Here is a 56962-nt window from a genome sequence, read left to right as displayed (position 1 = left end):
GGTACCAAATCAAGCAGCAGAAGGCGATCGTTACACCAACGAAGTGGATCTGCATGCCGTGACCCATGGTGAATACGTCCCATTAGAAGATGTACCAGATGAAGTTTTTTCAACGAAAATGATGGGAGAAGGCTATGCCATCGAGTCCCAAGATGGCCAAATCTTTGCACCAGTCAGTGGCGAAGTCACCACTGTTTTCCCTTCAAAACATGCCGTCGGGATCAAGACCCAAAACGGCGTTGAAGTTCTTGTGCATATGGGGATCGATACAGTTTCCCTTGGCGGTCAAGGCTTTGAAGTCTTTGTCAAAGCTGGGGAGCAAGTCACTCCGCAAACCAAACTGGCACAAATGGATCTGCCTTTTATCAAACAGCAAGGCAAAGAAACCATGGTGATCGTTTTGATCACCAACATGGATCGCGTGCAACAATTTTCTGGAAGTACTGATTTAGAAGGCAGACACCAAGCCGGTGCATTGCTGGAAAAAGTCGTCTTGAATGCCTAATAAAAGAAAAAAGATGAGCTTCGTTAACGAAGTTCATCTTTTTTTATTTGTCCAGTAACTATTTATGTTTATTCATAACGCAAAGCTTGGATTGGATCTAGTTTACCTGCTCGGTTAGCAGGCAATGTGCCGGCTAAAAAGGCAATCAATAAGATGACACCCATAACAGTCAGCGTGTTCGACCAAGAAAAACCAATCAATTGAAATCCGGTCAAAGCTTCAAGAAACGTGCTTGAAGCATAGTCATTGATGATATTTCCTAAACTAAAAGCGGCGACGATCCCACTGAAAGCGCCGAAGAAACCAATTAAGAGTGCTTCGAAGCTAAAGGTCAGAAAAACTTTGCTGCGGCTCATTCCTAAGGCTTTCATTAAGCCAATCTCACGGGTTCGGTCTTGAACAGACATATACAATGTATTGATAATACCAAAGCTGGCAGCTAACAGTGAAATTGCCCCAAATAAAGTCAAGACGCCAGTAATCGCATCAATTACCATACGAAACATATTGATTTCATCTTCCACAGTCATTCCTTGGAAGCCATTTTCTTGTAAAGATTCTTTGATGGTATCGATTGCTTCACTGGATAAATTTTCTTCTAGATATGCCTGTACAACAAAAGATTGGTTTTTTAAGTTTTCTGGTAAGCCTACTTCATAAATTTCCAACACTTTTTGACTCAAAGCCTGATTAAAAATAGTCATTCCAGCTTGAATAAAGCTGAAATGGCGAACCCCAACAATTGTTGCTGTGACGGTTTCTTGTTCACCAGTTGCATGAGAAGACACTCCAATAGTAACTTCTTTTTCCAAAGCCTCTTTGGCATCTTTAAAGCCTAAAATTTCCACATAATCTTGATCAAGAATGACTTCAAATCCATCAACTTCATTATTGACTTGTCGACCAGCTTCTAATTCTAAATCGATATCACCAGAAGCCATTGCGTTGAGTTGATATTTCGTAGTGGAACTCCCCTGAATGTAATCCGCTACTAAAAAGCTGATTGGTTTAACGGTATCAATATGCTCGATACTTTCAATTACTTCCATATCTGCAGGTGTAATTACGTTAGCTTCTGCAGAGGATTTCTCTGGATCGTATTCTTGAATAGTGGACGCTGGTATTATATTATTACTGCCATCCATTTTGTAGACTGCTAGTAGGCTATTGTCACCGGCAGCTGTAATTTGTTGATCGAGGTAATTATTAATACCGGTGTTGATACCCATCGTTAGATAAATGGTAAAGGCACCAATAAAAATAGCAATGATCGTCAGGAGTGTTCGGCCTTTGTTTCGCAACAGATTTTTCGCAGAAGTTTTTAACAAATCGTTGAATTTCATTTATCGTCCTCCTCAATCACTAAACCATCTTTAATATGGATCTGCCGATCACAGCGGGCAGCTAGATCAGGATCGTGGGTGACGATGACTAGGGTGATATTTTCTTTTTCGTTAAGATCAAATAATAGCTCTTCGACTTTTTCTCCCGTCGCTGAATCAAGATTTCCAGTAGGCTCATCGGCAAAAATGATTTTGGGTTTGTTGACGAGTGCTCGGGCAATACAGACCCGTTGTTTTTGACCGCCAGAAAGGTCAGATGCTTTATTTTTTGCTTTATCACCCAATTCTACGGCTTGTAGTGCTTCATCTACCAGTTTTTTTCGTTGATTTCGACGCATACCGCTGATTTTCAATGGCAGCATCACGTTGTCATGAACCGTATCTTTGGCGTTCATAAAAAATTGCTGAAACACGAAGCCAAAGGTTTCGTTTCGCAGTTTGTTTAATTCAGCAGCCTTTTTTCCTTTGACATTTCTTCCAAGTAAAAATAGATCTCCGCTAGTAGGCTGGTCCAACAAGGCTAATAAGTGCATCAATGTAGACTTACCTGAACCACTTTTACCGATAATTGCCACTGACTCACCCGCATAGATTTTTAAATCAATGCCCTTCAAGGCATCGAATCTAGTTTCTCCTTTTCCATAAACCCTCGTTAACTTTCTTGTTTCCAAAACGATCATTACATTCCTCCTCTAAAAACGTTAATAAGTTAAGATTATCACAAATAGTTGCCAATAAATCAGTCTTTAGGAGTAGTTTCTGAAATTAAATGAAAAAAAGCGACCCCCACTGGGAATCGCTAAGAAGCTATAAAATAAATTTTAAGTTCAATTAACTACGCAGCCCGCGGCCTTTTTGGATCAAGTACCAGCATACGCTGTATAAGACGACAATGAACAAGACCAAAATACCGATGGAGAGGAAAATCGGGACATCGATGGTGCCCAAAAAGCCGTAACGGAAACCAGAGATCATATACACGATCGGGTTGACTTTGGAGATCGTTTGCCAAATTGGCGGCAGCATGCTGATGGAGTAAAAGACGCCTCCAAGATAGGTCAATGGTTGTAAAACAAAGGTTGGCACGATGGAAACATCGTCAAAGGATTGGGCGAAGATCCCATTTAGCAACCCTGCTAATGAAAATAAGATGGCGGTCATGACAATGGTTAAGACAACGATGACCCAAGAATAAACATGTAATGGGACGAAGAAAAGGGAAATGATGGTCACCAATGTGCCCACCAAGATACTACGTCCAAGTCCGCCAAAGACAAAGCCCCAAATGATGACGTGGGTAGGGACCGGCGCCACTAAGAGTTCCTCAATGTTTTTTTGAAACTTCTGTGAAAAGAAGGAAGAAGACACATTAGAGTAAGAACTGGTGATCGTCGACATCATGATCAGCCCAGGAACGATAAATTCCATATAAGAAAAGCCGCCCATTTCGCCGATGCGGCTGCCGATCATTTTCCCAAAGATAATAAAGTATAAGGAAGTAGTGATGACGGGTGGGACGAGGGTCTGCACCCATATCCGTAAATAGCGGTTGGTCTCTTTGACCGCTAAACTTTTTAAGGCTGTAAAATAAAGACTAAACATGGTTTTCCTCCGCTTCGTGTGATTCTTCGGTGATTTTCAAAAATAGTTCTTCCAAGCGATTGGATTTGTTGCGCATGGAGAGGACATTGATCCCTTGCTGACTGAATTGGGCAAAAAGATCGTTGACGCCTTGATCTCGAGCGACTTCAACAGCGATGGTCTGTTCATCTTCCATTTGGATCGGATACCCAGTGATCGTTGGTGCTTGTTTGATCGGTGCGATATCAAAAAGAAAGGTTTCAAATTGCAGTTTTGCCAATAAGGACTTCATGCTGGTGTTTTCGATCAGTTCACCAGATTGGATGATCCCAATGTTGCGGCAAAGCATTTCCGCCTCTTCTAAATAATGGGTCGTCAAAATGATCGTTGTGCCCTTTTGGTTTAGCTCCCGCAAAAAGCTCCACATTTCCCGCCGTAATTCGATATCGACACCTGCCGTCGGTTCATCCAAAATCAATAGCCGTGGTTCATGCATCAGGGCACGAGCAATCATCAAACGGCGTTTCATCCCGCCTGACAGCATCCGCGCACGAACATTGCGTTTTTCCCACAAATTCGACTGCTTCAAGTATTTTTCGCTGCGCTTGATGGCTTCGTTGCGGGGGACACCATAATACCCAGCTTGATTGACGACGATCTGCTGGACCGTTTCAAAGGGATTGAAATTGAATTCTTGGGGAACCAGACCAATCTGTTGTTTGACTTGGACCAATTCTTTGTCTAAATCGTAGCCGAAGACTTTGACGCTTCCCGAAGATTTATTGACAAGAGAGGTGATAATGCCGATGGTGGTGGACTTTCCAGCGCCGTTTGGGCCTAACAAGGCATAAAAGTCGCCTTCTTCCACCGTCAAATTTATGCCCCGCAACGCTTCAACGCCGGTAGCATAGACTTTGCGTAAATCGGTTAGTTCTAGTGCATAGGTCATGTTTGTTTGAACTCCTTCTATGTATGATGGTTTATTCTATCATTTTTTTCAAGAAGAACCGCATGATTTGATTTTTTTCATTTGATTAGATAACAATTGTTGCTAATCGATGAAAAGTGGGAAAGAGGCAAAAGAAAAAACGACCATTTGATCGTTTTTTCGATAAAGTCGATTGTTAGCATGAATACCGTTCTGGTCGTTCTGTCTGTCCTAATATGTAATCGACAGAAACATTATAGAGGGAAGCTGCATGTAGCAGCGTCAATACATCGGGTAAGCGATCGCCTGCTTCGTATAAGGTGTAATCGGGGTAAGACACATCGAGATGCTGGCATACTTCTTTTGGGCTCAATCCGCGTTCTTCTCTTAAAAATTTGAAGCGGCAACGCAAGGTGTCTAATAAAAAAGCTTCTTCTAATGTCACTTTGCGGTCCTCCTTAAAAAATAGCGCTTTTTTTTCGCACTGTTCTCTTTTTATTGTACCAACAAAAGCAAAATATGCGAAGTGATTCACATGAAGGTCGATCGGTTTTTGTCAAAAAGTGAAACAAATGACTTGCTCTGAGACGCGTTTCATACAGTATGCTTGATTTATAAAAAGGAAGGCGGGATGGAAACATGAATACATACATGAAGAAAAATGGTGCGGAATGTTGTTATGTGACGTTGGCATTTGATGGACAACAACTGGTATTGACGAAGCCAAAAGGGTTCTTTCAAGAACGGTTAGTAGAAATTCCTTTGGATGAGATTAGTCACTTGACGTGTGATGAACACTTCGGGTCTCAGCGCATCGGATTTATTCATCACAACGATTACTACGAATTTTATACATGTGGGCTAAGTGTGATAGACTATATGAAAGAACAATTATTCGTTTAAGGAGCAGTGAGTCATGGCAAACATTCGGGATATTGCACGCTTGACCGGCTATTCGGTCTCAACGGTTTCACGAGTCATTAATAACAATCCTTATGTCAGTGAAGAAAAGCGTCGTAAGATCCTGGCTGTCATGGAAGAGGTCAACTATATTCCGAATTACACGGCGCGGGCATTAAGTGTCGGCATAACCAAAAATATCGGTGTGATCCTGCCGTTTGTCAATCATCCCTATTTTGATCGATTATTGAGCGGCATCACGACAGCAGCGTTTGCTCGTGGCTATAAGGTGACGCTTTTAGCCACGAACTATGATCCGCAAGTAGAGGAAGCATATTTGCAAGAATTTGCGGCGAAAAGCTTTGATGCTTTGATCATTACCTCGCGGGCCAATCCGATCGAAACATTATTGCCTTATCGTTCATACGGACGCATCGTCTTTTGTGAAAATATCTCGTATTTGACTGACGGCTGCACCTATATCGATCGAGAGGAATCGATCAAGGAGGTCTTCACGTATTTTAAGGAACAAGGCATCCAGAAAATCGGCGTGACATTGGGACGTAGCCGCAAGCTCAGCAGCAATTCAAAAATCACGGTCCGTTTGGCTCATGACTATTTTTCGACCTTTTCCGAAGACTTGATTTTTTGGGATTGTTTGACGGAAGAAGATGGCAAAGAAGCGGCTGCTTATTTTGCAGATAAAGGAGTCGAAGCGATTTTCACCAATGGGGATCATGTTGCTGCTGGGATCCAGTCGCAGGCGCCGGGAGAATGGCTCGTGATTGGACGGGACAATTTATACATCAGCGAGCTGCTGCAGCTTTCAACGATCGATCATCACTTGCAAGCTTGCGGGGAGACTGCCGTCCAATTGGCGGTAATGGAAAAAAGCGGCAACTATCGCATGCCTTATGAGTTCATCAAACGATAGCTACAGACGAAACGATGCGCAAACAGTGCCCCTGAGCGGGCAGTGCTTGCGCATCGTTTTTTTAATGGGATTTGGTGTAATGGTCAATGATCTGTTTCAACAGCTGCGCGCTGCCGACGCCTGCTTTTTGATCGTAATAGGCGGTAAAACGCTCGTCTTGAACGTACATTTCCCCTAAAGATCGGTGATATTCTGCTGAGTAAAAGGGCGCTGCTTGTTTAAGCCATGCTTGATGCGCAGCAAAAGCCTTTTGGGCTTTGTCAGAAGGGATTCGTTTCCCTTCCTTTTCATTCAATAGCTCTTTTATCAGCTGCAACAAGCGGTTTTCGTTGTCGGTCAGTGCTTGATAATCGACTTGGGTCATCTGCTGCCACTTTTGGTTGCTTTGTTCGATGATTTCCTCACCGTAGGCTTCTCGTAATTCGGCACCGTAGTTCGCTTCGTTTTCACGAATTTTTTGTTCCTTAAAATAACGGAATTTCTCTTGATCGGTCATCGTCTTTTCTCCTTCATAATAATCAATTGTTTGCGCTAAGGTGGTCAAAAGACTGTCCAGGGCTGCTCGCTCTTGTAAAAGCTGTTGGTAATGCTGCAACAAGACCGTTTGGATCGATTCCTGTGGCTCATCCAAGATTCCGCGGATCGTTTCTAATGACAGCCCAAAAGACTTAAAATATAAAATCTGCTGTAGGCGATCAACTTCCTGTCTCCCGTAGATACGGTAACCAGCTGAGTTGGTGCGTTGCGGTTGTAACAACTTGATCTGATCATAATACCGCAGGGTACGGCTGCTGACTCCTGACAGTTTAGCTAAGGCACTGATCGTATATTCCATCGGCTTTTCCCTCCTTACACCTGTATCCTAAAGGTTGACGTAACGACAAAGTCAAGAAAATTTTTTTGCGTTTTTTAAAATGTGCTATAATTATAACAAAGAAAGGAAGATAAGATGCAAATAGTTTTTTCTGATATTGATGGGACGTTCCAAGAAATGGGGCACCCGATTCATGAGATCAATAAAGAAGCCATCCGTTGTTTGCAAGCCCAAGGGGATCACTTTGTGTTTGTCACAGGGCGCGGATTTGAGCTTGTTCAAGATATGATGGCGGAAGAAGGCCTTTCCTGCGATGTGATTTTTGGAAACGGCGCTGGTCTGATGTTAAAAGGAGAAGCGCCTGTTTTGACGCATACCTTGCCCTATAAGACATTGGCGCAAGTGATTGGTATCTTAGAAACAGAAGAGGTTTTTTATTTCTTACATACTGACCATGGCATCATTTCCCCACAAGCGCATTTGTATGAAGCGCAATTTCAAGAAAGCCGCAAGCAGTTATTCGCGGAGTTAGGGGAGCGAGGACAAATCATCGCTGACTACAAATATGAGTTCTTTTACAACGAATGTCTTCATAAAGACGACGTGCTGCAGTTTATGAAGGAACATCCAGAGATAAAGGTCATCAAAATCGAACTGATGGAAGCGTCAGACGAAAAAAGAGAACGACTGCGGGCGATGATCCAATCAGAAACGGCTGCGATTTTTCAATCCTTTGTCCAAACACTGGAGATCGTTGATCCATTGGCGACCAAAGGTGCCGCGATCCGTTCCTTTTTAGAAGCTTTTCCCGCTGCCAAAAGCTACGGGATCGGTGATGGTGAAAATGACCTTGCGATGTTTGAAGCGGTGGATGTTTCTTTGGCTGTAGCAAATGCCAGCCCAGCGATCAAAGCAGTTTGTGATCGAACCATTGAGCGCGCGGAAGACGGCGGTGTTGGCCGCTTTATTTTAACAGAATTAGTTTCGAGAGAGGATGTTGTGCATGAAGTTGATTGAAACCCCAGTAAACCAAAATCTAAATATGGAAACTTTTTACCCGAACATCTCCAAGTATCTATTCGACAAAATAGCGATCAAATACTATAAATTGTACTCGCTTGATCGGACGCAGATTCTCTATGTGGATAGTTTTGATACGATTTCTTTAGTATTGATCAACAATAAAAAGAAAATCAGTCGGGAAGAAGTCGACACAGCGATTCATCGTTTGCTGAAGGTCGATCGCAAAGACGTGACCGTCAATGTTAATATTCGTAAAGAAATGGAAGCAAGAGGCATCACCTTTTCTAAACCGAGGAAAGATGTCATTCTTGTTCAATTGCCTGTGAAAGAATAGTAGTTGAAAGAAGTTGGGACATGCACGTTGCAAGAGCAATCAAACGTTGAACAAAGGGGCGACCTTACACGCGCGCAGGAATGATGCGCCAATAAGTAGGAGGCTGACCCATGCTTTTGAGCAATTTGTTCTCAGATGGATTGCCTTGTACTAGCAAAAACCCAACTTTTTTTTGAAAAAACAAGATTTTCTGTCTTTTGTGTTTTTTTTGCTATAATGAGAAGAAGTAAGCTAGAGGGAGTAAGAACATGCAGAAATTATTTAAAGATGACAGCTTGACGCTGCACACCGATCTCTACCAAATCAACATGATGCAAACCTATTGGGAGTTAGGCAGAGCCGATCGTAATGCGGTGTTTGAATGCTATTTCCGTGACATGCCTTTTGAAAACGGCTATGCGATCTTTGCCGGTCTGGAACGATTGATCGACTATTTGAACGATTTATCCTTTTCAGAAACGGATATTGCCTACTTGCGAGAAATCGGTGGCTATCCAGAAGCCTTTTTAGAGTATCTAAAGGAGTTCAAGTTTGCTTGTACCGTTCGTTCTGCGTTAGAAGGCGATTTAGTCTTCAACAATGAACCGATCATTCAAGTAGAAGGGCCGTTGGCACAAGCACAGTTGATCGAAACGGCGTTACTGAATATGGTCAATTTCCAAACACTGATCGCCACGAAAGCGGCCCGCATCAAATCCGTGATCGGCACGGATCCCTTGTTGGAATTTGGTTCACGGCGGGCACAAGAATTGGATGCAGCCATTTGGGGGACCCGAGCGGCTTATATTGGCGGAGCAGATGCGACGAGTAATGTGCGGGCAGGGAAGATTTTTGGCATCCCAGCCAGCGGAACCCACGCCCATTCCCTCGTGCAATCCTACGGCAATGACTATGATGCATTTATGGCGTATGCCCAAACCCACAAAGATTGCGTATTCTTAGTCGATACCTATGATACATTGCGCTTAGGTGTGCCAAATGCGATTCGTGTGGCCAAAGAGATGGGGGATAAGATCAATTTCTTAGGTGTGCGAATCGACAGCGGCGATATGGCGTATATCTCGAAAAAAGTCCGTGAACAGCTGGATGAAGCGGGATTCACGGAAGCCAAAGTCTATGCTTCCAATGATCTAGACGAAAATACGATTCTAAGCTTGAAAATGCAAAAGGCGAAAATCGATGTGTGGGGTGTCGGCACCAAGCTGATCACCGCTTACGATCAACCGGCATTAGGCGCGGTTTATAAACTGGTGGCCATCGAAAATGAGCAGGGAGAAATGATCGACACCATCAAATTATCCAGCAATGCTGAAAAGGTTTCGACTCCTGGGAAAAAACAAGTTTGGCGTATCACCCGTAAATCTGACGGCAAGTCAGAAGGCGATTATGTCACGCTATGGGAAGAAAATCCACAAGCAGAAGACGAACTGTTCATGTTCCATCCTGTTCATACCTTTATCAACAAAACAGTGACGAACTTTGATGCGCGACCATTATTGCAAGACATCTTTGTAGATGGCCAGCAAGTGTATCAAGTGCCTGACTTAGAACACATCAAAGCCTATGCGACGAATTGCTTGGATTCCCTTTGGGACGAGTACAAACGTGACTTGAATCCACAGAAATACCCAGTCGATCTTTCGCAAGAATGCTGGGATCATAAAATGCGCACGATTGAAAAAGTACGCAAACAAACCAATGGCGCGATTTTGTAATCCGCAACTGCGCTGGTCCTAGGATCAGTCAGCTGCTTCAAAAAATAAGAGGAGGCGTTTCTATGACCATGCAACAAGAAATTATCAAAGAATTAGGAGTCTTACCGACCATCGACCCGAAAGAAGAAGTTCGTAAGAGTATTGATTTTTTAAAGGCGTATCTGCAAAAGAATCCGTTCTTGCATACGTTTGTCTTGGGGATCAGTGGTGGACAAGATTCGACGTTAGCTGGACGGCTTGCGCAATTGACGATGGAGGAAATGCGCAGCGAAACTGGGAATCCCAACTATCAGTTCATAGGGGTACGCTTACCTTATGGGGAACAAGCAGACGAAGAAGATGCCAAAAAAGCACTAGCGTTTATCCAACCAGACATTGAGCTGCGGGTAAACATCAAAGCCGCCGTCGATGCGCAAGTACAAGCGGTGGAAGAAGCAGGGTTAGCGGTTTCCGACTTTAACAAAGGCAATATCAAAGCCCGTCAACGGATGATCACGCAATATGCTATTGCGGGTGAAAAAGCAGGGGCTGTTCTGGGAACAGATCATGCTGCGGAAAACATCACCGGCTTCTTTACGAAGTACGGGGACGGCGGAGCCGATATTTTACCACTGTTTCGTTTGAATAAACGCCAAGGCCGTCAACTCTTGCAATACTTAGGCGCGCCAGAAGCGTTGTATACAAAAGTCCCAACTGCGGACTTGGAAGATGGCAAACCTTTAGTGGCAGATGAAGCAGCTTTAGGAGTGACCTACAACGACATCGATGACTATTTAGAAGGCAAGGAAATTTCGGCTGAAGCCCAACAAACCATTGAAAACTGGTGGAATAAAACGCAACACAAACGCCACTTGCCAGTCACGATTTTTGATGATTTTTGGAAATAAACGAAACCAATGATTGAGTTCCATTCGGATAGAAAGAAGAGTCTAGGGGGCAAGAAACCTTAGACTCTTTTTTTATGAGGCTTGCTTTCTTTAAAAATAACAAAAGCTTCTTACCTCGGCTTTACTTTCTTGCCTCGAAAGCATAAAATACGAGGGTACCTAGAACGTGTAGAAAAGGAGGAATGTTCCTTCGTGAAAATAAATAGCCATCCTTATCTGAAAATCGCATTAAAAGGCATCGCCATCGTCCTGTTGATCATTTTCAGTAATTTATATTTGCAATGGTGTCAAAACAATCTTTCCGTTGAATTAGCTCTGAAATTTGCCTTTTCGTGGCATACAGCAAAGTTTTTCTTGGCTTGTGGGGTGCTACTGCTGGTGTATGGGGTGTTTGCCAGCTTGGCAGGTTCGGTACTGATCGGGGGCATCTTTTATAGTGTTGTCATCGGAATCTTAGGGTATGCCAACCACACAAAGATGGTCTATCGCCAAGAACCAATCTATCCCGATGATTTAAAGATGGTCACTCAATTCGACCTTCTACGAACCATGATCGGCAATAGCGCCTTTTTCTTAGCCATCCTCTTCGCTCTGGCTGCGATCGGAGCGATCGGCTGGAGTATCTATCGCAGCCGCAAATTAAACCTGCGTTTGCAAGTGATGCGAGGAGCGGTGCTGGTCGTATGCTCGCTGGGCTTAGTCTATGTTTCTCACTTCAATGACAGCAACAACCTTTTACGCAAAGCCTACAATCAGACGGCGCTCTGGATTCCGTATTCACAAAAAATGAACTATTACAATACGGGATTCATCGGTGGGTTTTTGTACAACCTGCGGGTAGATGCCATGACGAAGCCTGAGGGGTATTCAAAAGAAGCGATCCAAGCGATTGCGGACACCTACAATGCACAGGCTGCGGAGAAAAATCAAGACCGTGAAAGTGAAGCACCAAATATCGTCTATGTGATGAGCGAGAGCTTTTCCGACCCGAGCCATTTAAATGGCTTGTCGATCACCGGCGATCCGTTGAAAGACTATTACCACGTCGCCGATCAAACCATCAGCGGAAAAATGCTTTCGCAAAATTATGGAGGCGGTACGGCAAACATCGAGTTTGAAGCGTTGACTGGTTTTGCCATGGGCCTATTGAATCCACAGATGACAACGCCTTACACGATGCTGGTGCCGAAATTGACGCAACTGCCATCCTTGGTTTCTTTCTTGGAACAGTCCGGGTATACGGCAACGGCGATCCATCCTTACGATACATCGATGTACAAACGCAAGGATGTCTATGGCGTGATGGGGTTTGAACAGTTTATCGATCAAGAGACGATGACCTATACCGACAAAATCGAAAATAATCCTTACATTTCTGATGAGGCGGCCTACAAAGAAGTGCTGGCATTGTTGGAAAACGATCAGCAACCGCAATTTGTCCATTTAGTGACGATGCAGACCCATATGCCGTATGCTGGTAAATACGATACCTTGAATTACCAAGCAAGCGGTCCGGGCAATATGGCTTCTTTGGAAAACTACCTGCAGGATATCTCCTACAGCAGTACAGCATTGAAAAACTTTGTAGCTGAATTAGAACAGCTGGATCGGCGAACGCTGGTCGTCTTTTGGGGGGATCATTTACCAGGCATTTATGCCGATGAGATCAAGGAGCAAAATGAAACGGCTGCCCTGCATGAAACGGAGTTTTTGATGGTCGATTCGCAAGGAAATTTTGCCCCAGAAGATGTACCTGTAACAAGTCCCTTTTACTTTGCGCCGAACCTATTAGAAGCCAGTGACCAACCAACGAGCGGGTTTTACCAGTTGTTATTGGCCTTGCAAGATGAGCTGCCAGCTTTTGAAATGGGTCAATATTATCAAGGCGGGCAATGGCAGACGACCCTTGCATTGGATCAAGAAGCCCAAGAAATCTATGATGCCTACAATTTGATCCAATACGATGTGTTACAAGGAGAGCAATACAGTTTAACGACTGGTTTGTTTGACTAAATGAAATGTAAAATAGCGCCTTATCCCAGTGTTAGTCACAGGATAAGGCGCTATTGTTTGTAGGAAGTTATAAATCCTGCCATTTACGGTTTTGATCAAAATCATTGGCGGCGGCATAGGCGTCTTGAACGATCGTTTCAGGGTAGCCCATGACTTTTAAGAGGGCGATTGCATTGCGGCTCAAGGCAGGACCGGATTTGACCTTGTAATCAAAGGAGATGCCGTCATCTTCCGTGACTTGTTCAGAAAAATGGATGTTGCAGCAGTCATTTTTCAATATTTCAGTCAGCTCAATATCATGAGTGGCGACAAATGCCAATGATGGGTAGGCTCGCAGCCAATGGATGATGCTGGCAGAAGCAGCGATCCGTTCCACCGTATTGGTTCCTTTTAAAATCTCATCAACAAAACAATAGCAGCGCTGGTTTGTGGCAACGGTGTCTAGCAGGCGTTTGATGGATTTGATCTCTGCTACGAAATAGCTGTCGCCTTCAAATAAATCATCTTCGACAGCCATCGAGGTAATGACGTGACCGGGAACCATCGTAAAGGTTTCGGCAACTGCTGTCTGGATCGTTTGTGCCAAGATGCAATTGATGGCGATGCTTTTGACATACGTCGATTTGCCCGAGGCATTGGAGCCAGTCACGAGGGTATTGTGGGTCCAAGCAACATCATTCATGACTGCTTCACTTAGAAGCGGGTGATACGTACCCGTTGCTTGTACACCTCCGCTTGTTTGGAAGGTCGGTAAGCAAGTTATGGGCATATACGTGCGAAAATTTAAAATGGCGGCTGCGACTTCCAATTTTCCCAGCAAATTCCACAGATCGATGGCTGCTTGTTGGTGCTTTGCCAGGGTAGTAGTGACCGTTTGATAGGAAATAAACGGCAGCATAAAAATGATATTGATGTATTCAAACAACATGTCTCCTTCGCTGCCGTTTTTGGCACGAAACGAAAAAGCGAAACGAGTGATCTTCTTTAATGGTGCCAAGGATTGTTTGATCTCATCTTGGAGGGGCGTGTTGATTTTAGCGATCTGACTGCCACAGGCAATTGTTTGAACCAAATAGCGCATGCTGTTCAGTTCTGTTTCCAGCTTGGCTTTTTTGATGGAGTAATAGATCGTATTGAAAACGACACTAACCAACGTCAACAGGATGCCTTGGACAAACCCCAGCAGGAGCAGCAAGATGCCGACTAACGGCAGCACACCTAAAAAGACAAAGAACGGCAGAGAGCCGATCGATTGCGCAGCTTCATTGGCCAAGTAGGCTTTCGAAAAATTATCATCTTGTTTTCCTAAACGAGCAAACGTATATTGGGATTGTTCGCGTGCGGCACTGTCAGCAGCAAAAAAGTCGATCAATTTGGTCAGCTGTTTGTCCGTCTTGAAGCGAAAATTGCGTAATTGCTGGTACAATGCTTCTGAACCAACACTGGAAAACGTCAGATTAATGGACTCAAACAACGAAAAGCCATCCAAGTCATACCAAGTGATGTCATCGACCTCGCTATCAAAATCGTGAAACTTCTTCTCAGTCAGCCAAGCCTTTTTCAAACTCGCTTCTTTATCAAAGCGGGGCTGACGGGGAAGCTTTCCCCAAGCAAGCCGAACGTAACGGCGTACTTTGTATCGATTCCAGATATCTAGTGCGGTCAAGATGAGAATGCTGGCGAGTATGATCAAAATGATCATCGTTTGTGGTTCCATATGCAAAAGTCCTCCTAATGGCTAATGAATGCTGGCTAAAGCTAAGTGTTGCTGTGGGCAGGATCGCTTTCTTTCAAACAAGCATAGATCCGTTCAATATCTTGGGTCGTGCCTCGCAGCTCGAAATCCGCTAAGAACGGGATCGAAAATTGCTCCGCATATTGCTTTGCGGTCAAGCAATATTGATAATTGAAGTTTTTGTTGCCACTGCCGATCACGCCTAAGCAAAGAGCTGCGTTGTTTTCATAGTCAATGTATTCCCGCATGGTTTCTGTGAGGATCTCCTGATCGCCGTTATCGACGCCATTTCCACCTTCTAAATAGGTAGGGACAAAAACCACATAAGGTTCGTCTTCTTGTTCAAAGACACTATTGTCATGAATTTCTTTGGCTTCCCAAGTACTCGGAGTGTCTTGCTGATCCGCATAGGCCAACAAGCGGTTGACGAATGCACGGGTATTTCCAGAGATTGAAATATAAAGTAGTTTCATTTTTTTCATCACCTTCCGCTTTCTAGTATAACAGAAACCATTTATGAAAAGAGGAGAACTTCGGCAGTCTTTTCTAGTAAAATGCAGCCAAAGGCTTTAAACTGAGAGAGGAGTCCAATACAAAGGAGTGGCAATAATGTTTTCAAAAATGCATCATGTGGCGATCATCGCCAGTGATTACCAGCAGACCAAAGAATTTTATGTAGAGAAATTAGGCTTTGAAGTGATTCGTGAACATGCGCGCCCAGAAAAGAAAGATGTAAAAATCGACCTGCGCTTTGGGGAATCAGAAATAGAACTGTTTGTGGTGGAAAACCCACCAGCAAGACCAAGTTTCCCCGAAGCAGCTGGCTTGCGGCATTTGGCATTTGCGGTGGAAAATATTGAAGCAGTCGTGGCAAAGTTAGCCGCCAAAGGAATTGCGTGTGAACCGATTCGTTTCGATACCTTTACGAATAAGAAAATGACCTTTTTCCAAGATCCAGACGGCTTGCCGTTGGAATTGCATGAATAAATAAGGAAAACTTTGTGTTGAACCTTTGTCGATTCAACTTGGTTTTTCTTGAGAGAATTGTTATTCTATGTATAGAAGCAAGGAGGAGAAAACGTGATAAGATTTGCAAAAAAAGAAGATCGCTTTGTCATGGCTGAACTCGTTTTAGTCATTTTAAAGGATATGGAATTGCCCTTTGTCAAAGAGATCGGTGAAGCAAAGACCTTAGAGATTTTGGCAGATGCCATGCTAGAACCCGACTATCGTTACGGCTTTCGCCGTGCGTTGGTCAATGAGATCGACGGGGAGGTTGCTGGGGTCGCCTTTGGATACCCAGACAAAGAAGAGGCGACGATCGATCAGCCTCTAGATAAAGTGCTGGAACAGTACGGCTTAAGTAAAGACATGAAGCTGTTTATCGATGAAGAAACCTTACCAAATGAATGGTACTTAGATACCATCTGTGTGGCTGAGAAATTTCGCGGCAAAGGTGTCGGCTCAGCCTTATTAGAAGCGTTGCCGAAAATTGCTTCTAGAGATGGCTATGAGGTGATCGGCTTGAGTGTTGACCGAGCAAATCCCCATGCGAAGCGGCTCTATGAAAAGCATGGCTTTGAAGTCGTGGCCCAAAGAGAGATCAGTGGCCACCTATACGACCATATGCAAAAAAGAACCAGCTGATTTTTCAGCTGGTTCCATTTGTTAGTCGAAGCTCAAGAGGATGGTCTTTCTTGCGGTGCCGATTGTACAGCCAGTAATCCATGACGGCAGCGATACAGATGCAGACTGGTGCATCCCGATCATCAACGACATCCAGTACATAATAATCCCCCGTCAATAAGGTCGCCTTATCCATTTCCATGATCTTTTTATTGAAATGATGGATCCCATAGCGATGATTGTAGATATCGCCGTGGACCGCCCAGTGAAGCTGCTGGATATAGTAGAAATCACCCGGCCAGTTAAAGATTTTTTGCAGTGTACCGACTTTCTCAAAGTCTTTATAGATCTCAAAGCGCGTACCAAAAGTAAAACTGATTTGTTTGATACTAGCGACCATTTGCCCATTCAAGCGGTAAAGGGAAAGAGCATCGCCCTTAGTTCCCCAACGGCCCACCATTAAAAACAGTGATTTGCCTGTTTCATCTTTGACAATGGTGCGTGTGACTCTGCTAAGTTGTCTGTCTTGGATGAAAAATTCTGACATACTTACGCCTCCTCATGTATCCCCAAAAAGCTGCGTGATTTAAAGATTTTCATCAATTGCCCGAACGATCGCTTTGCCGACACCAGACTCAATATTGGTGTCCGTCAAATACTTCGCGGCTTCTTTTACCTCTAACTCGCCATTTCCCATTGCAAAACTAACGCCTGCCAGTTGCAGCATACTTACGTCATTTAAGTTGTCACCGATCGTCATCACTTCCTCCAGTGAGATCATCCGATCCTTAGCGACATGCGCCACTGCGATTCCTTTTTGCGCGTTTCGGTGGTTGATCTCAATATTGTTTTGTCCAGAAGAAGTCACCACTAGATCGCCGTACCCATCGATGATTTTCGTGATAGGACCCAATACCCGCGCACCATCTTGATGGAAGCAGATCACTTTCAAAAATTCTAATTCTTCGATCGAAAACAACTCACTGAAATCATCGACATAATTGATCGGTAAAAATTCCAAACGGGCTGCTGTCATAGCAATCGCCATCTTATGGGTTAAATGGGGCATTGCTTCTGCCGTGTGGATCGCAAAATTTTCGATCCGACGTGTTTGGCTTTCCGAATAGATCCCGTTGCTCGTGGAGATCTCAAAATAGATGTCGTTTTCTTTGAGTAGGTCGATCAACGAACGAGTTTGTTCATGGCTGATCGGCACAGTAAATAATGAATTACCCGCTTCGTCGTAGACTTGGGCACCATTCAAGGTGATCATTGCACAGTCGATCCCGGCTTCTTGCAGCGGCGGCAAAGCCTCTTTGCGGTTACGGCCAGTTGCGACCATAAATTCGATTCCTTTGGATTGGGCATATTTGATTGCTTGGATATTTTCTTCTGAAATCTGCATACTAGCATTTAAAAGCGTACCATCCATATCAGAAGCAATTAATTTGATCATTGTCAGCGTCCTTTCTTAATCGTTTCTACAAATAGTGTACCATAAATCGCGCATTTTTTTTCTTTCGAAGAGTAATTCTTGTTTCTAAGGGGAGGGATTTGTTATCCTAGAAGAAAACAAAGGAGATTCGCCATGAAACGAATATTGGACAATGATTGGCAAGAACAATTGCAGGAATCATTTGAGCAGCCGTACTACCAACAACTGCGGACTTTCTTGAAACAAGAATATGCCCAGCAAACGATCCATCCAGCAATGGATCATATTTATGAAGCCTTAAAACTGACACCATACCATGACGTAAAAGTTGTCATCTTAGGTCAAGATCCTTATCATGGCCCTCACCAAGCCCACGGACTGTCGTTTTCCGTACAGCCGGGGGTCAAAATACCGCCTTCGTTGCGGAATATTTACAAAGAATTAGCTGATGACTTAGGGATTCCACCTGTGTCCCACGGTTATCTCGTACCTTGGGCGCAACAAGGGGTCTTATTGTTGAATACCGTGTTGACAGTACGTGAAGGGCAAGCCTATTCACATCACGGGCATGGCTGGGAGCAGCTGACTGATACGATCATCGAAAAATTGAATCAACGAGAAGAACCGGTCATTTTTGTGCTTTGGGGCAAACCCGCCCAAAAGAAAGCCGCTTTGCTAGATACTAGCAAACATATTATTATAACAGCGCCTCATCCAAGTCCGTTATCAGCGCATCGAGGATTCTTTGGTTCGAAGCCTTTTTCTAAGATCAATCAAGCATTGCTGGCGTTAGGGGAAGAACCGATTTCCTGGGCGTTGCCGGAAAAAATAACACAGTTGTAAAACTGTGTTATTTAGAATGAGCAAACTTGTGAAAAAGGTAACGATATTTAAAATAATCGACTAATACAGGATTTTTATCTGTTCTTTTTTTCGCAATTATTGTACAATGGAAAGGTATAAAAAAACTGGAGGTCTTTACCCGTGGAATTATTCGAAAGTTTAAAATTTAAAATCGTGCGTCGTCATATCAAAATCGTTTTTCCTGAAGCAACAGATCCTCGTATCCTAGGCGCTGCTAGCCGTTTACGTTCAGAAGAATTAATTGAACCTGTTTTGATCGGTAACCCGGTTGAAATCGAAAAAGCAGCGGAAGCTCGCGGAATCAACGTATCAAACTTTGAAATTTTAGATCCTGAAAATTATGATCGTTGGGATGAAATGGTTGAAGCTTTTGTGGAACGCCGCAACGGCAAAGCAACGAAAGAACAAGCAGAAGAAATCTTAAAAGATGTCAACTATTTCGGAACAATGTTGACTTACATGGGCATTACTGAAGGAATGGTTTCAGGAGCGATCCATTCTACGGGTGATACAGTAAGACCCGCTTTACAAATCATCAAAACAAAACCAGGTGTGAGCCGTACAAGTGGTGCTTTCTTAATGGTTCGTGGTCGTGACCAAGAAAAATACTTGTTCTCAGACTGTGCCATCAATGTAAACCCAACTGCACAAGAATTGGCAGAAATCGCTGTTGACTCAGCGAAAACCGCTGAATTATTTGAAATCGATCCAAAAGTTGCTATGTTAAGCTTCTCAACGAAAGGGTCTGCGAAAGCACCAGAAGTAGATAAAGTCGTTGAAGCAACAAAAATCGCCAAAGAATTGGCACCAGAATACCAAATCGATGGAGAATTGCAATTCGATGCTGCGTATATCTCAGCAGTTGCGCAATTGAAAGCTCCTGAATCTGAAGTAGCAGGTAAAGCAACCGTCTTTGTTTTCCCAGATTTACAATCAGGAAACATTGGTTACAAGATCGCCCAACGTTTCGGTAACTTTGAAGCGATTGGACCAATCTTACAAGGATTGAACAAACCAATCTCTGATTTGTCTCGTGGTTCAAATGAAGAAGATGTCTACAAATTATCAATCATTACTGCGGCACAAACACTAATGGAAAAATAAGCAGCCAATCGCTGCACTTATGAAAAACTGATCCCTTGAGGGTCAGTTTTTTGTTTTGCTCTTGGAAAGTTGAGGGCAGCAAAGGAGGAAGTGTGCGCAAAAGCAACGATCCAGTGATCGTTGGGGAATTTTTCCTAAGCTCCTTCTTTACAATTCCTTGAAAAACAAGCTATACTAGCAACTAGTAAATTAGATTGATCAAAGGATGGGGACTATGTTTACCATTAACGACTTAGAAGCAACCGCAGCATTTGCAAAAATCATTGGAGAGGCAGCCGAGCCAGGGGATAATCTGGTATTGACGGGCGATTTAGGTGCTGGCAAAACAACCTTGACGAAAGGCATCGCCTTGGGGCTAGGAATCGAGCAACTGATCAAAAGTCCGACCTATACGATCATTCGTGAATATACCAATGGGCGGCTACCGCTGTATCATATGGATGTCTATCGGGTGGAATACGGTGCAGAAGATTTAGGACTGGATGATTATTTCGAAGGGGATGGCTTGTGTGTGATCGAATGGGGCAATCTCTTAGAAGCCTCCCTGCCAGAGGATTATTTAGAACTGATTTTGGAAAAAGATGATACAGATGAACAAAAACGTCTTGTGAAATGTCATGCATATGGCACCAAAGCAACCGCCTTTTTGCAACGGATCACAACAAAATGGCAGGCAGCCCATGAGTGAGATCCAATTACAGATCAAAGAAGCCACGGGTGCTGATGCCAAAGCTGTGTTAGCAGTCAGTCAACAGCTAGGAGAAGAAACGGATTTTCTCTTGATGGACGAAAGCGGCTTGGCGTTACCAGAAGCCCTATTGGCAGAACACCTGGACGCTATCTATGAACGGGATGACTATTTGCTGTTGTTGGCATTTGATCAAGAACAATTGATCGCCATGGCATCAGTCAAAGGCCACGAAGATTGGCAATTAGCCCATGTCGGGGAGATCGGTATCTCGATTTTAAAAGACTATTGGGGCTTGGGCTTAGGTTCGCTCCTGATTGAAGAATTACTGGACTGGGTAGTAGAAGTTGGCGAATTGACCCGCATCGAGTTGACCGTCCAAGCGAGAAATCTACGGGCGATTCATCTGTATCAAAAATTTGGTTTTCTAACAGAAGGCTGTATGAAAGAAGCGGTGCAAACCCGCGAGGGGCAAAAAGTTGACGTCTTGATGATGGCACGTCTTTTTGAATCATAAAAAGGAGTGAAGGAAATGGAGTTTCGGGAACCGACGATCGCAGACTGCGATCAAATCGAAGCGTATCGGCAAGCCTTCGAGAAGAATCAAGAAGTCATTCACGGTGGGGCAGGACTTGTAGAAAGTCCCACAGCCAAAGACTGGCTAGAGGGATTGGCGGATTTTAAAACAGCAGAAACGGTACCAGAAGGATTCGTTCCCGCCCGTACCTATCTTGCTATCCAAGATCAAAAAGTGATCGGTCTCTTGAATCTGCGTCTGACACTTAATGCGTATTTGCGCCAAATTGGCGGACACATCGGGTATTCGGTGCACCCAGACCATCGAAAGCAAGGCATCGGCTCGGCAATGTTGGCACAGTCATTGGTAAGTGCCAAACAATTTGGCTTGAACAACGTGTTAGTAACCTGTGAAGAAGCCAATCGCGCCTCCGCCAAAGTCATTGAAAACAACGGAGGTAAATTGACAGAAAAAGTCTTTGATCCTGAAGATGGCGCTATAATCTGTCATTATTGGATCGATCTGACCTAAAATGAATCCTTTCTTAAATGAAAACGTGCGTCCTAAAGGCTAGCGCAATGCTGACTTTAGGACGCACGTTCTTATTTATTTGACTAAAACCAATTTTTTTAATGGATCGATACCAAATTCTTCTTCTTGACGCAATAAGATTTGGGCACATGCCCGACTATCTTCTAGTGCATCATGGTGGTTTAGTAAAGGAATCTGTAATTGCTCACAAACCGTGTTTAATTTATGATTTGTAAACTCTGGATACAGTTTGCGGCTCGTTCGCACCGTACATAAGGAAAGATAATTTGGTTGTGACAACCCATAATAATCAAGACATCCCGCCAAAACCCCAGTATCAAAACCAGCGTTATGCGCAACGATCAAACTGTTCAGTTGATAATATTGTTGGATTTGTTTCCATACGTCAGGAAACTTAGGCGCTTCTTGTACATCTTCTGGACGGATGCCATGAATTTGAATGTTTTTCCAAAAAAATTCCGTTTCCGGTTGGATCAATGTGTAATATTCGCCCACGATTTTGCTATCTTGTACCATGACTAGTGCAAGGGAACAGGCACTATGCTTTTGATAATTTGCTGTTTCAAAGTCCATTGCGATAAAATTCATCAGACTCACCTCATTGCCATTCTAGCACAAAATCAAAGAATGAAAAGCGAACAAACGTTAAGAAAAACTGAAGTTTTCTTACGGTTAGTTGAGATCCAGTTCCACCGGACAATGGTCACTACCAATGATATCTGTATGGATCTTGGCGTCTAGCAAGCGCTCATTTAAGTCATCCGAAACGACAAAGTAATCGATGCGCCAGCCAGCATTGTTTTTGCGAGCGTTGAAACGGTAGCTCCACCAAGAATAAATACCTTCTGCATCTGGATAGAAATAGCGGAACGTATCGGTAAAGCCAGCAGCCAAAAGAGTCGAAAACTTTTCCCGTTCTTCAGGTGTAAACCCAGCACTTTTTTGATTGGTTTTCCAATTTTTGATGTCGATATTTTTATGGGCAACATTCAAATCACCGCAGAGAATCACTGGCTTTTGTTGTTTCAATTCAGTCAAGTAAGCCAAAAAGGCATCTTCCCAAGTCATGCGATAATCCAAGCGGCGCAATTCATTTTGGGAATTCGGTGTGTAGCAAGTAATCAAGAAAAATTCAGGATACTCCAGCGTGATGACGCGACCTTCCGTATCATGTTCTTCGATCCCTAATCCATAACGGACCGATAGTGCAGGTTCTTTTGCGAAAATTGCTGTGCCAGAATAGCCTTTCTTCTCCGCATAATTCCAGTATTGATGATAGCCTGGTAAATCCAATTCAATCTGACCTTCTTGCAGCTTTGTTTCTTGTAAACAAAAGAAATCAGCATCGAGGGCTTCAAACACTTCAGAAAAATTTTTTTTAACGATGGCCCGTAAACCATTCACATTCCAAGAAATAAATTTCATCGAGATTCCTCCTTATTTTCCACTACGCCTCCCATTTTACCTAAAAAAGCCAGAAGCGCAAAGCAAGTGAGCGGAATAAGGAAAACAAGGAGGAAGAATGAGGATTAAATTTGGATGCTAGAGAAAATTCGTTTGTAGTACGGAAAAGGAACGATGGCTTCTTACGTTTACTTCCATTTTATGATACAGTCATTTTGAAAAGGGGGCAGTTTCATGACGATCAAAGCGCAAGTTTCAGCGAAAATGACTTCGAAAAATCAAATAACTATTCCAAAAAGTGTGCGGCAAATACTAGGCTTAAAAGAGAATCACTGGGTAGTTTTTGAATTTACCCCAGAAGGTGAGATCAAGGTAAGAGGCGAAAAAGCAGCACCTTCTTTTGAAGATTTTTGGAAACAAGAATTAGCGATCATAGAAGAAATGGGGAAATTTGACACAGGTGAGATGTTTTTTGAAAAAGATTTAGGTGAGGAGAACATTGAATGGTAAGGCAAGGAGATATTCTTTTATTGACTTAAATCCCACCAAAGGAAATGAAATGGCAAAAAAAGACCGTGTGTAGTGGTTAGTAATGATTATTATAACAAGAGTTTCAATAACGTCTTAGTGATGCCACTCAGTAGCTCAAAAAATATGTAGAAGAAAAATTTGCTCGATCGAATGCGTTTCAAACAGTTACCGAAACACAATAAAGTAAAGTTCAAGGGACGATTCTTTGTCAGCATATTTGCAGTGTGGACTTCTTGCATCGCAGCAACTTAGAAGTAGTCGATAAAGTCACTACGGAGATGAAAGAACGATTATCTGAAATAACAAAACACTTTTTTTGAAGCTTACTCTTTATTAATCAGGTCATTCGATTATTAAGCTTTTCTTTGATTCACCAGAGGTAGCAACTTTTCCTTGAACATGCTAAAATAAGTGAGATGTTTATTGTGAAAGGAAACCTTCTCGTGAATAAAGACTTGATGATTGTGCAATTCCCTGAAATTGCCTTATTAAAAGATGAACCCTTATTGAACTATACGTATACAAAAACTGGTGGACCGGCAGACATTTTGGCTTTTCCAAAAACAGCAGAAGAGGCCAAACAGCTGCTTGATTATTGCCGAGAACAAGCGATTCCTTGGATCGTCTTAGGAAATGCCAGCAACTTGATCGTCCGTGATGGTGGTATTCGTGGCGTGGTGATCATGCTATCAGAAATGAACCAAATCGTGGTAGACGGCACTTCTTTGATCGTCGATGCTGGAGCAAAGTTGATCGATACCACCTATGTCGCTTTGCATGAATCGTTGACTGGTTTTGAATTTGCCTGCGGGATTCCTGGCAGTGTCGGCGGTGCCGTCTTTATGAATGCTGGCGCCTATGATGGCGAGATCCAAGATGTCTTTGCGTCCTGCGACGTTTTGCTGGCTAATGGTCAAATCGTGACTTATACCAAGGAAGAAATGGAATTTGCTTATCGTCATAGCAAATTGCAAGAGCAAAAGATGATCATTTTAAGCAGTCGCTTTGATCTAGCAAAAGGCGATCAAGAGCAAATTAAAAAGCGGATGGATGAACTGACAGAATTGCGGCAATTGAAGCAACCGCTAGAATACCCCTCTTGTGGGAGTGTCTTTAAACGTCCAGTCGGTCATTTTACCGGCAAGCTGATCCAAGATGCAGGCTTACAAGGATTGAAATGGGGCGGAGCCCAAATTTCGGAAAAACATGCGGGCTTTATCGTGAATGTCGATCAAGCCACTGCAACGGATTACGTCGAACTGATCGCTCATATCCAACAAGTCATCAAAGAAACCTTTGATGTCACCTTAGAAACAGAAGTCCGAATCATCGGCGAAGAATAGAATAGCGAAAAGATTGTCCTGAGGGGCAGTCTTTTTTTTATGAGAGCTGATAAAAAAGAGCTTAGGTTTGTAAGCTTTCTCAGTCTTCGGTACAATAAACGAAAAGGAGTGAGCAGGATGAAAAAGTGGGGACGCGTCATTTTGTTTGTTGGGTTCGCCTTTCTTTTCGGCGGTTGTACGAAATTACCGCAAGAACAGTTTGCCGAACAGTTGACGAATCAGCAAGCAGCGAATGCTGGTGAATTCCAAGCGACGATCGATACCTTTGAGATGGGCAGCAGCAGCGAATACGGTCAAGAAGCCGATAGGTATGCCTCTATGTTGATGTCACAGTTAGTCGGCTCGTCATTTAAAGGGGACTTCGTCCAGGACAAAGAAACCAAAGCGATTTTACTCAATCTGGCAGTCGCTTTTGGGGGGCAGGAGCTGCCGATCAAGCTGATCGTCGATCCAGAAAAACAAGAAGCGTATGTGTCAGCTGAAATCTATGAAACACTGCAAGGGTATATCAGCGCATTTGGTAGTGACAGTTATGGGACAAAACCAGACGCTGCGGAATATGAAGGCAAATACCTGCGCATCGATCAAGAAACCTTAGATTCTTACTTTGGCGAAGGAACTTTTGCAGAGGACGGCGAGGGGACAACCGAAGCAGAAAAAGAGCCTGAAAACCTCTTTACCATGAACAGTCTTTTTCATAATGAGACATTTGCAGACTATTTGAAAACCTTTGAACCGGATGCTTTCAAAAGAGATGGAGATACGATCAGCCACACGTTTACCAAAGAAGAATTGGCAAATTATGCAGATTATGCCCAAGAACAAGGCGCCGATCAAAAGCAAGTCGCCGAATTAGAAACGATGTTGGAAGAAGTCGAGCAGTTTGACTTAACCATGACCGTCAATACGAAAACAAATCAGCAGAAAATGGCTTTTCACTTCGTGCAAGCGGATGAGCTGCAAACCACTATCGGAGCCACGGTGACTTTTACAGGGAAGAAAAGTGATACTGCTGTTGCAATCCCTACAGCGGAAGAATTGATTGACCCAGAAGAATTGTTTTCTCCCTATGATTATGGTTGGGATGACAGCTATGAAAATGATTATGATGATGAGTACTGGGATAGCTATGATGAAACCGATGATTGGTCTTCTTATATGCTGACGGATGAGGAGTTTGAAGAACTGCTGCTGCAAATCAAGCAAGAGCTGCCTTATTTGACCCAAGCAGATATCGATGATTATCTGACATTTTATGAAGAGTATTTGACCCAAGAGCAGTATCAAGAGCTTGTCGAAGCACTCCAAGTGACACAAAGTTTATAAGACACTCAAAAGGGAAGCGACCGCCTAAGTTAGCCAAAAAGCTAACTTTGGGCGGTCGCTATTTTTTTAGATACGATTTTTTTTGCGGTTCATGACTAAGCGCAAAAGGACGGTTCCAACTGCCATCGTGGCGATTCCCGCTACAATGGCTTCAGGTACACCTTGAGCGAAGATCACACCCAAAATCGCTGCATAGACAGCATTGCCAGCTTTCCCCACAACCTTCGCATATTCTTGCTGGAACAAGAAGTAGATCAAGTTCATTACCAGGATCGTATTCGTCAAGCCTCCAGCAACACCAGCAATCAGTAGCGAAAGACTTTGCTGTTTGTTTTTCCAGATTTTTTGACAGCCTTTGTACACAAAGTAAGGAACGACACCAATCAAAATACGAGGAATCAACGCTACGAGGATCGCTTTCCAGCTTCCTTGATCACTCCCATAAATCGGTACGAAAGGGGAGAAGACAAAAGAAAGCGGGGTGATGATCCAGGTCGAACGCACCATACTGATGATCCCAAAGGCGCCGCCTAAAAAGCCGCCGATCCGAGGTCCCAATACAATAGAAGCGATGATCACAGGAATATGCATCGTTGTCGCATTGATTGGTCCTAAGGGAATAAACCCAAGAAAGGGAACCGATGCTAAAAGAATCAAGATTCCTAAAAAGAAAGCTGTTAAGACAAGTTCAAAAGTTGATATTTTTTTCATTGTTAGACACTCCGTACTTCCAAAGCAGTCAATGCTTTTTCGAGAATCGTTTCTGTTGCTGCTAATGCGCCTCTGCCGAAATCACCGCAAGCCAGTAACGCTTCACGGGGTTCAATCTCTTGGAAGCCGACTTCTTTCAAAATCCCCAAATTTCTTTGAACAATCGGGTTTTCGTACATGACGGTATTCATGGCTGGCGCAATCAAGCGGGGCACGGATAACGGCAACGCTAAGGCAACTGTTGAGATCAAATCATCGGCTATCCCATGCGCCAGCTTGCCAATACTGTTGGCACTGGCTGGGGCGAGCAAGAAAAGATCGGCTTGTTTGGCTAGTTCAATATGATTGATGCGATCTGGTTGACGTTCTTGCATAACATCTACATGGATCGGGCGTTTGGATAATGACTGTAACGTCAAAGGCGTAATAAATTGTGTGCTGTTTTGAGTCATTAAGACATCCACTGCATAGCCCTTTTTGGTTAATTCATTGGTTAGGTCGGCTGCTTTGTATGCAGAGATACTGCCGCTGACGCCAAGCAGAACGTGTTTTTGTTTCATGTTTCTTTCTCCTTTTCTAAAAAACATCTAGCTAAGCACGCAGGTCATTGCGTAATGTGTCAACGATCAAGGTTGCGATCTCAGCTTTTGTGCGGCCAGTCCCGATTTGTCCTTCTTGTGTCAAAAGGTGTCCGACATGCTGGTTTCCAGAAATTTGCGTCAAGTCGTTGGCCAACACATAATCCGCTTGGCTAGCCAGCAGACTTTTTCGTGCGACCGCAAACAACTCGGCTTCCGCTACGTCTACTAATAATTTGAATCCGACTAATAAGGTTGTCGGCTGTAATGCTTTGATGGTTTGGATCACTTTCGGGGTTTTCTTCAACACTAAAAACAAATGATCAGTATTGGAAGAAACTTTGCCTGCCGTTGATTCAGATTGTGAGAGCACGTGTGCCATCAATGCCGGAGTGACCTGGTTGTCATAAGCTGGTAGGGCATCGTTGATTGCTTCATAAAACGCTGCTTCTGAAAAATGAGCAGCAGGGGTGAAATCACTGACTGCCATACTGTGGATCACAGCAGCATACGAATGGGTCGTCAATAAATCGGTCAACTGCGTCAACAAGTCCGTGGTCCCTTCAATGAAATGACAGGTAACGCATGGATCGGTCGGCGGTTGTTTGGCAGTTTTCGTCGTAACGTAATCGATGGCCACCTCAGGGTATTGCAGCCATTCCTTGGCAATGGCTTGACCAAGTGAGCCCGTGGAATGATTCGTGATTGCACGGACATCATCGATTTTTTCGGAAGTACCGCCAGCCGTAATCAAAATTCTCATTGCGCTTGTGACACCTCAACGATCGTCCGTCCTTGGTGCGTGCCTGCTAATAAAGCTGCCAACGTTTCTGGCAAGTCTTCCAAAGTGATGGCTTTCGTGTAAAGCTGATCGATCACATTCCACTCACCCGCTAATTTCTCCCATAATGCCGTGCGGATCTCATGGGAAACATTGACCGAATCGATCCCAATTACGCGAATCCCACGCAAAATAAATGGTAAGACAGTCGTTTCGATTTTGATTCCACCAGCATTGCCGCATAAGAAGGCACCGCCCCCATAAGCGATTTGCGGAAGCACTGCCGCAAGCAATGGACCGCCAACTGTATCGATGACCGCTGCAAACGTTTGTTTTGCTAATGGTTTGTCCTTTTCTGGTACCACGTCATCAGGACTGACGATTTTCGCTGCGCCTAGGTCCAACAACCATTGCGCATCGGTTTTCCGAGATAGCGCCACTATATTTGTATAGCCCAGTTTTTTCAATAAAGCAATGCTGACACTGCCGACGCCACCGCTAGCGCCTGTCACCAAAATAGCAGCGTCTTTTGCTAAGTGCAGCTGTTCTAATTCTTGCACCGCTAAAGCTGCTGTGAACCCAGCAGTGCCATAGGTCATACTGTCTTTTGCTGAAAAACCAGCAGAACGTTTCACGAGCCACTCGGCTGGGACCCGTTGAAATTGACTGTAACCGCCTGGGTGAGAAACCCCTAAGCCATAACCTGTCACTAAGACTTGGTCGCCTGGGGCAAAATCAGCAGACTGACTGTCCACGACTTCCCCTGCTAAATCGATTCCCGGCGTCATCGGATACGTGCGGATCACGCCGCCATTTTCTTTTGCTGCCAAGGCATCTTTGTAATTGACATCTGAGTAATCAACACGGACAAGCACATCGCCTGCTGGCAGCTCGTCAAGGGTTGCAGTTGTGAGTGAAGCAGTAAAATTTGGTTCATTCATGACACGAAAGGTAGAGAAATTCGTCATTTCAGACACTCCTTTGATGGTTTGTACTCATAATACCATAAGTTTTATTTTTTTAACCAGTGAAGCAAGAAAAGGCAGGTCTTCTTATCAAAAAATCAGCAAAAACAGATCATTATTAAATCTACCTTTTCTTCGTTAAAATAGAAGTTGTTCTTTTAAACCTTTAAAAAGCGAAAATGCCGGGACCACCAATCGTTTCCTTTATAACACAAGCGTTTAGCGTCACTCCTTTTTTTGATCAGGGAGAAAAGAATTCAAAAAAATGAAGAAAAAAGGCTTGTGTTTTTTGCAATTATTTGTATACTAGAAAAAGTGAAATTAAACATGAAGTTTACTTATAGCAAACTTTTTTATTTGAAGTTGTGTCAATCAAAGGGGGAATGAACATGGAGATTGGCGAGAAGCTGCGCAATTTGCGCGTTCAAAAGAATTTGACCCAAGAAGAATTAGGCGAGCGGACCGATTTGACGAAAGGCTATATCTCACAGTTGGAACGTGATTTGAGTTCGCCTTCTATGGAAACTTTTTTTACGATCTTAGAAGTTTTAGGCGTGACACCAGAGGAATTTTTCCGAGAAGAAAATGCGCAGCATCAAGTGGTTTATCGCGAAGAAGACAGCACGCTTTATTATGATGAAGAAAATGGCTATGAATTGAAGTGGCTGATTCCCGATTCCAATGAAAAAGAAATGGAGCCAGTCTTGCTGACCTTTGATAAAGCGGGCGAATACAAGACCTTTGAACCATCGTTAGCAGAAACATTTATCTATGTCTTAGAGGGCAGTGTGGCCTTGACACTAGGAGAAACGCAGTACAAGGCTCGTAAAGGCCAATCGATTTATTATCAGGCGACTGAGCCGCATCAATTAAAAAATATTGCGGGCAAAAAAAGCCGTGTGCTTGTAGTCGTGACAGATTCTTATTTATAGTACAGGAGGAAAGAGTGTGGGAAAAACAATAATTTCATTCAACAATGTGGTGAAGCGATTTGATGATGATGAAACAGTTTTGAAAAAAGTGAGTTTTGATATTGAAGAAGGTCGCTTTTATACATTGTTAGGTCCTTCAGGTTGTGGAAAAACAACCATCTTACGCATCATTGCGGGTTTTTCGGACGCAACAGAAGGCGACGTTTATTTTGATGGACAAAGAATCAATGACGTTCCTGCCAATCAACGGCAAGTGAATACTGTCTTTCAAGATTACGCCTTATTCCCACATATGAACGTTTTTGAAAATGTGGCATTTGGTCTGCGAATCAAAAAATTACCAAAAGATGAAGTGAATAAAAAAGTCTTAGAAGCGTTGCGGCTAGTACAACTTCCTGGTTATGAGAATCGTGAAATCAGCGAAATGTCAGGAGGCCAACGTCAACGGGTCGCAATCGCACGAGCGATCGTCAATGAGCCCAAAGTATTGCTTCTTGATGAACCATTGTCCGCATTGGACTTGAAATTGCGAACTGACATGCAATACGAGCTGCGGGAATTGCAGCAGCGACTAGGCATCACCTTTATTTTTGTCACCCATGACCAAGAAGAAGCGTTGGCGATGAGTGATGAGATTTTCGTTATGAACAAAGGGAAGATCGTCCAAAGCGGCACACCAGTGGATATTTACGATGAACCAATCAACCATTTCGTGGCGGATTTTGTCGGTGAAAGCAACATCGTCACAGGTACGATGATCGAAGACAACTTAGTGGAGTTTGTCGGCAAGCAATTTGAATGTGTCGATGGCGGGATGCGGCCGAATGAAGCCGTTGAGATCGTGATCCGTCCAGAAGATTTGAATTTGACGACCGTTGAAAAAGGCAAGCTGGTCGTTGAAGTAGACACGCAATTGTTCCGAGGCGTGCATTACGAAATCATTTGTTACGATGAACAAGGCAACGAATGGATGGTTCACTCTACAAGAAAAGCCACTGAAGGAAGCAAGATCGGTCTTTCCTTTGAACCAGAAGATATCCACGTCATGCGTTTCAATGAGTCCGAAGAAGATTTTGATGCTCGTTTAGAGAGCTACGAAGATTAGGAGGGAAAGCTAATGACGAAAATGCGTCGTTTTTATGCGATACCCTATGTCTTTTGGTTATTGCTATTTGTTATTGCACCAGTCCTATTGATCATCTACCAATCCTTTTTTGATATGAACGGCAACTTTTCGCTGGTCAATTATCAAAGCTACTTAGGTTCTGGCAAATATTTGATCATGACCTTAAACTCGGTTTGGTATGCCTTTTTGATCACCGTGATTACCTTAGTGATCAGCTACCCGACAGCCTATTTCTTAACTAAGCTGCGTCACAAAGATTTGTGGCTGCTGTTGATCATCTTACCAACGTGGGTCAACTTATTGTTAAAAGCCTATGCGTTTATTGGGATTTTCGGCATTCATGGCAGTGTCAACAACTTCCTAGAAATCATGGGTGTTGGACCAAAGCAGATTTTGTTTACCGACTTTAGCTTTTTGACGGTTGCCGTCTATATCGAACTGCCCTTTATGATCATGCCGATTTTTAATGCCTTAGAAGAAATGAATCCCTCTTTGATCAGTGCCAGTCGCGATTTAGGGGCAAACAGCTATGATACGTTTCGACGAGTGATTTTCCCTCTGTCGTTAAACGGGGTGAAAAGCGGCGTCCAAGCCGTCTTCATTCCGTCGCTCTCCCTCTTCATGTTGACCCGTTTGATTGGGGGCAATCGCGTGATCACGCTTGGTACGGCGATCGAGCAGCACTTTCTCGTTACCCAAAACTGGGGCATGGGTTCGACCATCGGCGTCATTTTGATCATCGCCATGTTCCTCGTGATGCTGTTTACGGGAGAAAAGAAAAAAGGAGGGCAACGTAAATGAAAAAATTTCGCTGGTCGAATCTTTATCTGATCGTCGTCTTTATTCTTTTGTACGTGCCGATCTTTTATTTGATTTTCTATTCCTTCAATGAAGGAGGCACCATGAATGCTTTTACGGGTTTCACTTTTGAACATTACCAATCCGTCTTTCAAGATACCCGCTTGATGATCATCGTGTTGAACACCTTTATGCTGGCATTTTTATCAGCATTACTGGCAACGATCATCGGCACATTTGGAGCGATGGGCATCTACTATACCCGCAAACGTCGAACGAGAACGGCATTGTTGAGTTTGAATAATATTTTGTTGGTTTCACCAGATGTCATCATTGGTGCCAGCTTCTTGATTTTCTTTACGATGATCGGCAACTTGTTCCGTGGGTTTAGCTTAGGCTTTTTCAGCGTATTGCTTTCGCATATCGCCTTTAGTATCCCGATCGTGGTCTTGATGGTCTTGCCGAAACTGCAAGAGATGAACGATTCAATGATCGATGCTGCCCGTGATTTAGGCGCGAATAATTTTCAAGTCATTAAAAATATCATTTTGCCTTTCTTGACACCGGGCATCATCGCCGGCTATTTCATGGCCTTTACTTATTCACTCGATGATTTTGCCGTGACATTCTTTGTGACAGGCAATGGCTTTAGTACCTTATCGGTAGAGATCTATTCTAGAGCACGTCAAGGAATCAGTTTAGAAATCAATGCATTAAGTACACTTGTCTTCTTATTCTCCATGATCCTGGTGGTAGGCTATTACTTTATCAGTAAAGAAAACGGCGCGAAGAAATTGCGTAAAAACCGCCGTGTGGAGGTGGCAAATCTGCGATGAAACGACTACAATCTCTGATTATCGGTATTGTTGCGATCGTCCTGATCTTGCTCTTTGGTGTCCGTGAATTGGAACGCTCCTCTGGTATGGCAGGCGCTGAGGTCGTCAACATCTACAACTGGGGCGACTACATCGACCCTGATTTGATCAGTAAGTTTGAAGAAGAGACAGGCTACAAAGTCAATTATGAAACCTTTGACTCAAATGAAGCGATGTTCACGAAGATCCAACAAGGCGGTACGTCCTATGACATCGCCATACCGAGTGAATACATGATTGAGAAAATGATGGAACAAAATCTTTTAAAACCATTGGATCACAGTAAAATCAAAGGGTTAGACAATATCGACCCTCGCTTTTTGGACTTGAGTTTTGATCCTGGCAATCAATATTCCATCCCTTATTTCTGGGGAACACTGGGGATCGTCTATAACGATAAATTCTTTGATGAAGGTGAGATCACCCAATGGGACGATCTTTGGAAACCCGAATTAGCAAATAGCATCATGCTGATCGATGGCGCGCGTGAAGTGATGGGATTAGGTTTGGACAGCTTAGGCTATTCTCTAAACAGTAAAGACGACGATCAGCTGCAAGAGGCATTCAATAAGCTACGGACCATGACCCCAAACATCAAAGCCATCGTCGCAGATGAAATCAAGATGTACATGGCAAATGAAGAAGCATCGGTTGCGGTCACATTTTCTGGGGAAGCAGCCGACATGATGTACGAAAACGAGCACATTCATTACGTGATCCCTTCGGAAGGCTCCAACCTGTGGTTTGATAATATGGTCATTCCTAAGACCTCACAAAACGAAGCCGGCGCCTACGCCTTCTTGAACTTTATGCTGGAACCCGAGAACGCTGCACAAAACGCAGAATACATCGGCTATTCCACACCTAACCAAGCAGCCATGGCATTACTGCCTGACGAGATCACCGAAGACGAACAATTCTATCCATCCGATGAATTAATGGAACACCTCGAAGTCTATGAAAACTTAGGTGCTGAGTATCTGGGCATCTATAATGATTTGTTCTTGGAATTGAAGATGTATCGGAAATAAGCAAACTGCCATTAAGCAGGGAATGGATCCTGTTTAATGGCAGTTTTTTTATAATTTACTATGACATATCAAATGAACCTCTAGGAATATGTATTAGAAAAGAAAATTTATAGAGAATAAACCTGCAATTGTTTCAATAATTAGAAAAAATCAACCTCGTTTTATTCAAAATGTTTCAAAAACCACTTGACCTAAAGTCAACTCTAGGTGGTATCTTTTTAGATAGAAGAAATGAGCAGCGATTGTTGAAACTCAGAAAAATTACGATTTCCCTTTAGGATAACTTGCTATTTCACGGTTTGACAGGAATTTAAAAAAGAGCGTCCAGCTCCGATTGCCGCTTTTTTCATTCCAGAAAACGATCCACTCATTTCGACTTCGTGTCTTTTTCCTTGTGAGTAAACACACGAACCATTCAAACATTTTTACAGGAGGTACGTACATGTTATTAGAAAAAATCAAAAGCCCCAAAGCGTTAAAAGAATTGACCAGTGGGCAACTTCAAGAACTGGTAGTAGAAGCACGAACTGCTTTATTGGAAAAAATCAGTCACCATGGGGGGCACAATGGCCCCAATCTGGGGATGGTCGAGATGACGATCGCGTTGCATAAAGTCTTTGATTCCCCCACCGATAAGCTGATTTTTGATGTGTCTCATCAGACCTATATCCACAAAATGCTGACGGGACGCGCCCATGCCTTTCTTGATGCTATGCAGTATGATGCGGTTTCTGGTTACACGAATCCGAAAGAAAGCGAGCACGATCTCTTTACGGTCGGTCATACCTCCACCTCAGTTTCGTTGGCAAATGGTGTGGCGAAAGCCCGTGACCTAAAAAATGAAACGTATAACGTCGTTGCCGTCATTGGCGATGGTTCTCTATCAGGTGGCTTAGCGTTTGAAGGCTTGAACAATATTGTGGAATTAGGCACCAATACTATCGTGATCCTCAACGACAATGACCAATCGATCGCGGAAAACCATGGAGGGATGTATCAGAATTTGCGGGCATTACGGGAAACCAAGGGGCAAGCAGCAGACAATCTGTTCAAAGCGATTGGTTTTGAGTACCACTATTTAGATGAAGGACATGACCTCGCTGCATTGATTGGTTTATTTGAAAAAGTGAAAGACATTGATCATCCTGTTTTATTACACATTCATACGATCAAAGGCAAAGGCTTCAAGTTTGCGGAAGAAAATCGTGAAAAGTTTCATGCAGGCGGTCCCTTTCGTTTAGAAACAGGCGAATATATTTCTGTTGGGGGCAATCAAGTAACCTACAACAGCTTAACGACGGATTATTTATTAGAAAAAATGGCGACAGATCCTACAGTCGTGGCAGTAAATGCTGGTACACCGATGCTGCTTTTTTCTCCAGAACAACGAGAAAAAGCAGGTAAACAATTTGTAGATGTGGGTATTGCAGAAGAACATGCGGTATCGATGGTTGCTGGGTTAGCAAAAAATGGAGCGAAACCTGTCTGGGCCGTTTTTTCTACCTTTATGCAACGTAGTTTTGATCAAATTTCCCATGATTTGGCCTTAAATCATCTGCCTGGAACGATTCTGGTATACGGTGCATCGATTCATGGAATGAATGACGAGAGCCATTTGGGAATTTTTGATATCCCCTTTTTGGCACATATTCCCAACCTTGTTTATCTTGCGCCAACCTCTAAAGAAGAATATCTAGCAATGTTGGATTGGTCGCTGGAACAAACCAACGCTCCAGTTGCGATCCGGGTACCGGTTGGACCTGTCAACGAAACGGTACGAGCAGCCTCTACTGACTACAGCGATCAAAAAAATGAGGTGACTCAAGCTGGCACGCAGGTAGCCATCGTCGGGGTCGGAAACTTTTATGCGCTAGCGGAAGAGATCGCAGAACAATTGAAAATGCAACATGGAATTACCCCAACGGTGATCAATCCTAAGTTTATTTCAGGGGTCGACAAAGAGTTGCTGGATGCTGTGGCACGAGCGCATAAACTCGTTGTCACGTTGGAAGACGGCATACGAGAGGGCGGCTATGGACAAATGATTGCCAGCTATCTTGGTGATCGTGAGATTGCCGTCAAAAACTATGGCTTAGAAAAGAAATTTTATGATAACTACCGAGCAGCGGACGTTTTATCCGAACTTGGTATCACTGCTGAGGCAATTACGAAAGATGTCATAGAACAGCTGCAGAAATAAGTTCTCTTAGGGTGTCTTGTGTGGCTGATAGGATTGTTAAAAAATGAATGATCGAAGGAAACCTTGCAGTAAAACAAACTGCAAGGTTTTTTCGCAAACAATCGGTGACGATCTCCAGCAAATGCAGAAAACCAATGCTTTTCAAGCATAAAGCCTCAGCGTAGGAAGCATTGGTCAAAAGCTGGCGATCCAGCAAATAATAAAGAGGTAGGAAAAGATTGCTTTGGTGTCTTATCCGGTTGAGCTCAGAGAAACAAAAAAAGTATTTTGTAAAAAGAAAAGGGGTAACTATGAAATTTTTTTCAATGAAGTTGCTGGCACTGTTGTCGGTGGCAATGGTCGTCTATTCGGCACCGGCGATTTCTGCCAATGTTCCCGCGATTGCGGCAAGCTTTCCAGAAGTAGATGCGGTCTACGTCGGGTTACTGACCACGATTCCGTCATTGTTTCTTTTGCTAGGGATTTTTACTACTAGCATGATCGAAAAAAGGATCGGCAAAAAATACACGATGGTCACCGGCTTGGTCATTGTGGCGATTTTTGGCACGCTGCCGGCATGGTATCAGGGGAGCTTTCCCGTCTTGTTTCTTTCGCGCGCGATTCTTGGCTTTGGGATCGGCTTATTCAATCGTTTGGCGATTCAAATGATTAGTTTGTTGTTTCAAAATGAGCCGCAAAAGAAAGCCAAGGCTCTTGGGTTAGAAAGTGCCGTCGGTGGTTTAGGCGGTATCTTTATGACTTTGCTGGTAGGACAGCTAGTGAAGATCAGTTGGGAGATCTCTTTCTTCGTTTATGGCTTTGCCTTGATCAGTCTCTTTTTTGTTCAGGTATTTATTCCCAACGAAACAAAAGGGATCACTGATGAGGCTCTGATAGCGAACGTCACGGTTTCAACAGAACGGAAACAAAAGTCATTTGTTTTGGGTGTGCTCTTGTTTCTGATCGTTGTCTTGTTTATCAACTACAATCTGCAGATCACCCCGTTGTTGTTGGAAAAAGGAATCGGTGATGCGACCGATGGCAGTAACATGATCGCCGCCATTGCGACGGGGGCATTTATCGCAGGCAATGCCTTTGGCTTGATATATAGCCGCCTACATCGCTGGTTGCTGCCCGTTGCGGCATTGCTTGCAGGAAGCAGCATCTATTTAACCTATCCCTTGCAGACGGTGGGGCTGCTCTTGGGTTGTTCTTTACTACTAGGCTTTGCCTTTCGCAGCATCATGCCTTTTTTCACCCACTTGCTGACGACTGGTGGTGAAGCGGAAGCTAAGTTTGGCACGATCGTCTCGATCGTTGCTTACAATTTAGGAGTCACGTTAGCACCTTATGCATCACGCTTGCTGATACTAGTCAGCGGCAATGAAACAGCAGGGATACAGATGATCTTATCAGGGGGCATGCTATGTCTGATTGGTATGATCGCCCTTTTGGGAAATAAATTCTTTTTGTATTTTGAACGAGGGTAGGCATACGCTGGCGTGCTCCACGCTTTTCTGTCTTCAATTCATCACTTTCAGTGCTTTTAGATAGAAAGAAACGTGAATGAATGGGACGTGTAAAACTAACAGCAGCAATCAGAAGGGAGAACCAGATGTATCTTTTTCAAAAAATTGAAGAAGCAGCGTTTAAACAAAATGATGCAAGAAGGACGATCGGTGATTTTTTACTAGGCAATCGGGAAAAAGTCAGTGAGTATACTATGGAAGAAATCGCAAAACTGACCCATACCTCAAAGCCGACGTTAGTCCGTTTTGCAAAATATTTTGGCTTTTCCGGTTGGAAAGAATTTGTGTATGCCTTCGTGCATGAACTGGCACACTTTGATGATGGCTCAGCAACGATCGATGTGAATATCCCTTTTGGTGAGGCGGCAGACACATTAGAAATCATTGAAAACTTGGCGAACTTACGCATGCAGACGATTAAAGAAACAGCGGCACTTATGACGGTAAAAGACCTGAATCAAGCCGCTCGACTCATCAATGGCGCTCAAACCATCGTCATCTATGGGCGTAGTCCAAATTCGTATTTCGGGCAGCTGTTTAAACGCAACTTAAACACGATTCATAAAAAAGCCTTTGTTGCGGATACGGACGAAGCGGGCTTGATCTCCCAAACGCTTACCCCGCAGGATTGTGCCATTCTTATCTCTTATTCTGGCAATAATTCAGAGACCTATCCTATGAAAAATGTGAAAACATTGCTGAAAAATGGTGTGCCAATTATCAGTCTTACGAGTGGTGGGGACAACTATTTGCGGGACTATTCGACGATCGTCTTGACGATTGCTAGCCGAGAAAAACTATATTCTAAAATCGGAAATTTTTCCACAGAAGAATCGATTCAATTCCTTTTGACGGTTTTGTTTGCTCAGATTTTTTCCCTCGATTATCAGGAGAATATCCAAATGAAAATCAGCAACGCTCGTTATTTAGAAACGAGCCGCAAAACGACGTTTAAAGAGATGGCAGAAGAATAAAAGGACCACACCAAAAACGGTGTGGTCCTTTTTCCCTATTCTAAATTGTTGGAAGTGGTTGATTTCAATTCGATCGGCTCACCGGCAGCAACTAGACGAATCCGTTTCGGATTGACGATCCGATCGTACAAAGCTTCAGGGTCCCCATTAAAAGCATCGATATGCGGAGCATCCACTGATCCCCAATGGGAGAGGATCAATTCAGCATGAGGATAGGTATTTGCCAGTTTCACGGCGTTCTCAAAGCCGATATGCCAAGCGTTGTCGTTAAAGTCAAACAAGATCGCATCTGGTTGAGGCATCTCTAATTGTTCTGGTAAAAGACGAGAATCGCCAGGAATCCACAAGGAACCATCCGGAGTATCGATCCAAAAGCCGCAATAGTCCTCAATTTGGAAGACACGGTCAAATTTTGTCGTCTCATTTTGCCAAAGGTGATACGCCTTTGTTAAAGAAATCTCCAAATTTTTAACGGTGAATGAATCATAGATTTCGTGACCTTGGGCAGCAACTTGAAAGTGCTCTTGCATAAGTTCGGCAACATATTTGGGTCCATGGAAGCTATCGGTAACCGGGACTAATTTTTCAATCGTCGGAATGCCGTAGTGATCATTATCTGAATGGGTGATCAATACCGCATCTAAGTGAGGGACTGCCGCCGGTTTGATTGGCAGATCGATCAGTAACGGCAGGTCAAATCCTTCTAAGACCGGATCGACCATGATACATGTACCACGGCTGTTTAGAAGAATACCGGAGTTTCCTAACCAGCGAATGATCGTTTGATCTGTTTTTTGAAAAGCTTCTTCATGAAAGAAAATCGTTTTTGGGGGTATTGCTTGTTTCACGTTTGTCATGTTTCTTCGTTCCCTTCGCCTGTTTTTTATAAATCCAACCTAGAATAGCCGTTCATAACAGGCTAGACCAAATCGTTGATTCAGTAAGGATTGCTTCAATGGTTGGGGGAAGAAGCAGTGGTTTGATCCGTTGTTGCGGGATCATCGGGGCGTTCTTTTTCGGTTGGTGGGTCCATTACGTTGAAAAAGCCTATTATGATCGCGATAAATCAAAAGTAACACAATCATCTAGTAAATTATATCATTGTTTCTAGTGGCTTCGTCAAGGCGATGTTTGGTCTTTTAATGGAATGGATTTCGAAAAAAGAGCGGTTTTTAATGAAAAGATGAAATCCATTTCGTCTTTGGGAAAATATATTGGAAACGCTATCTATAAATGGTACATTGCTGGCAGAAAGAACAGTATGTTATACCGGTAAGCACATACAACATAGATTTTCTTTGAAATTTATTTAGGGGTGGAATGTATGAGTGAAAATTATCAATCATTAGCAAAAAAAATCGTCCAGTATCTGGGGGGACAAGAAAATATCACGGATGCCTATCACTGTCAAACCCGATTGCGCTTTAAAGTCAATGAAGAAAAGCGTATAGATCAAGGAGAACTAGAGGCGCTCGATGGGGTTGCCAAATACATCAATAACGCAGGGGTACATCAAGTCGTGATCGGAACACATGTCAAAGATGTCTATGAAGAAGTCACAAAATTGGTTTCGCTTCAATCATCAGGGGCGTCGGAACCTGGGGAGAAAAAAGGACCAGTAGCTGCAGTGATCGATTTTGTGGCAGGAACGTTTCAACCAATTATTCCCGCACTGTCCGGTGCCGGAATGGTTAAGGCAGTTTTGGCTTTATTGATAGTTTTTGATGTGATCACGGCTGATTCGCAAACCTATTACATGCTGAATCTTTTTGCAGATGGTGTTTTCTTCTTCTTACCAATGATCCTGGCCTTCACTGTGGCACAAAAATTGCGATGCAATCCGATTTTAGCGGCTTCAGTGGCTGCTATGATGATGCATCCTAATTGGGGTGCCTTGGTCACAGCAGGCGAACCCGTTCACTTTTTTGGGGTTATTCCTTTTACATTAGCAAATTATACGGGATCAGTCATTCCGATCCTGATCGTGATTTTTTTCCAATCGTATGTCGAAAAGTTTTTGAACAAAGTGATTCCAAAATCAGTGGAGCTGGTTTTTGTTCCGATGCTAACATTCTTGATAATGGGTACATTAGCCTTCTCGCTATTTGGACCGATCGGTAGTATCTTGGGTGGTTATTTGGCAACATTCTTTACCTTCTTAAGTGTCCATGCTAGCTGGGTTCCAGCGGTTTTGATTGGGGGCTTTTTGCCAATCATGGTGATGTTTGGATTGCACAATGGGATTGCTCCTTTAGGGGTGATGCAAATGGCAGAACTTGGGTATGACAGTATTTTTGGTCCAGGGGCATTGGTCTCAAACATTGCTCAAGCAACCGCAGTAGCAGTTGTCGCATTGCGTACGAAAGAGAAAAAAACTAAGCAGTTGGCGGTATCAGGGGCAATCACTGCCTACATGGGGATTACCGAACCCGCTTTATATGGCATCAATTTGCCCAAAAAATATCCGTTGGTTGCGGCAATGATTGGTGGGGCTTCTGGTGGTTTGTATGCTGGCTTGACCAATACGCATCGCTTTGCGACCGGTTCGTCTGGTCTCCCAGCAGTCTTACTATATATCGGTGATGATACGATGCGCTATTTTTGGAACATCATTATCGCATTGGTGATTGCAGCTGTGGTGAGTGGGGCCGTTACCTATGTCTTAAGTTTCAAATATGAAACAAAAGTGACAATTGATGTTCCGGAGATGAAAGCAGTAGTACTAGAAGATACCGGCTTGATCAATCCTGTACCGGGAATCGTGATTCCGTTGAATCAAGTCAAAGATGACGCATTTGCTTCTGAAGCACTCGGAAAAGGATTTGCGGTCGATGAACCCATCGGTGAAGTCATTGCGCCTTTTGATGGAAAAGTCGCTGCTGTTTTTCCTACCAAACACGCGATTGGCTTGGTTTCAGACACCGGAATCGAATTGTTGATCCATGTCGGTTTAGACACAGTGGAACTAAATGGTCAGTATTTTGATGCTTTAGTAGAAGCAGAGCAAAAAGTTACAAAAGGGCAGCGATTGCTGACGTTTGATGTACCGCAGATAAAAGCTGCAGGATATGTCACACAAGTACCGATCATCGTTACCAATACACCACAATATACCGCAGTCGAACGTGTGAAAGAAGGTTTGGTAGCTAAAGAAGAGGAAGTACTTGTAGTCAAAGTTTAGGAGGAAATAACATGGGATTATCAGATGATTTTTTATGGGGCGGTGCAACGGCTGCCAATCAAGCAGAAGGTGGTGTATTAGCAGGAGGACGTGGCTTATCAAATGTCGACCTCTTACCAACTGGTCCTGATCGCGCAAGAGTCGCTGCTGGTGAGTTGGAGATGTTAGAATGGCAGGAAGATTCTTTTTATCCAGCCCAAACGGCCATTGATATGTACCACCATTATATGGAAGATATTACCCTTTTTGCCGAAATGGGTTTTAAAGTGTATCGGATGTCACTTTCTTGGTCAAGGATTTTTCCAAATGGCAATGACGAAGAGCCCAACGAAGAAGGACTGCTTTTTTATGAGAAAATCTTCAAAGAATTGAGAAAACATCAAATCGAGCCATTGGTCACGATTGCCCACTTCGATGTTCCGCTGCATTTGATCAAGGAATTTGGGGGCTGGAAAAATCGTCGGCTCATTGATTTCTATGTGACCTATGCGGAAACCGTCTTCCAGCGCTATCGCGGGTTGGTCAAATATTGGCTGACGATCAATGAAATCAATATTTTGCTGCATCAGCCTTTTGTAGGTGGCGGGATCGTCTTTAAAGAAGGGGACAATCGTCAAGAAATCAAATACCAAGCAGCGCATCATCAGTTAGTCGCCAGTGCCTTAGCAACCAAAAAAGCTCATGAGATCGATCCGACCAATAAAGTCGGCTGTATGCTGGCTGGCGGCAGTCATTATCCTTATACTTGCCGACCTGAAGATTACCAAGAAGCAATCAATCGTGATCGCGAAGGCTATTTCTTTATCGATGTGCAAGCCCGAGGCAAATACCCCAATTATGCCTTGAAAAAATTTGAGCGAGAAGGCTTAACGATCAAAATGACACCTGAAGACGAGGCGATTTTAGCGGCTTCTCCTGTTGATTTTGTCAGTTTTTCTTATTACTGTTCGCGAACGGTCAGTGCCCATCCAGAAGACTATGCGCAAGCGACCGGGAATCTCTTTCCATCAATTAAAAATGAACATCTACCATCGACTGAGTGGGGGTGGCAGATTGATCCGTTAGGACTGAGAAATTCATTGAATCAATTGTATGATCGCTATCAAAAACCGTTGTTTATCGTAGAAAATGGGTTAGGGGCGATCGATACCCCTGATGAGAACGGGTTTGTCGCAGACGATTATCGGATCAACTATTTAAAAAAACATATTCAAGCCTTCAAAGATGCGGTGATGATCGACGGCGTGGAACTACTTGGTTATACTACTTGGGGTTGTATTGATCTTGTAGCAGCCAGTACCGGTCAAATGAGTAAACGCTATGGCTTTATCTATGTGGATCGAGATGATCAAGGCAACGGCACCTTGAAACGAACCAAGAAAAAATCCTTTGAGTGGTATAAAAAAGTGATCGCTTCAAATGGGGAAGTTTTATAGCATACAAAAAGAATGACACATTTCCTCGTGTCATTCTTTTTGTATTGTGTCATCTAACATCAGGAAAGGGAAGCAACAACTCTTTTTTCACGAGCCAATGATTGGCGCTTTGCAACGGCTTGCTATTTTTTCCCTACAAAATGCGCAAAACGGACAAACTGATTTTGGGCTTCTTCTTGTAAAAATTCTTTAGGTGTCAGCTGAAATTCTTGTTTGAAGCATCGTAAAAAATGGGTATAGGAGTTGAAGCCGCAAGCTTCGAAGGTGGCGGTGGCGCTTCTGGTTTTACGTAAAATTTCTTTGCTCTTTAAGAGTCGTTTCTTGACGACATAAGCATGAAAGGCGACGCCAGTTTCTTTTTTGAAGGTCCTCGAAAGCGAGTATGGGCTCATGAAAAGGGCTTTGGCGACGGTCTCTAAGGAGAGATCAGCGGTCAAATGCTGATTGATATAGGTAATGGCAGCCAAAATGTCTTTATTTTTATAGAGTGAGTCGGATAAAAACAGCGGTTCTTTTTCCTGATAGGCAATCGTATTGATGGAAATCAAAAACGCGATCAAATGATTTTGATAAAGTAAGTCGGTGCCATAATTGCTATCCGTTTTTTTGCGCAAAGGTCGCAATAGCTGGTCTAGTTGGTCGGCATCGATCGATAAAATACGACTGTTGATGCCGCCGTTGCTACGAAAACAGGCAGTGAGATCTGTTTGGGTAGTGGAGAGGGCAGTGAGATAACTAGGATTGATATACAGGTAGGTTCGCTCGAAAAAATCAGAAGTTTGATGGACGATTCGATGCAAGACATTCGGAGGAATCAAGATGATCGTACCAGGTTCTAGAGGGAATTCTCCGCCATCGATAAAGAAGACCGCTGATCCTTTTAAGGTACAGTGAATCTCATAAAAACTATGGTAATGATAAAGGGTATTGTTTTCTTCTACGATGTCTTTGATATGAAAGGCCTCAAAACGATCGTTGATCATCGTATCCGCACTTTGCTTCTCCATGATTGGCTCCTTTCGTACTCGTTTGTTTTTATCATACAAGAATAGATAGTAAAATGTCAATAACTGCTATTTTTGTGTAAATGTAAGCGTGTTACGATCAATCTATCAAAGAGAAATGAGAGGATGAACCCAATGGTGATTTTAGAACAGTTATTTGTGGAAAAACGTGTTGTAGAAGAAAAAATTGATCGCATGATCGAAAATTTAACGACGATCAAGGATGATAATGGCGAATTTCTATTAGACTTTGACGGCTTGATCGTTGATGATAAAAGCTGGGGGATTTGGAACTGGCCGCAAGGGGTGGGACTATACGGCATTTATAAAAACTACCAAATCACCAAAAATCCCAAAGCGCTCCAAGTTGTGGAAGAATGGTTTGAGCAGCGGATGTTAGAAGGCGCGCCGCCTAAAAATGTCAACACGATGGCGCCGCTTTTGGCAATGGCGTATCTTTATGAAGACACCAAAGATTCTCGTTACTTGCCGTACCTTGAACAATGGGCGGAATGGGTCATGCATGATATGCCGCGAACCGATGAAAATGGTCTGCAGCATGCGACCTATGGACCAGAAAATCGCAACCAGCTTTGGGACGATACCTTGATGATGACCGCTTTGCCTTTGGCGAAAATTGGCATGTTGCTGAATCGTCCGGCCTATATCGAAGAAGCAAAACAACAATTTATGATCCATATCAAATACTTAGTTGATAAAAAAACTGGTCTTTGGTTCCACGGCTGGACCTTTGAAGAACGCCACAATTATGCGCAAGCGCTTTGGGCAAGAGGCAACTGCTGGATCACCATTGCGATTCCTGAGATCATTGACATTCTCGACTTGCAAGAAGGAGATGCGTTACGAGGCTTCTTGATCAATACCCTCTTAGACCAACTAGCTGCCTTGCAAGAAATGCAAGATGAAAGTGGTTTGTGGCACACCTTGTTAGATGATCCTAGCTCGTATGTGGAGGCTTCTGCGACGGCTGGTTTTGCCTATGGGATTTTAAAAGCCGTTCATAAGCGTTACATTGACAAAGCTTGGGAAGATGTTGCCTATAAAGCGTTAGCCGGTTTGATCGAACAAGTCGCAGAAGATGGAGAAGTCCAAAATGTTTCCATCGGTACTGGAATGGGAGAAGACTTGGCGTACTACAAAAACATCGCGATTACAGCAATGCCTTACGGGCAATCACTGACAGTTTTAGCATTTACTGAACTATTGGTTTCATTTTGTTAAGCAGAACACCTTACGTAATAAAGAGAGGAGCAGACAAAGATGATCAAAAAAGCGATTCGGATGAAGCTACATCCTGGTTATGAAGCAGAATATGAAAAACGGCATCGCGAACTATGGCCAGAACTAAAAGAGCAGCTCATAGCACACGGGGCGAAAAGCTACCAGATTTTCTTAGATCCAGAAAGCCTTGCGTTGTTTGGCTACCTTGAGATTGAAGATGAAACCCGCTGGCAGCAGTTAGCGGCAACCGAGATCAACCAAAAATGGTGGCAGTACATGGCAGAACTTATGGAAACAAATCCGGATGATTCGCCAGTGACACAGGAGTTAAAGGAAGTCTTTACGCTGTAAGCTAGACAAAAATGTTTATTTCTTAAAACGAACACGGTCGCATCAATTGTTTGACATCAATTACTGGTTAGTCAAAGAGGTAGTTCGCTCACGAATGTGAGCGGACTACCTCTTTTGTTGAAATAGCAACACAGTCATTTCGGATAGAAGAAACGTTAAGAGAGAAGTGCTTTTTCTTGCTGCTTCAAAAATTTCTTTGGTGTCATACCGGTAATCTTTTTAAACGTTTGAACAAAATATTCGGGGGCATTACTAAAGCCCGTCATCGCTGCCACTTCGTAGACTTTGTAGTTTTTCTTCAGCAGTTCTTGTGCTTTTTGGATGCGGTATTCGGCTAATTTTTGATTGAAGCGAATCCCGGTTTCTTTGTAATAGGTTTTTCCTAAGTATTCAGGATTTAAGTACAAAAGATGGGCGGCGATCCATTTCAATGACAATGCTTCATGGTCATAATATTCTTCGATGATCAGGTTGACTTTTTGGGACAGCTGCATGTTCTCGCTATCGTCTAAGCTGCCCCGCATCAAATCGATACAGTGAAGCAGCATAAACTGGAGTTCGTGCCAATTATTCAAGAGCATGATCTTTGGGGAATAGTCATCAAAGTAGATGTCTTTTTTGATGCGATGGTTTTCAAAAATTGCCGATAACAAATCGTTGACCTGCAGCCGCAATAGTTGGACAGGGTAAAGCTCCATGCGACAGGTAGAAAAAAAGTTTTCCGTAAGAACTTGGGCTAAAGTCAGTTCGCCTTTGTCGATCAATGCCAAAAGTTTTTCACGGTATTCCATATAGAGACTATTTTCATAGACATTTTCTTGTGAGATTTGGGCTTCTTGGATGACTTCAAAGGTATCAAAATAAAACTCCTTATCCAAGTTCCGCTTGCCTAAATGATAACTGAGTAAAAATTTTTCGGGGGTTTCGACCCAGCAATTGATGGCGATCCCTTTTCCTAGATGCGCAGCCTGTACCTTCGTTTTAAAAAAAAGATTAAAGGTATTTTCCGTACTGAAGTTCAGGATATAGCCAACTTTGTTTTGATGACCGATCACCAACTCGTGATGGTTCTCATAGCTTTCGATCCGCTTGGCGATGGCGTGATAGAATTTCGAATCAAATAAGTACATACAAAATGGAAAAACGAACGATTCAGGCAGCGGTTCTTCTCCGCAGCTATTGATGTATTGTTCAATTTGTTGTTTTAAATAGAGGGTAGATTCCATTTGACGACGTTCAGAACGTTCGATCGTCTCAGCCAACGCTTCTGAAAGCTTGCTCGGAAAAACAGGTTTTTCAAGGAAAAATTTGACCCCTAAAGCCATCGCTTCTTTGGCAAAGGAGAAGCTGCCAAAGCCTGTCAAAATAATGATTTGAATCGCAGGATTGATGGCTTTTAATTTTTTGATCAAGGCAAGTCCATTGACTTTAGGCATATTGATGTCGGTAATCACGATGTCGATGGTGTTTTGCTGACAAAATGCCAAGGCTTCTTCACTGTCTGTGTAAATTCCTTTGACCACTAATGGGAAATCAAAAGAAGCAACGAGGTTAGCCACACCATTTGCTATCAAGGGTTCATCGTCAACAACGAGGATATTTTTCATGTTTCACTCACTCCTTTTAAGGGGATCACAAAGCGCACCGTCGTCTTTTTGAAGGGAATCGAGGAGACGATGGCTAAGGACGCTTGATCACCATAATGCAGTTGCAATCGTTTTTGAATATTGGTCAATCCGATGCCGCCTTCTTTTTCAATCGAGAAGTTGGCTTTAAAACCAGGGCCATTGTCAGAGACACTGACTTGGAGAAAGGTTGCTTGTTGTTCAATCGTAAGGACGAGGCGACACGTCTCCTTCATATCATTGACGGCGTATTTAAAGACATTTTCAATCAATGGTTGAATCAGTAACTTAGGAATCTTAAAGGACAAGTCATTCACCAAAATTACTTCGATATACTCGATCCGTTTCCCGAAGCGAACGTTTTGAATATTGATATAGGCGTGCACGATATCTAATTCATCTTGTAGCGTTGTGAAGTCAGACTTGGTATCGATTTTTTTTCGAAACAAATAGGCAAGGGAGGTGACCATCTCTGAGATCTGCCACTGCTGATTTTCAATGGCGATCCAGTTGATCGAGTCTAACGTATTGTATAGAAAATGTGGATCTAATTGCGCTTGCAATCCTTTAAATTCGATTTCTTGGGACAATATACGCATTTCATAATTGTCCTTGATCAAGGCATTTAATTCATCGATCATCGTATTGTAGCTTTCATAAAGGACCATGATCTCTTCTTGACTATTTTCTGGGACAGCGAGGGTCTTTAAAGAGGCCAGTTTTTTCGTTTTCCGCAGAACGGCCATTTGCGAAGCCAAGTCAGCTAAAGGGCGGGTCAGCTGATTGCTTATTTTCCGAATCACAACAATAATCAAACATAAAAAAGGCAAACTCACAGCGATGGAAAGGCCTTGTAGTTTATAAAGATCCGCTAAGACTTGGTTTTCAGGCAGTAAATAAATGAAGGTCATATTCGGCATCGTCTTCCGATCCATTGCATAGTAGTACTGGCGATTATCAAACGTCATGGAGCCGATCGATCGCTGGAAGGTTCCCATTTTCTGCTGCAAGGTATTTTGATCCGCAGCGAGGGTTTGCTCGTCATTTGCGGTACTATAAAATTGGTTCTGATACGCCATGAAAAATTGGTTTTGTTCAGAGACGATAGGAAGACTTTCGATCTCGTTACGAAAGAAGGACGTATTGACTAGAAATATCACCGTACCAATATAGGTTAAAGAAAGATCGGCTGTTGAATAGATTTTTCGCAGGTAGACACCTTGAGAAAGGTCTTTTGCAAAAAACCAACTCCCTTTGGCAGGCTTATCGGGCAAAGTCTCGATCATATCTTTGATGGTTTGGCCATTAAAGATATGGTCGGTCTCGGCTAGAAAGTTGATCATGTTTTCGTTCGTTGGGGTAAAGAGATAGACGTTTTGAATCGTTGATTCATTGCGTACGAGGGCGTTGATTTCTGCACTTAAGGCATTCTTTTGGTCGATCGCCTCTAAGGATTGCAAGGAATCTTGTGCCAAGATCCTTTGCAGGCCATTTTGGATCGGTGCACTATCGATAATGCGAAAAGAGAGGGTTTCGACGGCAGTTAAACGTTTGGCAATATTTGTTGAAATGATCGAGACATCTTTATACGCGGCTTCTTTCAGCTGCGCCATGTAGACTTGTCGCCAAACTAAGGTCAGGAGAACAGCCAATGAGACGATAATTGCCACCGTCGCAAAAAAGACAAAATGTAACTGTCGCTCAAAAGGCTGCTTTTTAAAGTGATTGATCAGCTTCTGGGACTTCATGGACACTGCCTCGCTTTGCTTGCAATTGTTTGGTTTTTTCAATCATCTGACCATGAAAAAATTCAGCGAAAAACAAGAAAATCACCAGTCCAAAGACGAGTAACAAGGAGGTTTTGGCAGTCAATAAGAGAAACAATAAATACCAGGTAAACAACAAGGCAAGGCCTTGCAGTGGGTAGCGAAAGACTAGAAAGATACTGACGTACAAGGTCTGTTTCCAAGCGTGTTGTTCGGCTTTGGCATAGGTCATAAAGCTGATGAATGCAGTGTAAAGGAGGAGAATCGTTAAAAGTAAATAGACAGGACGCAGCCAAGCCATTTCAGTCGGGAAAAAATGAGTAATCCGTAAGTTAAACAACAACAGGAGTACTGTACTTAATAGTCCAATGCCAAAAAGGGAAAAGGTGCGAAAGGCTTGCTTGTAGGCTTGCCAGAAGGCAACAGCTGAATAGTCATGACCAGTTTTACGAAAATCATGTAAACATTTGATCGTGACAGCGGTGGCAGGACCGAAGCCAAAAATCCCCAACCCTAAAAGGGTAAAGAAAAGCCATAAAAGGTTTAATTTAGCAAAATAAGCTGTTACCGTAAAAAGACGAAACAGTCCGGTTTGTATTTTTTTCATTGTTTCCACCTACCTTGTTTTTTGAAAAGTAAGCCTTTTCAACGCTAGTATAGCATAGTATATTGGAAAAAATAGAGCATGTCTGTTTTTTTACATTTTTCATCTGTTTTTCTATTTTTTTCTAGCTATTGCCGGTGAAGGCTTAGCCTTCAGCAAAAACGGCAGTCTAGTTTTTCACATATTTGCTCTTGTTTTTTCATTTTAATTAACGAGGATTTCCATTACAATCACCTTGTAAGCGCAAACAAAAAGGAGTGTAGAAGAATGAAGAAAACTTTTTTAAAAGCAGCGAGCTTGTTGTTTCTTGGTGCGACCTTAGCAGCTTGTGGCAACAACGGCAATAGTAGCGGAAGCTCAGAAGCTGATGCAGATGGGAAAACGACGATTTCCTTTACCTGGTGGGGCTCAGAAGTCAGACACGAGAAGTATATCGAATCGATCAAAGAATTTGAGAAACAAAATCCTGACATCAAAGTTGAATATGAATATGGTTCTTGGGATGACCATTGGAAAAAACTAGCAACAAAAGCGGCTTCTGGAGAATTACCTGATGTGATCCAGATGGATGTGCAGTACATTGCGCAATATGGAACGAAAAATCAATTAGCAGATATGTCGGAATTTATCGGCAATGAGATTCAAACCGATGATATCAAAGAATCGATTTTAGCAACTGGCGAGTTAGATGGAAAAGTTTTTGGCATACCAACTTCTGTCAATACGATGGCGATGCTCTACAATCCATCATTGGTAGAACAAGGGGGCACTGGGATCGACTTTAGCAATTATACCTTCGATGACCTTGTAGAAAGTACGGCAGCGATCGCTGAAGCAACCGGTGATTATGGTTGGAATGATAACAATGACAACAGTACGATTTTGCAATACTTTTTACGTACTAAAGGCGAAGATCTATACCAATACGATGCAGACGGCAAACCAGAGATCGGTTTTTCCAAAGAAAACTGGGTTGAATTTATGGGGGCTATCGCGGACCTTACGGAAGCCAAAGCAATGCCAACCGCAGAAGTGACTAGCAATGCCAACAGTATGGATCAATATCCGTTTTCACAAGGAAAAGCAGCCTATATGATGACTTGGTCCAATCAATACTTGACCTATAAGGCCTCCGCCGCAGAAGATGTCGAAATCAACTTGGCTCGTCCATTCGACTCAGAAAACGGGGCGATGGCGTATCGCCCAGGGTTCTTTTATTCGATCGCGAATGCTTCTGAATCAAAAGAAGCAGCTGCGAAGTTTGTTGACTTTTTAGTGAATAGTGAAGAAGCCAATAAGATCATCGGTACTGAGCGGGGGATTCCTTCCAATGATGCCATCAAAGAATTGCTTTATGCCGACATGACACCAGAAGAACAAGAGTCCTCTGATTTCTTAGATGATATTGCAGACATCGTCGGTGATCCATCCCCAATCCCACCAATTGGGTTTGCTGAAATCAACACGTACTTTAAAGAGCTGTACGCAGAGATCACTTATGGCACGATGACACCAGAAGAAACTTATGATGCCTTTACGCAACGCTGCGAAGAAATTTTTGCAGAAAACTATCAATAAGCATAGCTGTGGCGCCTTTACTGACTTTTTCAGTAAAGGCGTTTTTTTAGGAGAAACAATGGAGGCAAAAAATATAGGTCCTCTAGTTTTTCACATTTCTGTGCTTTTTTTTCTATTCATTCTTAAGAAGCACTTCGTTAAAATCAACTTGTAAGCGTAATCAACTATAGGAGGTAGGAAGTGAAAATTATGGAACTACAATCAAAATCACCCACGGCAAAAGAGCCTGGGAAACTCAAAAGCTGGTTTAATCGATTACCAGAATCAAAACAGAATATGGTTACAGGCTATTTATTTATCTCACCCTTCATCATTGGCTTTTTTGCTTTTATTATCGTCCCGATGGGGATTTCTCTTTTTATGTCTTTTCACGACTATGATTTATTGACAGAGGCGCAATTTGTTGGCTGGAATAACTTTAAGACGATTTTTACGAATGATCCCAAGTTTGTTCAGTCACTGACTGTTACGCTGAAATATGTTGTGTTGGCAGTCCCTTTACGGCTGATCGTCGCATTAGCAGTGGCGATGCTGATCAACCGCCCATCGAAATTAAGCGGTGCTTATCGGGTATTATTTTATATCCCTTCGATTTTAGGTGGGAGCGTGGCGGTATCGATCATGTGGCGGAATCTTTTTGGCGATTCAGGGTTGATCAATGGCGTACTAGCGGCGATCGGCTTAGACCCGATCTACTTCTTTAAAAGTCCTGGCTTAGCGTTGATGACCTTGATTTTATTAGCAGCGTGGCAATTTGGCTCGTCGATGTTGATTTTCTTATCCGGTTTGAAAAATATTCCGAAAGATTATTATGAAGCAGCGGAAATTGATGGGGCAGGAAAAATCAGACAGTTTTTCAATATCACGGTTCCAGTCCTGACACCAATCATCTTTTTCAATCTGATCTATCAAACGATCATGGCCTTTTTGACGTTTACACCTGCGTTTATCATTTCGAATGGGACGGGTTCACCTCGTAACGGCACGTTAGTCTATTCCTTGTACATGTATCAACGAGCCTTTACCGATTTCAAAATGGGCTATGCTTCAGCCTTAGCGTGGATTTTACTGGTCATCGTTGGGTTGATTACGATTCTGTTGTTCGCAACATCGAAATTTTGGGTGTTTAAAGAAAACGAGGAGGTTTGATTGATGCGTGAACAAAAACAAAATTATTTCTTTGATGCCGTGATCTTAGTTGCTGCATTACTGATGCTTTATCCGATTTTCTGGCTGCTGTTTAGTGCCTTTAAACCTAGTAGTGACATTTTTCGAACGGCAACGGAGTTGATCCCCCGAAGCTGGACGTTAGAAAACTTTACCAAAGGGTTTGAAGGGATCGCAGGGATTCCCTTCATTCGCTATATTTTCAACTCGTTGCAAATCGCGTTGATTTCAATGGTAGGGGCGGTCTGTTCTTCGGCTGTCATTTCTTATGGATTTGGTCGAATTCCTTTCAAAGGAAAAGGCTTTTGGTTTGCTTGTATCTTGGTCACGATGATGCTGCCGCAAGAGATCATCATGGTGCCTCAGTATCTTTGGTTTAATCAATTAGGCTGGCTTAACTCGATTCGTCCGGTAACCGTTCCTTCATACTTCGGACAAGCTTTCTTTATTTTCATGATGGTTCAATTCGTCTCTGCGATCCCGACAGATTTAGATGAAGCAGCAAAAATGGACGGCTGTGGACGGGTCGGTATTTTCTTCCGTGTGATTCTACCGTTGATGAAGCCTTCCTTGGCAAACGCTGCGATCTTCTCTTTCTATTGGAAATGGGAAGAACTGATCGGGCCGATGCTGTACCTTACACGTCCGCAAAACTACACGGTATCGATTGCCTTAAAGCAGTTCCTAGATGCTAGCAGCACCTCCAATTGGGGAGCGATGTTCGCGATGTCTGTCGTCTCCTTGCTGCCTGTGTTGATCATCTTCTTTATTTTCCAAAAATACATTGTTGAAGGCATCAGCACGACTGGTCTTAAATAAGTGTGGAAAAAGATATTCGCTGTTTTGGAATATCTTTTTTCTATTGAATGAATTCGTTGAAGAAAGGACAAACCGATGCAACCATTTCAAGTAATTGATTTTCATGTCGTACCAAGCACGATCGGCGCTCATCAAGCGACCCTTACTTGGGAGAAGCCGCTGCACGCCCAAGCTATTTTTGGTTATCAATTGTTTTTAGACAACGATTTGATCCAAACCAGACCAACAAACAAGACGCATTGGACGTTGACAAACTTATCTGCCGATCAAACGTATCAAGTAACGATCATCTGCCTCGATCATCAGGGGTGCCTGCTTACAAATACCGCAGTCACGACGACCTTTCGTACAAAGAAAAAAAGTGTTTTGTTAGATGTTACGCAAGCACCCTACCATGCTGATAGCGCAGGCAAAGAAGATAGTACCACCATTCTCCAGCAAGCGATCAACGATTGCCCTAGCAATGGCACTGTCTGGATCCCAACAGGGGCGGTGATCCTTTCTGGTGCTTTGGAGCTAAAAAGCAATATGATTTTTCAGGTAGATGGCACATTGCAAGCAAGCCTCGACATAGAAACGTATCGGGTTGCCCCTCACGAGTATTTAGGAAGCGTGAATCAAGAGGGCTTACCATTAAGCCGTTATGAAGGCTGGGAATTGTTTTGCTTTCGTTCATTGATCAACATTGGGTATATCGATCAAGGCGATCGAGGGCGTATCGTTTGTGAAAATGTCCGTCTTTGTGGCAAAGGAACGATCATTGGTGGCGGGAATCCATTAGGACTGGCGATGCGAAACTCTTATGCAGACCGTGAACAGTATCCAGAATATGTTTCTGATGGAAAACCTGGAAGACGAGTAAGGGGACGTTTGATCTGTATGATGCAGGCCAAAAACATCCATTTGACAGAGCTGACGTTGAGTGACCCACCATGCTGGACTGTCCATATGATTTATTGTGACACCGTTGTGACCCACGGGGTGAATATTCAGTCCAAAGGCATCGACAATGGCGATGGTTGGGACCCAGATTCTTCGCAAAACTTGCTGATTTTTGACACCGTTTTTGATACGGGTGATGATTGTATCGCAATCAAATCTGGCAAAAATCCAGAAGGAAATCAGATCAATAGACCAGCGAAAAATATTCGGCTGTTTGATTTGGCTATTCGAGGGGGACATGGCATCGCGATTGGTAGTGAGCAATCTGGTGGTGTCGAAAATATCTCCTTTCGAGATTGCCAGCTGACCAATACGCTTTATGGGCTAGAATTGAAAGCGCAGAATGATCGTGGTGGCTATATTCGTCAAGTGACAATCATCGATTGCCTGTTGGATCGTTTCATGGCTCATCCTGTTGCTTACAATGCCGATGGTCAGGCAGCACAACAGTTACCAATCATTTCGGATATTTTGGTCAAGAATACCCGTATCGTAGGGCAGAACCCTTTGGTCGAGCTAAAAGGGTTTGTCGATGAACAAACACAGCAGGTTTCACCTATCCAACGCGTTGTTTTTGAGTCAGTTGCCTTTGAATCAGCTAAAGGGCAAAAGAAAATGATTTTTGAACAGTGTCAGGAGGTCAGCTTTAAAGAGGCAGCGATCATTGATCGAGCGGCCATAAGTGACACAATAAGTTGCCAAGAAACAGTCGAACTATCCATGGTGGGGCAAAAGAAACGCACGTAGAACAAGCTTTTGAAAATGATCTGCGTTGGTTCTCCCAATGAGAAACAGTTAGGTAAGCACCTTATTTCCTCCATTGACAGGTTGCGCCTTTTTGCTTTTGTAGACAAAAAGGCGCATTTTTCTAACAAGAAAGGACGTTGCAAAAAAAGACGATTCCCAGAAATCAAAAAGAACTTTCTTTTCCCGCTAAGGGGACTATAGTAAAGAATGTAGAGAAAAAAGACGCCAAAAATACATGGGAAAAGACAACGAGATGAGCCAAGAGGAACGCTTTACTTGATGGGCAGCGCCAGTAAGAAGCACTTAGTTCTATCCAAATAAACGATAGATGAAAAAAGGTTGGCGATGCGCAAATTTTTCAAAGTCATGGATATCGACAAACCTATTTGTAGCGTAAAACAAAAGCGCAGGAGGAAAGCAAGAATGGAAGACATCACGCAATTATTGCAACGAGAAATTGACCAAGCATCAACTGTGCAGGGAACAGTGATTACACCACCCGGCGCCTATCAAATCGGCGCACTGTTTTTAAAAAGCAATGTGCACTTGATTGTCTCAGAGGATACGATTCTGTATGGTAGTCAAGAACTGACCGATTATCCCGAAGTAAATAATCGGGTCGCAGGGATCAATATGAAGTGGCCTGCAGCGATGATCAATGTTTTTCACGCAGAAAATGTCATGATCTCGGGAAAAGGAAAACTTGATGGTCGTGGAGAAACATGGTGGCAAACGTTTTGGGGAACAGATGAAGCCAGCGGGATGATGGCGGATTACGCAAAGAGAGGCTTACGCTGGGCAGCAGATTATGATTGCAAGCGTCCACGGAATATCCTTGTTTATGAAAGTCAGCAAGTAACCATCAAAGATATTTCGTCGGTACAGTCGGGTTTTTGGAATACCCAACTCACGTATTCTCACCACATATTGATCGACGGCATCACGATAGACAATGGGAAAGGGCCTAGTACCGATGGCATCGATATTGATTCCTGTGAAGAAGTCACGATTCAAAATGCTCACATTTCCTGCAACGATGACAATATCTCGATCAAGGCGGGACGTGGAGCAGAAGCCTTAGCCCAGCAAAGAAGCTGTCGGAAAATCACGATCAAAGACTGTCAGTTAGGGTACGGTTCAGGAATTGCCATTGGCAGTGAAACCTCAGGTGGGATCGAAGAGATCAAAATCCAAAAAGTCGTCTTTGAGCAAACTGGCGCAGGGTTTCGGATCAAATCCGCCAACAATCGAGGTGGATTTATACGCAAGGTCACTGCTTCGGATTTAACGATGAAGGATGTTGGCTTTCCTTTTCTCTTACAAACAAATTGGTACCCAGATTATAGTTATCCAGAACTGCCAGCTGATTATGCGGAAGAGATTCCCGACTATTGGCACAAATTGATGGCACAACCGGCTGTTCCAGTAGGTCCAGCAAAGGTCTGCGACATTACTATTGAAAACGTGCAAGCTACCAAAACAGGACAACAAAGCGTGCGTGCTTTTTTCATCGAGGCCAGCCCAGCAGAACCGATCCGCAATCTAACATTGAAAAATCTTTCCATCCATGCCGATGAGTTCGGCAAGATTGCAGGGGTTGAGAACTTAAAGATGGTGGAAACGAAGTTCACTGCGTTAGCGCCAACCTTGGATCAAAATGATGTGTATGAGCGGTAGTACTCTTTCTGTCAAATATGAATAAGTGGTGATCCGCTTAGTACTACAAAACTGATGAATTATCAAAGAAGACCAATGAGTTGGTCTTTTTTTCATGATAAGATGTTCCCAAAGCTCTAACGAATAAGAACTTCAGTACTTAGGCTATGCTTTCTATAACTAGAATTTAAGAATGATAGGAATCAGAAAAACTGCGATAATAAGATTGATTGAGCGAACTAAGAACACGAAGAACTATTTAT

58 protein-coding genes (1 of these 58 running past the window's edge) are annotated in these 56962 nt (G+C 43.2%); 37 read left to right on the top strand and 21 right to left on the bottom strand.

Features of this window, described 5'->3' with window-relative positions:
• Nucleotides 1–505 carry the 3' portion of a glucose PTS transporter subunit IIA gene (locus IGI76_RS13385; protein ID WP_231434918.1) on the top strand. It extends 1325 nt beyond the left edge of the window, so the window shows 505 of its 1830 coding nt (coding positions 1326–1830); its start codon lies off the left edge, out of view; the stop codon is at nucleotides 503–505.
• Between the two features lie 68 nt (nucleotides 506–573).
• Here IGI76_RS13385 and IGI76_RS13380 read toward each other — a convergent pair whose 3' ends face one another.
• From IGI76_RS13380 to IGI76_RS13360, 5 genes are all read right to left on the bottom strand, one after another.
• Nucleotides 574–1848 (bottom strand): ABC transporter permease, encoded by a 1275-nt coding sequence (locus IGI76_RS13380; protein WP_128488447.1) that lies wholly within the window; start codon nucleotides 1846–1848, stop codon nucleotides 574–576.
• Nucleotides 1845–2528 (bottom strand): ABC transporter ATP-binding protein, encoded by a 684-nt coding sequence (locus tag IGI76_RS13375; RefSeq protein ID WP_005228498.1) that lies wholly within the window; start codon nucleotides 2526–2528, stop codon nucleotides 1845–1847. The genes IGI76_RS13380 and IGI76_RS13375 overlap by 4 nt, the downstream gene beginning before the upstream one ends.
• A 151-nt stretch (nucleotides 2529–2679) precedes the next feature.
• Nucleotides 2680–3450 (bottom strand): ABC transporter permease, encoded by a 771-nt coding sequence (locus IGI76_RS13370; protein ID WP_231434917.1) that lies wholly within the window; start codon nucleotides 3448–3450, stop codon nucleotides 2680–2682.
• Nucleotides 3443–4378: an ABC transporter ATP-binding protein gene (locus IGI76_RS13365; protein WP_005228500.1), complete on the bottom strand. Its 936-nt coding sequence runs from the start codon at nucleotides 4376–4378 to the stop codon at nucleotides 3443–3445. The genes IGI76_RS13370 and IGI76_RS13365 overlap by 8 nt, the downstream gene beginning before the upstream one ends.
• A 175-nt stretch (nucleotides 4379–4553) precedes the next feature.
• Nucleotides 4554–4802, bottom strand: coding sequence for a helix-turn-helix domain-containing protein (locus IGI76_RS13360; RefSeq protein WP_231434916.1), 249 nt, complete (start codon nucleotides 4800–4802; stop codon nucleotides 4554–4556).
• Between the two features lie 194 nt (nucleotides 4803–4996).
• Here IGI76_RS13360 and IGI76_RS13355 point away from each other — a divergent pair, with 194 nt between their 5' ends.
• Nucleotides 4997–5260, top strand: coding sequence for a hypothetical protein (locus tag IGI76_RS13355; RefSeq protein WP_142965506.1), 264 nt, complete (start codon nucleotides 4997–4999; stop codon nucleotides 5258–5260).
• A gap of 13 nt (nucleotides 5261–5273) precedes the next feature.
• On the top strand, nucleotides 5274–6191 hold the full coding sequence (locus IGI76_RS13350) for a LacI family DNA-binding transcriptional regulator (protein ID WP_201688451.1): 918 nt from the start codon (nucleotides 5274–5276) through the stop codon (nucleotides 6189–6191).
• Nucleotides 6192–6252: 61 nt separating this feature from the next.
• Here the strand turns inward: IGI76_RS13350 and IGI76_RS13345 are convergent, their stop codons facing one another.
• A complete protein-coding gene (locus IGI76_RS13345; RefSeq protein WP_156235367.1) occupies nucleotides 6253–7026 on the bottom strand; it encodes a MerR family transcriptional regulator in 774 nt (257 codons plus the stop codon).
• 114 nt (nucleotides 7027–7140) lie between these two features.
• Between IGI76_RS13345 and IGI76_RS13340 the strand changes: the two genes are divergently transcribed.
• From IGI76_RS13340 to IGI76_RS13320, 5 genes are all read left to right on the top strand, one after another.
• Nucleotides 7141–8022: an HAD-IIB family hydrolase gene (locus IGI76_RS13340; protein ID WP_231434915.1), complete on the top strand. Its 882-nt coding sequence runs from the start codon at nucleotides 7141–7143 to the stop codon at nucleotides 8020–8022.
• Nucleotides 8009–8362, top strand: coding sequence for a DUF1827 family protein (locus IGI76_RS13335; protein ID WP_010749898.1), 354 nt, complete (start codon nucleotides 8009–8011; stop codon nucleotides 8360–8362). The genes IGI76_RS13340 and IGI76_RS13335 overlap by 14 nt, the downstream gene beginning before the upstream one ends.
• 248 nt (nucleotides 8363–8610) lie before the next feature.
• Nucleotides 8611–10077, top strand: a complete 1467-nt coding sequence (locus IGI76_RS13330; RefSeq protein WP_005228507.1) for a nicotinate phosphoribosyltransferase — start codon at nucleotides 8611–8613, stop codon at nucleotides 10075–10077.
• 62 nt (nucleotides 10078–10139) lie between these two features.
• Nucleotides 10140–10964 carry an ammonia-dependent NAD(+) synthetase gene (gene nadE / locus IGI76_RS13325; protein ID WP_010749896.1) on the top strand — a complete coding sequence of 275 codons (825 nt, stop codon included), beginning with the start codon at nucleotides 10140–10142 and terminating at the stop codon, nucleotides 10962–10964.
• Between the two features lie 192 nt (nucleotides 10965–11156).
• Entirely contained in the window at nucleotides 11157–12977 is a 1821-nt protein-coding gene (locus IGI76_RS13320) for an LTA synthase family protein (protein WP_144808896.1), read from the top strand.
• A gap of 67 nt (nucleotides 12978–13044) precedes the next feature.
• On the opposite strand, the gene IGI76_RS13315 is transcribed toward IGI76_RS13320, so the two are convergent.
• On the bottom strand, nucleotides 13045–14694 hold the full coding sequence (locus IGI76_RS13315) for a MutS-related protein (RefSeq protein ID WP_231434914.1): 1650 nt from the start codon (nucleotides 14692–14694) through the stop codon (nucleotides 13045–13047).
• Nucleotides 14695–14735: 41 nt separating this feature from the next.
• Complete coding sequence (nrdI, locus tag IGI76_RS13310) at nucleotides 14736–15185, bottom strand: class Ib ribonucleoside-diphosphate reductase assembly flavoprotein NrdI (protein WP_060791576.1); 450 nt, start codon at nucleotides 15183–15185, stop codon at nucleotides 14736–14738.
• Between the two features lie 136 nt (nucleotides 15186–15321).
• Here nrdI and gloA2 point away from each other — a divergent pair, with 136 nt between their 5' ends.
• Nucleotides 15322–15699: an SMU1112c/YaeR family gloxylase I-like metalloprotein gene (gene gloA2 / locus IGI76_RS13305; protein ID WP_005228512.1), complete on the top strand. Its 378-nt coding sequence runs from the start codon at nucleotides 15322–15324 to the stop codon at nucleotides 15697–15699.
• 93 nt (nucleotides 15700–15792) lie between these two features.
• Entirely contained in the window at nucleotides 15793–16359 is a 567-nt protein-coding gene (locus IGI76_RS13300) for a GNAT family N-acetyltransferase (RefSeq protein WP_005228513.1), read from the top strand.
• A 4-nt stretch (nucleotides 16360–16363) separates the two neighbouring features.
• Here IGI76_RS13300 and IGI76_RS13295 read toward each other — a convergent pair whose 3' ends face one another.
• A complete protein-coding gene (locus IGI76_RS13295; RefSeq protein ID WP_005228514.1) occupies nucleotides 16364–16885 on the bottom strand; it encodes an LURP-one-related/scramblase family protein in 522 nt (173 codons plus the stop codon).
• Nucleotides 16886–16924: 39 nt separating this feature from the next.
• Nucleotides 16925–17794 carry a Cof-type HAD-IIB family hydrolase gene (locus IGI76_RS13290; RefSeq protein WP_010749892.1) on the bottom strand — a complete coding sequence of 290 codons (870 nt, stop codon included), beginning with the start codon at nucleotides 17792–17794 and terminating at the stop codon, nucleotides 16925–16927.
• A 132-nt stretch (nucleotides 17795–17926) separates the two neighbouring features.
• On the opposite strand from IGI76_RS13290, the gene IGI76_RS13285 reads away from it, so the two are divergent.
• The 5 genes from IGI76_RS13285 (at nucleotide 17927) to IGI76_RS13265 (ending at nucleotide 21477) form a co-directional block, all read left to right on the top strand.
• The gene (locus IGI76_RS13285; RefSeq protein ID WP_005228516.1) at nucleotides 17927–18616 is read left to right on the top strand and encodes a uracil-DNA glycosylase; all 690 of its coding nucleotides are present in this window, start codon (nucleotides 17927–17929) and stop codon (nucleotides 18614–18616) included.
• A gap of 141 nt (nucleotides 18617–18757) precedes the next feature.
• Complete coding sequence (gene pta, locus IGI76_RS13280; protein ID WP_005228517.1) at nucleotides 18758–19741, top strand: phosphate acetyltransferase; 984 nt, start codon at nucleotides 18758–18760, stop codon at nucleotides 19739–19741.
• 214 nt (nucleotides 19742–19955) lie between these two features.
• Nucleotides 19956–20429: a tRNA (adenosine(37)-N6)-threonylcarbamoyltransferase complex ATPase subunit type 1 TsaE gene (tsaE, locus tag IGI76_RS13275; RefSeq protein WP_010749889.1), complete on the top strand. Its 474-nt coding sequence runs from the start codon at nucleotides 19956–19958 to the stop codon at nucleotides 20427–20429.
• On the top strand, nucleotides 20422–20946 hold the full coding sequence (locus IGI76_RS13270) for a GNAT family N-acetyltransferase (RefSeq protein WP_231434912.1): 525 nt from the start codon (nucleotides 20422–20424) through the stop codon (nucleotides 20944–20946). Before tsaE ends, IGI76_RS13270 begins: the two co-directional genes overlap by 8 nt.
• A gap of 15 nt (nucleotides 20947–20961) precedes the next feature.
• Complete coding sequence (locus IGI76_RS13265) at nucleotides 20962–21477, top strand: GNAT family N-acetyltransferase (RefSeq protein ID WP_231434911.1); 516 nt, start codon at nucleotides 20962–20964, stop codon at nucleotides 21475–21477.
• A 75-nt stretch (nucleotides 21478–21552) separates the two neighbouring features.
• Here the strand turns inward: IGI76_RS13265 and IGI76_RS13260 are convergent, their stop codons facing one another.
• Together IGI76_RS13260 and IGI76_RS13255 are read right to left on the bottom strand one after the other, a co-directional pair.
• Nucleotides 21553–22086: a 3'-5' exonuclease gene (locus IGI76_RS13260; RefSeq protein ID WP_010749886.1), complete on the bottom strand. Its 534-nt coding sequence runs from the start codon at nucleotides 22084–22086 to the stop codon at nucleotides 21553–21555.
• Nucleotides 22087–22170: 84 nt separating this feature from the next.
• On the bottom strand, nucleotides 22171–22923 hold the full coding sequence (locus IGI76_RS13255) for an exodeoxyribonuclease III (RefSeq protein WP_005234144.1): 753 nt from the start codon (nucleotides 22921–22923) through the stop codon (nucleotides 22171–22173).
• Between the two features lie 213 nt (nucleotides 22924–23136).
• On the opposite strand from IGI76_RS13255, the gene IGI76_RS13250 reads away from it, so the two are divergent.
• From IGI76_RS13250 to IGI76_RS13235, 4 genes are all read left to right on the top strand, one after another.
• Nucleotides 23137–23412 carry an AbrB/MazE/SpoVT family DNA-binding domain-containing protein gene (locus IGI76_RS13250; RefSeq protein ID WP_333718689.1) on the top strand — a complete coding sequence of 92 codons (276 nt, stop codon included), beginning with the start codon at nucleotides 23137–23139 and terminating at the stop codon, nucleotides 23410–23412.
• Nucleotides 23413–23484: 72 nt separating this feature from the next.
• Entirely contained in the window at nucleotides 23485–23562 is a 78-nt protein-coding gene (locus tag IGI76_RS13245; RefSeq protein WP_231434930.1) for a type II toxin-antitoxin system PemK/MazF family toxin, read from the top strand.
• A 329-nt stretch (nucleotides 23563–23891) separates the two neighbouring features.
• Nucleotides 23892–24776, top strand: coding sequence for a UDP-N-acetylmuramate dehydrogenase (gene murB, locus IGI76_RS13240; RefSeq protein ID WP_416337212.1), 885 nt, complete (start codon nucleotides 23892–23894; stop codon nucleotides 24774–24776).
• A gap of 117 nt (nucleotides 24777–24893) precedes the next feature.
• Entirely contained in the window at nucleotides 24894–26102 is a 1209-nt protein-coding gene (locus IGI76_RS13235; protein WP_231434910.1) for a hypothetical protein, read from the top strand.
• A gap of 66 nt (nucleotides 26103–26168) precedes the next feature.
• Here IGI76_RS13235 and IGI76_RS13230 read toward each other — a convergent pair whose 3' ends face one another.
• From IGI76_RS13230 to IGI76_RS13215, 4 genes are read right to left on the bottom strand one after another with little or no spacing between them, the layout of a single operon-like run.
• Nucleotides 26169–26813, bottom strand: a complete 645-nt coding sequence (locus tag IGI76_RS13230; protein ID WP_438781613.1) for an ECF transporter S component — start codon at nucleotides 26811–26813, stop codon at nucleotides 26169–26171.
• A gap of 2 nt (nucleotides 26814–26815) precedes the next feature.
• Entirely contained in the window at nucleotides 26816–27373 is a 558-nt protein-coding gene (gene coaC / locus IGI76_RS13225; RefSeq protein ID WP_005228528.1) for a phosphopantothenoylcysteine decarboxylase, read from the bottom strand.
• A gap of 31 nt (nucleotides 27374–27404) precedes the next feature.
• On the bottom strand, nucleotides 27405–28154 hold the full coding sequence (gene coaB, locus IGI76_RS13220) for a phosphopantothenate--cysteine ligase (RefSeq protein WP_086295677.1): 750 nt from the start codon (nucleotides 28152–28154) through the stop codon (nucleotides 27405–27407).
• Nucleotides 28151–29140: an acrylyl-CoA reductase family protein gene (locus IGI76_RS13215; protein ID WP_060791398.1), complete on the bottom strand. Its 990-nt coding sequence runs from the start codon at nucleotides 29138–29140 to the stop codon at nucleotides 28151–28153. The genes coaB and IGI76_RS13215 overlap by 4 nt, the downstream gene beginning before the upstream one ends.
• Before the next feature lie 386 nt (nucleotides 29141–29526).
• Between IGI76_RS13215 and IGI76_RS13210 the strand changes: the two genes are divergently transcribed.
• The 8 genes from IGI76_RS13210 to IGI76_RS13175 all read left to right on the top strand — a co-directional run bounded on the left by IGI76_RS13210 (nucleotide 29527) and on the right by IGI76_RS13175 (nucleotide 38581).
• Nucleotides 29527–30069, top strand: coding sequence for a helix-turn-helix domain-containing protein (locus IGI76_RS13210; RefSeq protein ID WP_015510239.1), 543 nt, complete (start codon nucleotides 29527–29529; stop codon nucleotides 30067–30069).
• Nucleotides 30070–30085: 16 nt separating this feature from the next.
• Entirely contained in the window at nucleotides 30086–31174 is a 1089-nt protein-coding gene (locus IGI76_RS13205) for an ABC transporter ATP-binding protein (protein WP_005234156.1), read from the top strand.
• 12 nt (nucleotides 31175–31186) lie between these two features.
• Nucleotides 31187–31996 (top strand): ABC transporter permease, encoded by an 810-nt coding sequence (locus IGI76_RS13200; RefSeq protein ID WP_010749878.1) that lies wholly within the window; start codon nucleotides 31187–31189, stop codon nucleotides 31994–31996.
• On the top strand, nucleotides 31993–32829 hold the full coding sequence (locus IGI76_RS13195; protein ID WP_005228535.1) for an ABC transporter permease: 837 nt from the start codon (nucleotides 31993–31995) through the stop codon (nucleotides 32827–32829). The genes IGI76_RS13200 and IGI76_RS13195 overlap by 4 nt, the downstream gene beginning before the upstream one ends.
• Nucleotides 32826–33899: an ABC transporter substrate-binding protein gene (locus IGI76_RS13190; protein ID WP_074933293.1), complete on the top strand. Its 1074-nt coding sequence runs from the start codon at nucleotides 32826–32828 to the stop codon at nucleotides 33897–33899. The genes IGI76_RS13195 and IGI76_RS13190 overlap by 4 nt, the downstream gene beginning before the upstream one ends.
• A 442-nt stretch (nucleotides 33900–34341) precedes the next feature.
• Nucleotides 34342–36099: a 1-deoxy-D-xylulose-5-phosphate synthase gene (locus IGI76_RS13185; protein WP_221692700.1), complete on the top strand. Its 1758-nt coding sequence runs from the start codon at nucleotides 34342–34344 to the stop codon at nucleotides 36097–36099.
• A 290-nt stretch (nucleotides 36100–36389) separates the two neighbouring features.
• Entirely contained in the window at nucleotides 36390–37568 is a 1179-nt protein-coding gene (locus IGI76_RS13180) for an MFS transporter (RefSeq protein ID WP_221692699.1), read from the top strand.
• 125 nt (nucleotides 37569–37693) lie between these two features.
• Complete coding sequence (locus IGI76_RS13175) at nucleotides 37694–38581, top strand: MurR/RpiR family transcriptional regulator (protein ID WP_231434909.1); 888 nt, start codon at nucleotides 37694–37696, stop codon at nucleotides 38579–38581.
• A gap of 35 nt (nucleotides 38582–38616) precedes the next feature.
• Here IGI76_RS13175 and IGI76_RS13170 read toward each other — a convergent pair whose 3' ends face one another.
• Complete coding sequence (locus tag IGI76_RS13170; protein WP_201705248.1) at nucleotides 38617–39438, bottom strand: MBL fold metallo-hydrolase; 822 nt, start codon at nucleotides 39436–39438, stop codon at nucleotides 38617–38619.
• A 98-nt stretch (nucleotides 39439–39536) separates the two neighbouring features.
• Between IGI76_RS13170 and IGI76_RS13165 the strand changes: the two genes are divergently transcribed.
• The 3 genes from IGI76_RS13165 to IGI76_RS13155 all read left to right on the top strand — a co-directional run bounded on the left by IGI76_RS13165 (nucleotide 39537) and on the right by IGI76_RS13155 (nucleotide 43198).
• Nucleotides 39537–39692, top strand: coding sequence for a hypothetical protein (locus IGI76_RS13165; RefSeq protein ID WP_005234170.1), 156 nt, complete (start codon nucleotides 39537–39539; stop codon nucleotides 39690–39692).
• A gap of 213 nt (nucleotides 39693–39905) precedes the next feature.
• Complete coding sequence (locus IGI76_RS13160) at nucleotides 39906–41762, top strand: beta-glucoside-specific PTS transporter subunit IIABC (protein ID WP_333718687.1); 1857 nt, start codon at nucleotides 39906–39908, stop codon at nucleotides 41760–41762.
• 11 nt (nucleotides 41763–41773) lie between these two features.
• A complete protein-coding gene (locus tag IGI76_RS13155; protein ID WP_231434905.1) occupies nucleotides 41774–43198 on the top strand; it encodes a 6-phospho-beta-glucosidase in 1425 nt (474 codons plus the stop codon).
• Nucleotides 43199–43320: 122 nt separating this feature from the next.
• Here the strand turns inward: IGI76_RS13155 and IGI76_RS13150 are convergent, their stop codons facing one another.
• The gene (locus IGI76_RS13150) at nucleotides 43321–44205 is read right to left on the bottom strand and encodes an AraC family transcriptional regulator (RefSeq protein WP_201688482.1); all 885 of its coding nucleotides are present in this window, start codon (nucleotides 44203–44205) and stop codon (nucleotides 43321–43323) included.
• Between the two features lie 132 nt (nucleotides 44206–44337).
• Between IGI76_RS13150 and bglB the strand changes: the two genes are divergently transcribed.
• Entirely contained in the window at nucleotides 44338–45444 is a 1107-nt protein-coding gene (gene bglB, locus IGI76_RS13145) for a beta-galactosidase BglB (protein WP_081117554.1), read from the top strand.
• Between the two features lie 39 nt (nucleotides 45445–45483).
• A complete protein-coding gene (rhaM, locus tag IGI76_RS13140) occupies nucleotides 45484–45795 on the top strand; it encodes an L-rhamnose mutarotase (protein WP_061053170.1) in 312 nt (103 codons plus the stop codon).
• 155 nt (nucleotides 45796–45950) lie between these two features.
• Here rhaM and IGI76_RS13135 read toward each other — a convergent pair whose 3' ends face one another.
• From IGI76_RS13135 to IGI76_RS13125, 3 genes are read right to left on the bottom strand one after another with little or no spacing between them, the layout of a single operon-like run.
• Nucleotides 45951–47402 (bottom strand): response regulator, encoded by a 1452-nt coding sequence (locus IGI76_RS13135; protein WP_005234181.1) that lies wholly within the window; start codon nucleotides 47400–47402, stop codon nucleotides 45951–45953.
• Nucleotides 47399–49168 carry a sensor histidine kinase gene (locus tag IGI76_RS13130; RefSeq protein WP_151195168.1) on the bottom strand — a complete coding sequence of 590 codons (1770 nt, stop codon included), beginning with the start codon at nucleotides 49166–49168 and terminating at the stop codon, nucleotides 47399–47401. The genes IGI76_RS13135 and IGI76_RS13130 overlap by 4 nt, the downstream gene beginning before the upstream one ends.
• Entirely contained in the window at nucleotides 49137–49793 is a 657-nt protein-coding gene (locus tag IGI76_RS13125) for a DUF624 domain-containing protein (protein WP_010749870.1), read from the bottom strand. Before IGI76_RS13125 ends, IGI76_RS13130 begins: the two co-directional genes overlap by 32 nt.
• Nucleotides 49794–50057: 264 nt before the next feature.
• Between IGI76_RS13125 and IGI76_RS13120 the strand changes: the two genes are divergently transcribed.
• The 5 genes from IGI76_RS13120 to IGI76_RS13100 all read left to right on the top strand — a co-directional run bounded on the left by IGI76_RS13120 (nucleotide 50058) and on the right by IGI76_RS13100 (nucleotide 56720).
• Nucleotides 50058–51368, top strand: coding sequence for an ABC transporter substrate-binding protein (locus IGI76_RS13120; protein ID WP_060791387.1), 1311 nt, complete (start codon nucleotides 50058–50060; stop codon nucleotides 51366–51368).
• Nucleotides 51369–51557: 189 nt separating this feature from the next.
• Nucleotides 51558–52517: a carbohydrate ABC transporter permease gene (locus IGI76_RS13115; RefSeq protein WP_016608843.1), complete on the top strand. Its 960-nt coding sequence runs from the start codon at nucleotides 51558–51560 to the stop codon at nucleotides 52515–52517.
• A gap of 3 nt (nucleotides 52518–52520) precedes the next feature.
• Nucleotides 52521–53354 carry a carbohydrate ABC transporter permease gene (locus tag IGI76_RS13110; protein WP_005234188.1) on the top strand — a complete coding sequence of 278 codons (834 nt, stop codon included), beginning with the start codon at nucleotides 52521–52523 and terminating at the stop codon, nucleotides 53352–53354.
• Between the two features lie 75 nt (nucleotides 53355–53429).
• Nucleotides 53430–55043 (top strand): glycosyl hydrolase family 28 protein, encoded by a 1614-nt coding sequence (locus tag IGI76_RS13105; protein ID WP_231434788.1) that lies wholly within the window; start codon nucleotides 53430–53432, stop codon nucleotides 55041–55043.
• A 423-nt stretch (nucleotides 55044–55466) separates the two neighbouring features.
• Nucleotides 55467–56720, top strand: a complete 1254-nt coding sequence (locus IGI76_RS13100) for a glycoside hydrolase family 28 protein (RefSeq protein ID WP_231434787.1) — start codon at nucleotides 55467–55469, stop codon at nucleotides 56718–56720.
• Nucleotides 56721–56962 lie beyond the last annotated feature (242 nt).

Origin of the sequence: Enterococcus sp. DIV2449a (genome assembly GCF_051711225.1) — a bacterium.
GTDB lineage: Bacteria > Bacillota > Bacilli > Lactobacillales > Enterococcaceae > Enterococcus_D > Enterococcus_D casseliflavus.
The sequence above is the reverse complement of the archived record's forward strand: the minus strand, read 5'-3'. Positions and strand labels throughout refer to the sequence as shown.

Excerpts from the sequence above, each read along its gene's own strand:
- IGI76_RS13380 (WP_128488447.1), bottom strand. The coding sequence starts at position 1,848 with ATGAAATTCAACGATTTGTTAAAAACTTCTGCGAAAAATCTGTTGCGA.
- IGI76_RS13375 (WP_005228498.1), bottom strand. The coding sequence starts at position 2,528 with ATGATCGTTTTGGAAACAAGAAAGTTAACGAGGGTTTATGGAAAAGGA.
- IGI76_RS13370 (WP_231434917.1), bottom strand. The coding sequence starts at position 3,450 with ATGTTTAGTCTTTATTTTACAGCCTTAAAAAGTTTAGCGGTCAAAGAG.
- IGI76_RS13365 (WP_005228500.1), bottom strand. The coding sequence starts at position 4,378 with ATGACCTATGCACTAGAACTAACCGATTTACGCAAAGTCTATGCTACC.
- IGI76_RS13355 (WP_142965506.1), top strand. The coding sequence starts at position 4,997 with ATGAATACATACATGAAGAAAAATGGTGCGGAATGTTGTTATGTGACG.
- IGI76_RS13350 (WP_201688451.1), top strand. The coding sequence starts at position 5,274 with ATGGCAAACATTCGGGATATTGCACGCTTGACCGGCTATTCGGTCTCA.
- IGI76_RS13345 (WP_156235367.1), bottom strand. The coding sequence starts at position 7,026 with ATGGAATATACGATCAGTGCCTTAGCTAAACTGTCAGGAGTCAGCAGC.
- IGI76_RS13340 (WP_231434915.1), top strand. The coding sequence starts at position 7,141 with ATGCAAATAGTTTTTTCTGATATTGATGGGACGTTCCAAGAAATGGGG.
- IGI76_RS13335 (WP_010749898.1), top strand. The coding sequence starts at position 8,009 with ATGAAGTTGATTGAAACCCCAGTAAACCAAAATCTAAATATGGAAACT.
- IGI76_RS13330 (WP_005228507.1), top strand. The coding sequence starts at position 8,611 with ATGCAGAAATTATTTAAAGATGACAGCTTGACGCTGCACACCGATCTC.
- nadE (WP_010749896.1), top strand. The coding sequence starts at position 10,140 with ATGACCATGCAACAAGAAATTATCAAAGAATTAGGAGTCTTACCGACC.
- IGI76_RS13315 (WP_231434914.1), bottom strand. The coding sequence starts at position 14,694 with ATGGAACCACAAACGATGATCATTTTGATCATACTCGCCAGCATTCTC.
- nrdI (WP_060791576.1), bottom strand. The coding sequence starts at position 15,185 with ATGAAACTACTTTATATTTCAATCTCTGGAAATACCCGTGCATTCGTC.
- gloA2 (WP_005228512.1), top strand. The coding sequence starts at position 15,322 with ATGTTTTCAAAAATGCATCATGTGGCGATCATCGCCAGTGATTACCAG.
- IGI76_RS13295 (WP_005228514.1), bottom strand. The coding sequence starts at position 16,885 with ATGTCAGAATTTTTCATCCAAGACAGACAACTTAGCAGAGTCACACGC.
- IGI76_RS13290 (WP_010749892.1), bottom strand. The coding sequence starts at position 17,794 with ATGATCAAATTAATTGCTTCTGATATGGATGGTACGCTTTTAAATGCT.
- IGI76_RS13285 (WP_005228516.1), top strand. The coding sequence starts at position 17,927 with ATGAAACGAATATTGGACAATGATTGGCAAGAACAATTGCAGGAATCA.
- tsaE (WP_010749889.1), top strand. The coding sequence starts at position 19,956 with ATGTTTACCATTAACGACTTAGAAGCAACCGCAGCATTTGCAAAAATC.
- IGI76_RS13270 (WP_231434912.1), top strand. The coding sequence starts at position 20,422 with ATGAGTGAGATCCAATTACAGATCAAAGAAGCCACGGGTGCTGATGCC.
- IGI76_RS13265 (WP_231434911.1), top strand. The coding sequence starts at position 20,962 with ATGGAGTTTCGGGAACCGACGATCGCAGACTGCGATCAAATCGAAGCG.
- IGI76_RS13260 (WP_010749886.1), bottom strand. The coding sequence starts at position 22,086 with ATGAATTTTATCGCAATGGACTTTGAAACAGCAAATTATCAAAAGCAT.
- IGI76_RS13255 (WP_005234144.1), bottom strand. The coding sequence starts at position 22,923 with ATGAAATTTATTTCTTGGAATGTGAATGGTTTACGGGCCATCGTTAAA.
- IGI76_RS13250 (WP_333718689.1), top strand. The coding sequence starts at position 23,137 with ATGACGATCAAAGCGCAAGTTTCAGCGAAAATGACTTCGAAAAATCAA.
- murB (WP_416337212.1), top strand. The coding sequence starts at position 23,892 with ATGATTGTGCAATTCCCTGAAATTGCCTTATTAAAAGATGAACCCTTA.
- IGI76_RS13235 (WP_231434910.1), top strand. The coding sequence starts at position 24,894 with ATGAAAAAGTGGGGACGCGTCATTTTGTTTGTTGGGTTCGCCTTTCTT.
- IGI76_RS13230 (WP_438781613.1), bottom strand. The coding sequence starts at position 26,813 with ATGAAAAAAATATCAACTTTTGAACTTGTCTTAACAGCTTTCTTTTTA.
- coaC (WP_005228528.1), bottom strand. The coding sequence starts at position 27,373 with ATGAAACAAAAACACGTTCTGCTTGGCGTCAGCGGCAGTATCTCTGCA.
- coaB (WP_086295677.1), bottom strand. The coding sequence starts at position 28,154 with ATGAGAATTTTGATTACGGCTGGCGGTACTTCCGAAAAAATCGATGAT.
- IGI76_RS13215 (WP_060791398.1), bottom strand. The coding sequence starts at position 29,140 with ATGACGAATTTCTCTACCTTTCGTGTCATGAATGAACCAAATTTTACT.
- IGI76_RS13210 (WP_015510239.1), top strand. The coding sequence starts at position 29,527 with ATGGAGATTGGCGAGAAGCTGCGCAATTTGCGCGTTCAAAAGAATTTG.
- IGI76_RS13200 (WP_010749878.1), top strand. The coding sequence starts at position 31,187 with ATGACGAAAATGCGTCGTTTTTATGCGATACCCTATGTCTTTTGGTTA.
- IGI76_RS13195 (WP_005228535.1), top strand. The coding sequence starts at position 31,993 with ATGAAAAAATTTCGCTGGTCGAATCTTTATCTGATCGTCGTCTTTATT.
- IGI76_RS13190 (WP_074933293.1), top strand. The coding sequence starts at position 32,826 with ATGAAACGACTACAATCTCTGATTATCGGTATTGTTGCGATCGTCCTG.
- IGI76_RS13185 (WP_221692700.1), top strand. The coding sequence starts at position 34,342 with ATGTTATTAGAAAAAATCAAAAGCCCCAAAGCGTTAAAAGAATTGACC.
- IGI76_RS13180 (WP_221692699.1), top strand. The coding sequence starts at position 36,390 with ATGAAATTTTTTTCAATGAAGTTGCTGGCACTGTTGTCGGTGGCAATG.
- IGI76_RS13175 (WP_231434909.1), top strand. The coding sequence starts at position 37,694 with ATGTATCTTTTTCAAAAAATTGAAGAAGCAGCGTTTAAACAAAATGAT.
- IGI76_RS13170 (WP_201705248.1), bottom strand. The coding sequence starts at position 39,438 with ATGACAAACGTGAAACAAGCAATACCCCCAAAAACGATTTTCTTTCAT.
- IGI76_RS13165 (WP_005234170.1), top strand. The coding sequence starts at position 39,537 with ATGGTTGGGGGAAGAAGCAGTGGTTTGATCCGTTGTTGCGGGATCATC.
- IGI76_RS13160 (WP_333718687.1), top strand. The coding sequence starts at position 39,906 with ATGAGTGAAAATTATCAATCATTAGCAAAAAAAATCGTCCAGTATCTG.
- IGI76_RS13155 (WP_231434905.1), top strand. The coding sequence starts at position 41,774 with ATGGGATTATCAGATGATTTTTTATGGGGCGGTGCAACGGCTGCCAAT.
- IGI76_RS13150 (WP_201688482.1), bottom strand. The coding sequence starts at position 44,205 with ATGGAGAAGCAAAGTGCGGATACGATGATCAACGATCGTTTTGAGGCC.
- bglB (WP_081117554.1), top strand. The coding sequence starts at position 44,338 with ATGGTGATTTTAGAACAGTTATTTGTGGAAAAACGTGTTGTAGAAGAA.
- rhaM (WP_061053170.1), top strand. The coding sequence starts at position 45,484 with ATGATCAAAAAAGCGATTCGGATGAAGCTACATCCTGGTTATGAAGCA.
- IGI76_RS13135 (WP_005234181.1), bottom strand. The coding sequence starts at position 47,402 with ATGAAAAATATCCTCGTTGTTGACGATGAACCCTTGATAGCAAATGGT.
- IGI76_RS13130 (WP_151195168.1), bottom strand. The coding sequence starts at position 49,168 with ATGAAGTCCCAGAAGCTGATCAATCACTTTAAAAAGCAGCCTTTTGAG.
- IGI76_RS13125 (WP_010749870.1), bottom strand. The coding sequence starts at position 49,793 with ATGAAAAAAATACAAACCGGACTGTTTCGTCTTTTTACGGTAACAGCT.
- IGI76_RS13120 (WP_060791387.1), top strand. The coding sequence starts at position 50,058 with ATGAAGAAAACTTTTTTAAAAGCAGCGAGCTTGTTGTTTCTTGGTGCG.
- IGI76_RS13115 (WP_016608843.1), top strand. The coding sequence starts at position 51,558 with ATGGAACTACAATCAAAATCACCCACGGCAAAAGAGCCTGGGAAACTC.
- IGI76_RS13110 (WP_005234188.1), top strand. The coding sequence starts at position 52,521 with ATGCGTGAACAAAAACAAAATTATTTCTTTGATGCCGTGATCTTAGTT.
- IGI76_RS13105 (WP_231434788.1), top strand. The coding sequence starts at position 53,430 with ATGCAACCATTTCAAGTAATTGATTTTCATGTCGTACCAAGCACGATC.
- IGI76_RS13100 (WP_231434787.1), top strand. The coding sequence starts at position 55,467 with ATGGAAGACATCACGCAATTATTGCAACGAGAAATTGACCAAGCATCA.